Origin of the sequence: Streptosporangium sp. NPDC020072 (genome assembly GCF_040631445.1) — a bacterium.
In the GTDB taxonomy this organism is placed as follows: domain Bacteria; phylum Actinomycetota; class Actinomycetes; order Streptosporangiales; family Streptosporangiaceae; genus Streptosporangium.
In genome coordinates this window covers 245,933-292,397 of sequence record NZ_JBEYAB010000004.1, presented here as the reverse complement: position 1 = coordinate 292,397, position 46,465 = coordinate 245,933, and the positions used below count along the sequence as shown (strand labels likewise).

General features: G+C 69.4%; 51 protein-coding genes and 2 riboswitches (1 of these 53 only partly in view). Of the genes, 14 read left to right on the top strand and 37 right to left on the bottom strand.

Annotated features, from left to right (window positions below; translation table 11 throughout):
• Window positions 1-400: 400 nt before the first annotated feature.
• A complete protein-coding gene (locus ABZ470_RS10960; RefSeq protein WP_362911189.1) occupies window positions 401-1,036 on the bottom strand; it encodes an amino-acid N-acetyltransferase in 636 nt (211 codons plus the stop codon).
• Between the two features lie 334 nt (window positions 1,037-1,370).
• Window positions 1,371-1,522, top strand: a riboswitch (cyclic di-AMP (ydaO/yuaA leader).
• 5 nt (window positions 1,523-1,527) lie between these two features.
• Here ABZ470_RS10960 and ABZ470_RS10955 point away from each other — a divergent pair.
• Window positions 1,528-2,577, top strand: a complete 1,050-nt coding sequence (locus ABZ470_RS10955) for an NlpC/P60 family protein (RefSeq protein ID WP_362781041.1) — start codon at window positions 1,528-1,530, stop codon at window positions 2,575-2,577.
• 170 nt (window positions 2,578-2,747) lie between these two features.
• On the opposite strand, the gene ABZ470_RS10950 is transcribed toward ABZ470_RS10955, so the two are convergent.
• The 12 genes from ABZ470_RS10950 to ABZ470_RS10895 form a co-directional block, all read right to left on the bottom strand.
• Window positions 2,748-2,948 carry a LuxR C-terminal-related transcriptional regulator gene (locus ABZ470_RS10950; RefSeq protein ID WP_352014153.1) on the bottom strand — a complete coding sequence of 67 codons (201 nt, stop codon included), beginning with the start codon at window positions 2,946-2,948 and terminating at the stop codon, window positions 2,748-2,750.
• Window positions 2,949-3,619: 671 nt separating this feature from the next.
• Complete coding sequence (lysX, locus tag ABZ470_RS10945) at window positions 3,620-5,122, bottom strand: bifunctional lysylphosphatidylglycerol synthetase/lysine--tRNA ligase LysX (protein ID WP_352014106.1); 1,503 nt, start codon at window positions 5,120-5,122, stop codon at window positions 3,620-3,622.
• 66 nt (window positions 5,123-5,188) lie between these two features.
• Entirely contained in the window at window positions 5,189-5,971 is a 783-nt protein-coding gene (locus ABZ470_RS10940; protein ID WP_352014107.1) for a type III pantothenate kinase, read from the bottom strand.
• A complete protein-coding gene (locus ABZ470_RS10935; protein WP_362911188.1) occupies window positions 5,971-8,511 on the bottom strand; it encodes an L-aspartate oxidase in 2,541 nt (846 codons plus the stop codon). Before ABZ470_RS10935 ends, ABZ470_RS10940 begins: the two co-directional genes overlap by 1 nt.
• Before the next feature lie 110 nt (window positions 8,512-8,621).
• On the bottom strand, window positions 8,622-9,413 hold the full coding sequence (locus ABZ470_RS10930) for an SDR family NAD(P)-dependent oxidoreductase (RefSeq protein ID WP_352014109.1): 792 nt from the start codon (window positions 9,411-9,413) through the stop codon (window positions 8,622-8,624).
• Window positions 9,414-9,523: 110 nt separating this feature from the next.
• Complete coding sequence (locus tag ABZ470_RS10925; RefSeq protein ID WP_362911187.1) at window positions 9,524-10,045, bottom strand: hypothetical protein; 522 nt, start codon at window positions 10,043-10,045, stop codon at window positions 9,524-9,526.
• A 34-nt stretch (window positions 10,046-10,079) separates the two neighbouring features.
• The gene (locus ABZ470_RS10920; RefSeq protein ID WP_362911186.1) at window positions 10,080-10,883 is read right to left on the bottom strand and encodes an SRPBCC domain-containing protein; all 804 of its coding nucleotides are present in this window, start codon (window positions 10,881-10,883) and stop codon (window positions 10,080-10,082) included.
• Between the two features lie 167 nt (window positions 10,884-11,050).
• Entirely contained in the window at window positions 11,051-13,510 is a 2,460-nt protein-coding gene (locus ABZ470_RS10915; RefSeq protein ID WP_362911185.1) for an FtsX-like permease family protein, read from the bottom strand.
• Window positions 13,504-14,241: an ABC transporter ATP-binding protein gene (locus tag ABZ470_RS10910; protein WP_352014113.1), complete on the bottom strand. Its 738-nt coding sequence runs from the start codon at window positions 14,239-14,241 to the stop codon at window positions 13,504-13,506. The genes ABZ470_RS10915 and ABZ470_RS10910 overlap by 7 nt, the downstream gene beginning before the upstream one ends.
• Before the next feature lie 101 nt (window positions 14,242-14,342).
• Entirely contained in the window at window positions 14,343-14,768 is a 426-nt protein-coding gene (panD, locus tag ABZ470_RS10905) for an aspartate 1-decarboxylase (protein WP_352014114.1), read from the bottom strand.
• A 100-nt stretch (window positions 14,769-14,868) separates the two neighbouring features.
• The gene (panC, locus tag ABZ470_RS10900) at window positions 14,869-15,714 is read right to left on the bottom strand and encodes a pantoate--beta-alanine ligase (protein ID WP_362911184.1); all 846 of its coding nucleotides are present in this window, start codon (window positions 15,712-15,714) and stop codon (window positions 14,869-14,871) included.
• Entirely contained in the window at window positions 15,705-16,595 is an 891-nt protein-coding gene (locus ABZ470_RS10895; RefSeq protein WP_352014116.1) for a DUF2520 domain-containing protein, read from the bottom strand. The genes panC and ABZ470_RS10895 overlap by 10 nt, the downstream gene beginning before the upstream one ends.
• Window positions 16,596-16,792: 197 nt before the next feature.
• On the opposite strand from ABZ470_RS10895, the gene ABZ470_RS10890 reads away from it, so the two are divergent.
• The 3 genes from ABZ470_RS10890 to ABZ470_RS10880 all read left to right on the top strand — a co-directional run bounded on the left by ABZ470_RS10890 (window position 16,793) and on the right by ABZ470_RS10880 (window position 20,256).
• Window positions 16,793-17,773, top strand: coding sequence for an SAM-dependent methyltransferase (locus ABZ470_RS10890; RefSeq protein ID WP_362911183.1), 981 nt, complete (start codon window positions 16,793-16,795; stop codon window positions 17,771-17,773).
• Window positions 17,774-17,838: 65 nt separating this feature from the next.
• The gene (locus ABZ470_RS10885; protein WP_362911182.1) at window positions 17,839-18,846 is read left to right on the top strand and encodes an NAD-dependent epimerase/dehydratase family protein; all 1,008 of its coding nucleotides are present in this window, start codon (window positions 17,839-17,841) and stop codon (window positions 18,844-18,846) included.
• Window positions 18,847-18,999: 153 nt separating this feature from the next.
• Window positions 19,000-20,256 (top strand): acyltransferase, encoded by a 1,257-nt coding sequence (locus tag ABZ470_RS10880; RefSeq protein ID WP_362911181.1) that lies wholly within the window; start codon window positions 19,000-19,002, stop codon window positions 20,254-20,256.
• 4 nt (window positions 20,257-20,260) lie between these two features.
• Here the strand turns inward: ABZ470_RS10880 and ABZ470_RS10875 are convergent, their stop codons facing one another.
• Together ABZ470_RS10875 and ABZ470_RS10870 are read right to left on the bottom strand one after the other, a co-directional pair.
• Entirely contained in the window at window positions 20,261-21,457 is a 1,197-nt protein-coding gene (locus ABZ470_RS10875; RefSeq protein ID WP_362911180.1) for a cytochrome P450, read from the bottom strand.
• A gap of 9 nt (window positions 21,458-21,466) precedes the next feature.
• Window positions 21,467-22,201: a TerC family protein gene (locus tag ABZ470_RS10870; protein ID WP_352014155.1), complete on the bottom strand. Its 735-nt coding sequence runs from the start codon at window positions 22,199-22,201 to the stop codon at window positions 21,467-21,469.
• A 194-nt stretch (window positions 22,202-22,395) separates the two neighbouring features.
• Window positions 22,396-22,511: riboswitch (SAM riboswitch) on the top strand.
• Between the two features lie 96 nt (window positions 22,512-22,607).
• On the opposite strand from ABZ470_RS10870, the gene ABZ470_RS10865 reads away from it, so the two are divergent.
• Genes ABZ470_RS10865 through ABZ470_RS10855 form a run of 3 tightly spaced genes read left to right on the top strand, consistent with a single transcriptional unit; the run spans window position 22,608 to window position 26,208 of the window.
• A complete protein-coding gene (locus ABZ470_RS10865; protein WP_362911401.1) occupies window positions 22,608-23,864 on the top strand; it encodes an aminotransferase class V-fold PLP-dependent enzyme in 1,257 nt (418 codons plus the stop codon).
• A gap of 18 nt (window positions 23,865-23,882) precedes the next feature.
• Window positions 23,883-25,067 (top strand): NADH-quinone oxidoreductase subunit D, encoded by a 1,185-nt coding sequence (locus tag ABZ470_RS10860; RefSeq protein ID WP_352014120.1) that lies wholly within the window; start codon window positions 23,883-23,885, stop codon window positions 25,065-25,067.
• Window positions 25,068-25,089: 22 nt separating this feature from the next.
• Complete coding sequence (locus ABZ470_RS10855) at window positions 25,090-26,208, top strand: acyltransferase (RefSeq protein ID WP_362911179.1); 1,119 nt, start codon at window positions 25,090-25,092, stop codon at window positions 26,206-26,208.
• A 4-nt stretch (window positions 26,209-26,212) separates the two neighbouring features.
• On the opposite strand, the gene ABZ470_RS10850 is transcribed toward ABZ470_RS10855, so the two are convergent.
• Both ABZ470_RS10850 and ABZ470_RS10845 read right to left on the bottom strand, forming a co-directional pair.
• Complete coding sequence (locus ABZ470_RS10850) at window positions 26,213-26,698, bottom strand: DUF3592 domain-containing protein (protein ID WP_362911178.1); 486 nt, start codon at window positions 26,696-26,698, stop codon at window positions 26,213-26,215.
• Between the two features lie 255 nt (window positions 26,699-26,953).
• Window positions 26,954-28,495, bottom strand: coding sequence for an MDR family MFS transporter (locus tag ABZ470_RS10845; protein WP_352014123.1), 1,542 nt, complete (start codon window positions 28,493-28,495; stop codon window positions 26,954-26,956).
• A 135-nt stretch (window positions 28,496-28,630) separates the two neighbouring features.
• Here ABZ470_RS10845 and ABZ470_RS10840 point away from each other — a divergent pair, with 135 nt between their 5' ends.
• The 4 genes from ABZ470_RS10840 to ABZ470_RS10825 all read left to right on the top strand — a co-directional run bounded on the left by ABZ470_RS10840 (window position 28,631) and on the right by ABZ470_RS10825 (window position 31,244).
• Window positions 28,631-29,215: a TetR family transcriptional regulator gene (locus ABZ470_RS10840; protein ID WP_362911177.1), complete on the top strand. Its 585-nt coding sequence runs from the start codon at window positions 28,631-28,633 to the stop codon at window positions 29,213-29,215.
• A gap of 527 nt (window positions 29,216-29,742) precedes the next feature.
• On the top strand, window positions 29,743-30,171 hold the full coding sequence (locus ABZ470_RS10835) for a hypothetical protein (RefSeq protein ID WP_362911176.1): 429 nt from the start codon (window positions 29,743-29,745) through the stop codon (window positions 30,169-30,171).
• Between the two features lie 147 nt (window positions 30,172-30,318).
• Window positions 30,319-30,609: an antibiotic biosynthesis monooxygenase gene (locus tag ABZ470_RS10830; RefSeq protein ID WP_362911175.1), complete on the top strand. Its 291-nt coding sequence runs from the start codon at window positions 30,319-30,321 to the stop codon at window positions 30,607-30,609.
• A gap of 161 nt (window positions 30,610-30,770) precedes the next feature.
• On the top strand, window positions 30,771-31,244 hold the full coding sequence (locus ABZ470_RS10825) for a diadenosine tetraphosphate hydrolase (protein WP_362911174.1): 474 nt from the start codon (window positions 30,771-30,773) through the stop codon (window positions 31,242-31,244).
• Here ABZ470_RS10825 and ABZ470_RS10820 read toward each other — a convergent pair whose 3' ends face one another.
• Window positions 31,245-31,679 (bottom strand): NUDIX domain-containing protein, encoded by a 435-nt coding sequence (locus tag ABZ470_RS10820; protein ID WP_362911173.1) that lies wholly within the window; start codon window positions 31,677-31,679, stop codon window positions 31,245-31,247.
• A gap of 393 nt (window positions 31,680-32,072) precedes the next feature.
• Between ABZ470_RS10820 and ABZ470_RS10815 the strand changes: the two genes are divergently transcribed.
• Entirely contained in the window at window positions 32,073-32,990 is a 918-nt protein-coding gene (locus ABZ470_RS10815) for a hypothetical protein (RefSeq protein WP_362911172.1), read from the top strand.
• A gap of 73 nt (window positions 32,991-33,063) precedes the next feature.
• Here ABZ470_RS10815 and ABZ470_RS10810 read toward each other — a convergent pair whose 3' ends face one another.
• The 19 genes from ABZ470_RS10810 to ABZ470_RS10720 form a co-directional block, all read right to left on the bottom strand.
• Complete coding sequence (locus ABZ470_RS10810; protein ID WP_362911171.1) at window positions 33,064-33,693, bottom strand: hypothetical protein; 630 nt, start codon at window positions 33,691-33,693, stop codon at window positions 33,064-33,066.
• A 138-nt stretch (window positions 33,694-33,831) separates the two neighbouring features.
• A complete protein-coding gene (locus ABZ470_RS10805; protein ID WP_352014131.1) occupies window positions 33,832-34,281 on the bottom strand; it encodes a DUF3180 domain-containing protein in 450 nt (149 codons plus the stop codon).
• Entirely contained in the window at window positions 34,278-34,775 is a 498-nt protein-coding gene (folK, locus tag ABZ470_RS10800) for a 2-amino-4-hydroxy-6-hydroxymethyldihydropteridine diphosphokinase (RefSeq protein WP_352014132.1), read from the bottom strand. Before folK ends, ABZ470_RS10805 begins: the two co-directional genes overlap by 4 nt.
• Window positions 34,772-35,134, bottom strand: a complete 363-nt coding sequence (gene folB, locus ABZ470_RS10795; protein WP_362780988.1) for a dihydroneopterin aldolase — start codon at window positions 35,132-35,134, stop codon at window positions 34,772-34,774. Before folB ends, folK begins: the two co-directional genes overlap by 4 nt.
• Complete coding sequence (locus ABZ470_RS10790; RefSeq protein WP_352014134.1) at window positions 35,131-35,568, bottom strand: nuclear transport factor 2 family protein; 438 nt, start codon at window positions 35,566-35,568, stop codon at window positions 35,131-35,133. Before ABZ470_RS10790 ends, folB begins: the two co-directional genes overlap by 4 nt.
• The gene (folP, locus tag ABZ470_RS10785; RefSeq protein WP_352014135.1) at window positions 35,565-36,416 is read right to left on the bottom strand and encodes a dihydropteroate synthase; all 852 of its coding nucleotides are present in this window, start codon (window positions 36,414-36,416) and stop codon (window positions 35,565-35,567) included. The genes ABZ470_RS10790 and folP overlap by 4 nt, the downstream gene beginning before the upstream one ends.
• A 300-nt stretch (window positions 36,417-36,716) precedes the next feature.
• Window positions 36,717-37,046 carry a gas vesicle protein K gene (locus ABZ470_RS10780; protein WP_362911170.1) on the bottom strand — a complete coding sequence of 110 codons (330 nt, stop codon included), beginning with the start codon at window positions 37,044-37,046 and terminating at the stop codon, window positions 36,717-36,719.
• A gap of 91 nt (window positions 37,047-37,137) precedes the next feature.
• Complete coding sequence (locus ABZ470_RS10775; RefSeq protein WP_352014137.1) at window positions 37,138-37,380, bottom strand: gas vesicle protein; 243 nt, start codon at window positions 37,378-37,380, stop codon at window positions 37,138-37,140.
• Entirely contained in the window at window positions 37,370-38,158 is a 789-nt protein-coding gene (locus tag ABZ470_RS10770) for a GvpL/GvpF family gas vesicle protein (protein WP_362911169.1), read from the bottom strand. Before ABZ470_RS10770 ends, ABZ470_RS10775 begins: the two co-directional genes overlap by 11 nt.
• Window positions 38,151-38,567: a gas vesicle protein gene (locus tag ABZ470_RS10765; RefSeq protein ID WP_362911168.1), complete on the bottom strand. Its 417-nt coding sequence runs from the start codon at window positions 38,565-38,567 to the stop codon at window positions 38,151-38,153. The genes ABZ470_RS10770 and ABZ470_RS10765 overlap by 8 nt, the downstream gene beginning before the upstream one ends.
• Before the next feature lies 1 nt (window position 38,568).
• Window positions 38,569-38,946, bottom strand: a complete 378-nt coding sequence (gvpO, locus tag ABZ470_RS10760; protein WP_362780974.1) for a gas vesicle protein GvpO — start codon at window positions 38,944-38,946, stop codon at window positions 38,569-38,571.
• A 4-nt stretch (window positions 38,947-38,950) separates the two neighbouring features.
• On the bottom strand, window positions 38,951-39,220 hold the full coding sequence (locus tag ABZ470_RS10755; protein WP_352014141.1) for a gas vesicle protein G: 270 nt from the start codon (window positions 39,218-39,220) through the stop codon (window positions 38,951-38,953).
• A 3-nt stretch (window positions 39,221-39,223) separates the two neighbouring features.
• Window positions 39,224-40,039, bottom strand: a complete 816-nt coding sequence (locus tag ABZ470_RS10750; RefSeq protein ID WP_362911167.1) for a GvpL/GvpF family gas vesicle protein — start codon at window positions 40,037-40,039, stop codon at window positions 39,224-39,226.
• A gap of 1 nt (window position 40,040) precedes the next feature.
• A complete protein-coding gene (gvpJ, locus tag ABZ470_RS10745) occupies window positions 40,041-40,454 on the bottom strand; it encodes a gas vesicle protein GvpJ (RefSeq protein ID WP_362780971.1) in 414 nt (137 codons plus the stop codon).
• Between the two features lie 44 nt (window positions 40,455-40,498).
• Window positions 40,499-41,659: an SRPBCC family protein gene (locus ABZ470_RS10740; RefSeq protein ID WP_362911166.1), complete on the bottom strand. Its 1,161-nt coding sequence runs from the start codon at window positions 41,657-41,659 to the stop codon at window positions 40,499-40,501.
• Complete coding sequence (locus tag ABZ470_RS10735; protein WP_362911165.1) at window positions 41,656-42,264, bottom strand: hypothetical protein; 609 nt, start codon at window positions 42,262-42,264, stop codon at window positions 41,656-41,658. The genes ABZ470_RS10740 and ABZ470_RS10735 overlap by 4 nt, the downstream gene beginning before the upstream one ends.
• Window positions 42,265-42,539: 275 nt before the next feature.
• A complete protein-coding gene (locus ABZ470_RS10730; protein ID WP_362911164.1) occupies window positions 42,540-42,803 on the bottom strand; it encodes a BldC family transcriptional regulator in 264 nt (87 codons plus the stop codon).
• A 285-nt stretch (window positions 42,804-43,088) separates the two neighbouring features.
• A complete protein-coding gene (locus ABZ470_RS10725; RefSeq protein ID WP_362911163.1) occupies window positions 43,089-43,487 on the bottom strand; it encodes a hypothetical protein in 399 nt (132 codons plus the stop codon).
• Window positions 43,484-43,705, bottom strand: coding sequence for a hypothetical protein (locus ABZ470_RS10720; RefSeq protein ID WP_362911162.1), 222 nt, complete (start codon window positions 43,703-43,705; stop codon window positions 43,484-43,486). Before ABZ470_RS10720 ends, ABZ470_RS10725 begins: the two co-directional genes overlap by 4 nt.
• A 1,130-nt stretch (window positions 43,706-44,835) precedes the next feature.
• Between ABZ470_RS10720 and ABZ470_RS10715 the strand changes: the two genes are divergently transcribed.
• Both ABZ470_RS10715 and ABZ470_RS10710 read left to right on the top strand, forming a co-directional pair.
• On the top strand, window positions 44,836-45,645 hold the full coding sequence (locus ABZ470_RS10715) for a UTRA domain-containing protein (RefSeq protein WP_362911161.1): 810 nt from the start codon (window positions 44,836-44,838) through the stop codon (window positions 45,643-45,645).
• A gap of 183 nt (window positions 45,646-45,828) precedes the next feature.
• Window positions 45,829-46,465, top strand: the 5' portion of a protein-coding gene (locus ABZ470_RS10710; protein WP_362911160.1) for an ABC transporter substrate-binding protein. Its footprint extends 365 nt past the window's final position; the window shows 637 of its 1,002 coding nt (coding positions 1-637); its start codon is at window positions 45,829-45,831; the stop codon falls past the right edge of the window.

Here is a 46,465-nt window from a genome sequence, read left to right as displayed (position 1 = left end):
GCTGACCGTAGTCCTGGCCGTAGGAGGGCTGAGCGGCCTGCTGACCGTAACCGGGCTGGGCGGCCTGCTGGCCGTAACCCTGCTGCTGGCCGTACCCGGGCTGGGTCTGCCCAGGTCCGGTGTTCGGCTGTGAGGCCTCCGATCGATATCCCACGACTGTCACATCGGGATCGAGTTCTCCGGGGGCTCGACCCGCGTTCTGTCCGTATTGCGGATGCCCCGACGGTGTGCGGTCGCGCTCGGGATCATCCTGCGGATACGGTGGCTGTCCGGTGCTCACCGCGTCACCTCACTTCGACTGCGCATGTGGCACATGTCAGACTCACATGCTTGCTGGTGCACAACGTATCGACATAGGTAACAACAGTCACCTTTCCGATCAGTCAGCACCACGGTCAAGCTAGTGGCCCCGCGGTGTCAGATGGAGCAGCATCCGGGTGTTTCCCAAGGTGTTCGGCTTGACGTGCTCCAGATCAAGGAACTCTGCCACACCTTCGTCATAGGAGGCGAGAAGTTCCGCGTAGACCTCCGGCGCGACGGGTGTGCCCTGGATCTGCCTGAATCCGTGTCTCGCGAAGAAATCGATCTCGAAGGTGAGACAGAAGACCCTGCGCAGTCCGAGGTCTCCGGCGACGCCGATGAGACGGGAGACGATCCGGTGGCCGATTCCCATACCCCGGCAGTCGGGATCGACGGCGACCGTGCGAATCTCGGCCAGGTCCTCCCACAGGACGTGCAGTGCTCCACAGCCGACGACCTTTCCCGCCACGTCGGCCACCCAGAACTCCTGGATGTCCTCATAAAGGGTGACGGTCGCCTTCTCCAGCAGGCGCGGCCCCGCTCCGGCGTAGGTGTCGACCAGGCGGCGGATGGCGCGGACGTCCGGCGTCCTGGCCCTGCGCACCGTGATCTCCGCCGACGATCCTTCCGGGACGTCGCCGGAGACCGCCGCCGACTCCCCTTCCGGGGCCTCCGGGGAAACCTCGTCCCGGCCGGGTACGGCCCGCACCGGGGACTGTTGCGCAACCTGCTCCATGACTGATCAGAGTACGTCCTCGTCACCGCTTGTTTACGGCCTGCCCTTATCTCGGCCGCAGGGTCCGCCGGATGAATCTCGCCGTCTTCTTCGCGCCCCGGGAGGCCGCCCGGCGGGCGTGCCTCGACCGGCCCCGTCCGAAGGCCCGGACCTGCGAGAATCTCCGCCCCCGTGCCAGGGGAGGCGGATGCCCGGCGTGGCACATATGTCGATCATGAAATTGCGTGACCCGACCGTGACATTTCAGTTGCGAAAGCTCCACCGGCTTCACAGTTCTGGTTGAGCATGAACCGCCAATTGCACTAATGTCCGTCCTCGATGTCAGCACCCGTAAAGTGCTGCGCCGCCGAATCCCCGACTCGGGGAACCGGGGACCCACCCTCCAGCCGTCCCCCGGGGTGAATCCGATGTGCCACCGGCGCCTCGGTAGGGCTGCCTCCGGCCCGAACCCGTCAGCTAACCCGGTAGGCGGCCGAGAGAGGAGCCTGTTGGTGAAGCGCACGCGCAACCGTGGGAGAGAGAGCGCGGGCGGGAACGCCCGCCATCGAGAACACCGGGTGCGCAGGCCGCGGCACAAGGTGGTGATCGCCGGGCTCGCCTTCGCCTCCCTGCTCCTCGGCGCCCCCTTCGCCGCGACCGCGGAGCCGAAACCGAGTCTGCAGGAGCTCGCCAAGCAGGCTGAGAAGCTGCACACCGAGATCGAGACGCTCACCGAGCAGTACAACGGCGGGCGGGTCAAGCTCAAGCAGGCGCAGCGCGCCGCGGAGAGCGCGAAGAAGACCCTCGCCGCCAGCGAGTCACAGCTGGCCGAGCGGCGCACCAAGGCCACCCTGCTCGCCCAGAGCACCTACATGGCGGGTGGGCTCGCCTCGGCGCTGGCCTTCACCCAGTCGTCCAACCCGGACACCTTCCTCGACCAGGCCACCACGAACTACGCGCTCCAGCAGCAGCAGAGCGAGGAGGTCGCGCAGGTCAGCAAGGCGATCGAGACCGCCCAGCGCGCGCAGGCCAGCGCCAAGGCCCGCACCGACGAGGTCAAGGACCTCCTGTCCGACCTCGGTGACCGGCGGACCAAGATCGAACGGCTGGTGAAGCGGGTCGAGAGCGACCTGTTCAGCGAGGTGCGTTCGCAGGCCGGGCGCAACCGGGGCAGCCGGGTCAAGGTCAACGTGCCGATCATCGGCTCGGGCAAGGCCGCCGAGGCCGCCCGCTGGGCCCTCACCCAGCAGCTCAAGCCGTACGTGTGGGGGGCCGAGGGCCCCAACTCCTTCGACTGCTCCGGCCTGGTGATGTGGGCCTACCAGAAGGTCGGCATCAGCCTGCCGCACTACACGGGCGACCAGTGGACCGCGGGCACCCACATCTCCTCAAGGAGCGACCTGCGCCCGGGAGACCTCGTCTTCTTCTACAGCGACCTGCACCACGTCGGGATCTACATCGGCGCGGGCCTCATGGTCCACGCGCCGCAGACCGGCGACGTCATTCACATCGCCCCGATCGACAACCGTCCCTTCGCGGGCGGGGTGCGCATCGCCGACTGAGCCGCCTGAACCGCCCGGACCGCCTGAACCGGCTGGGCCGGCCGGACCGCCCCGAACCGCCGACGGCGGTTCGGGGAAGGACGCACCCGGGTCGCGTACGGCCACAGCGGCCCCTCAGGGGGCCCCTGCCGTACGCGGGGGCCCGGGACGGCTTCGGGTAAGGGCTCGCCTCAGATGAGGCGTCTGCGGGCCGCCCAGGCGACCGCCTCGATGGCCGTCGCCACGCCGATGCGGTCGCAGATTCCGCGGAGTCTACGGCGGACCGTTCTTCCGCTGATGTCGAGGCGGCGTCCGACCCGGTCGACCGTGACGCCCTTGGCCAGCTCCGCCAGCAGCACGAGATCCTCATCTGTGAGGCCGACCTCGCCCATGCCCAGGAGGCTGTCGCCGCGACGGGAATCCACTTCGGGATATGCCATCTGGAGTCGCTCCCCCCGCACCTGCTAATCGAGGCGTGAGTTGTCTGGAATCAGTGTCGCCCGTCAGGAACGGTAAACGGCTTGTTCAAAGGTCGTCAAGTTCCACACTTCATAGAGGTAGCACGCGCTGTTGACATAGTGGTCGCTACGTGAAGTACTCATGATATGTCGGCGCCTTTATGGTTAAGTCACGGACAAGTCAGGGTCCGTGGCCGGGGGCGCCCGCCGCGCGCCACGTCCTCGCAGACCAAGGTTTCGCCGGAGCCCCGCCGACCACGGCCCCGGCGCCGGTCGGCCGTATGGTTATGACCTATATGTGAATTTCGCCGGAAAAAGTGGAGCCCTTCCGCGCGCTTCGCCGAGCGCCTCACTACCCCTTGACGTGGCGGTTGGAAACCCTCCGCAATGGGAGGATGCCATGCCCCAGATTTACGGCATTCGGCGCAAATCTGGCGTAACGTGCCGTTTACCGTACGGTATCGAACACACTGGAAATAGAGTTTCCGTCCTCCGTTTGGCCCCAATCAAATCACCGGGCTCCGGGTCCCCACATGAGACCGGGCCCGCCGCCCGGCCCGCCGTGAGGGGAGCCGGGCAACGGGCCCGGTGCAGGGAAGGAAGGGTCAGCCCGTGGGCTTGACCAGCGGGAACAGGATGGTCTCGCGGATGTTCTTACCGGTGAAGGCCATGATCAGACGGTCCACGCCGACCCCCACGCCACCCGTCGGCGGCATGGCGTACTCAAGGGCCGTGAGGAAGTCCTCGTCGAGCTGCATGGCCTCCGGGTCGCCGCCCGCGGCGAGCAGGGACTGCTCGGTGAGGCGGCGGCGCTGCTCGATCGGGTCGCTCAGCTCCGAGTAACCGGTGCCGAGCTCGGTGCCGAACCCGATCAGGTCCCACTTCTCGGTCAGCAGCGGGTTGTCCCGGTGCGTCCTGGCCAGCGGGGAGGTCTCCAGCGGGTAGTCCATGACGAACGTCGGCTGGACGAGGGTGTGCTCGACGAGCTCCTCGAACAGCTCCTGCACGAGCTTGCCCTGACCCCACTTGGCGTCCCAGTGGATGTCGCGCGCGTCGGCGAGCTTGCGGACCTGGTCGAGCGGGGTCTCGGTCGTGACCTCCTCGCCGAGTGCCTCGGAGACCGAGCCGTAAACGGTGACCCTCGGCCACACCGGCAGCCCCAGGTCGATCTCCTGGCCGTCGTGGACCACCACGGAGTGCCCGAGGGCGGCCACGACCGCCCGCTGGATCATCCGCTGGGTCAGGTCGGCGATCCCGTTGTAGTCGAGATAGGTGCCGTAGGCCTCCATCATCGTGAACTCGGGGTTGTGGGTGGCGTCCGCGCCCTCGTTGCGGAAGTTGCGGTTGATCTCGAAGACCTTCTCGATGCCGCCCACCACGAGCCGCTTGAGGTAGAGCTCGATCGCGATGCGAAGGTAGAGCTCCATGTCGTAGGCGTTGATGTGGGTCCTGAACGGCCTGGCCGCCGCCCCGCCGTGGATCGGCTGGAGCATCGGCGTCTCGACCTCCAGGAACCCCTCCTCGTGCCAGAAGTCACGGATGGACCGCACGACCGCGCTGCGGGTGTAGGCCATCTTGCGCGCCTCGTCGTTGACGATGAGGTCCACGTAGCGCTGGCGGACCCGCGCCTCGGGGTCGGTGAGCCCGGCGTGCTTGTCCGGCAGCGGGCGCAGGCACTTGGAGGTGATCGTCCAGCTGTCGGCCAGGATCGACAGCTCGCCCCTGCGGGAGGTGATGACCTCGCCCACGACGCCGATCTGGTCGCCGAGGTCGACGTCGCGCTTCCACGCCGCCAGGGACTCCTCGCCGACCCGGTCCAGGGAGATCATGACCTGGAGGTCGGCCGAGCCGTCGCGGATCGTGGCGAAGCAGAGCTTGCCGCCCGTGCGCGACAGCATGACCCGACCGGTGACGCCCACCCTGTCGCCGGTCGCGGTGTCGGCGTCGAGGCCGGCGTATTTCTCGCGGACATCGCCGTTGGTCGCGGTGCGCGGGAAGTTCACCGGGTACGGCTCGACGCCCTCCGAACGGAGGCGGTCGAGCTTCTCCCGGCGCACGCGCATCTGCTCCGGCAGATCGTCGGCTGGGGTGGTCACTTCATCGGTCACAGGACAAGGTTACCGATGTCCGCCAGAGGGTGTTTCCCGCTTTTTCTCCGCGAAGGAGACCGGGCCTCAGGTGGTGTTGCGGTGGTAGATGAGCCGCAGGCCGATCAGCGTGAGCCACGGTTCGTGCACGTCGACCGAGCGCGCCTCGCTGACCACCAGGGGCGCCGCGCTGCCGGTGGCGACGACGGTGACCTCGTCGGGGTCGTCGGCCAGTTCGGCCGCCATCCGCTCGACGATGCCGTCCACCTGCCCGGCGAAGCCGTAGATGATGCCCGCCTGCAGCGCCTCGACCGTGTTCTTGGCGATCACCGAGCGCGGCCGGATCAGCTCGACCTTGTGCAACTGCGCCCCGGCCGCGGCCAACGCGTCCACCGAGATCTCGATGCCGGGGGCCGTGACCGCCCCGACGTACTCGCCCTTGGCCGAGACCGCGTCGAAGGAGGTGGCGGTGCCGAAGTCGACGATGACGCACGGCCCGCCGTACAGCTGGATGGCGGCCAGGGCGTTGACGATCCGGTCGCTGCCGACCTCCTTCGGGTTGTCCATCCTGACCGGGACCCCGGTGCGGATGCCCGGCTCGACGATCACGGCGGTGACGTCGCCGTAGTAGCGGCGGCACATCTCCCGCATCTCGTTGAGCACGGACGGCACGGTCGAGCAGAGCACGATGCCGTCGACGTCGGTGCCCTTGAGCAGCGGCGACTGCCCGAGCAGCCCCTGCAGCACGACCGCGATCTCGTCGGCGGTGCGCCGGGCGTCGGTGGCGATCCGCCAGTGCTCGATGACCTCCTCGCCCTCGAACAGGCCGAGGACGGTATGGGTGTTACCGACATCGATGGCGAGCAGCATCAGTTCCCCCGAAGGTCCAAGGCGATGTCAAGGGCCGGCGCCGAGTGGGTGAGCGCGCCAACGGCAAGATAGTCAACCCCTGTTTCGGCTACGTCACGAGCCGATTCCAAGGTCAACCCGCCGCTGGCCTCAAGCCGGGCCCTGCCCGCGACCAGCCGTACGGCCCGCGACATCTCCTCGACGGTGAAGTTGTCCAGCAGGACCTCCTCCGCCCCCTCGGTGAGGACCGGCTCGATCTGGTCGATCCTGTCCACCTCGACCTCGATCGGCAACCCCGGGTAGGCGTCCCTGACCGCGCGGAAGGCCTCGGCCACCCCGCCCGCGGCCACCACGTGGTTGTCCTTGATCAACGCGGCGTCCGAAAGGGACATGCGGTGGTTGACGCCGCCGCCGCAACGCACCGCGTACTTCTCCAGCGCCCGTAGCCCGGGAAGCGTCTTGCGGCTGTCCCTGATCCGTGCGCCCGTGCCCTCGACGGCCCGCACCCACCGGTCGGTCAGGGTGGCCACGCCGGACAGGTGGGTGAGCAGGTTGAGCGCCGTGCGCTCGGCCGTGAGCAGGCCGCGGGCCGGGCCGGAGACGGTCATCAGCACGTCACCCCGCGCCACCCGTTCGCCGTCCTTGGCCACGCGTTCGACCGTCAGGCGGCTCCCGCCCACACGGGCGAACACCCCTTCGGCCACGGCCAGTCCGGCCACGACGCCGTCGGCCCTGGCGACCACGTCGGCGGTGGCGGTCAGCCCCTCGGGGATCGTGGCGAGGCTGGTGACGTCACCGGCCTCCTGGAGGTCCTCGGCCACGGCGACCTCGATCAGCGCCGCGACCTCGGCCGGTTCGACGCCCGCCTCGGCCAGGGCCGCCTCGACCCGCGGCGGCAGCGCGTCGGAGCCTCGTCCGTGCGGCACATATGTCATGGTCGTTCCCTCCGCTGTCAGGGTCACGTCGAGGTGCCCGAGCCACCATTCATCGTTCCGTCCGGCGAAGTCATCACGCCAGTGCGACCCGCGGGTCTCCTCCCGGTCGCGGGCCGCGGCGACCAGCGCGGAGGCGACCGTCAGCAGGTTCGTGGTCTCCCACGACTCCGTGCACGGCTCGACCGCGACCGGGGTCCACCGGACGTTCAGCAGCGCCTTGGCGGTCTCGCCCAGGGAGGCGCCGCTGCGCAGCACCCCCGCGCCCATGCTCATGTGCCCCTGGATCCTGGGCCTGGCCCTGGGGTCGATCAACCCGGCCTGGCGTCCGTCGTCGACGGGCTCACCGGGCGCGGGCCGTACGGCGCGCTCGGCGTGGATGTCGTCGGCGATGCGGCGGGCGAACACCAGGCCTTCGAGCAGGGAGTTCGAGGCCAGCCGGTTGGCGCCGTGCACCCCGGTGCAGGCGACCTCTCCGCAGGCGTACAGGCCGGGCACGCTGGTACGGCCCCGCAGGTCGGTCCTGACGCCTCCGCTGGCGTAGTGGGCGGCCGGGGCGACGGGGATGGGCTGGGTGACCGGGTCGATCCCGTGTTCGAGGCAGACCGCGAGGATCGTCGGGAAGCGGGTGCGCCACTTCTCCGCGCCGAAGTGCCTGGCGTCGAGATACATGTGGGCGGCGCCGGTCTCACGCATCCGCCGCGTGATCGCCTTGGCCACGACGTCGCGGGGAGCCAGGTCGGCCAGTTCGTGGACGCCCTTCATGAAGCGGTCGCCCTCGGCGTCGATCAGGACGGCGCCCTCGCCCCTGACCGCCTCGGAGATCAGCGGCTGCTGGCCGGTTGAGTCCTCTCCGAGCCAGAGCACGGTCGGGTGGAACTGGACGAACTCCACGTCCCTGACCACGGCCCCGGCCCGCAGCGCGAGCGCGACGCCGTCCCCGGTCGAGACGACGGGGTTGGTGGTCGCGGCGTAGACCTGGCCCATGCCTCCGGTGGCCAGCACAACGGCGCGGGCCCTGACGGCGCCGACGCCGTCGCGTTCGCCCTCTCCCATGACGTGCAGGGTCACCCCGGTGGCCCGGCCGTCGGCGTCCTTGAGCAGGTCGAGCACCAGGGCGTGCTCGATGACCTGGATGGACGACTCGCCGACGGCCTTGACCAGCGCCCGCTGCACCTCGGCCCCGGTCGCGTCGCCGCCCGCGTGCACGATGCGGTCGCGGCGGTGGCCGCCCTCCCTGGTGAGCTGCAGCTCACCCGTTTGGTCGGTGTCGAACCTGGCGCCGGTCGCGATCAGCTCGCGCAGCGCGTCCGGCCCCTCGGTGACCAGGACGCGTACGGCCTCCTCCTCGCACAGGCCGACGCCGGCGACGAGGGTGTCCGACAGGTGCTCCTCGGGGGTGTCGGCCGGGTCGAGCACGGCGGCGATGCCGCCCTGGGCCCAGCGCGTCGAGCCCGCCGAGAGCACGTCCTTGGTGACGACCAGGACCTTCGCGCCGGGGTCGAGGGCGGCGGCGCGCAACGCGAGGGTCAGCCCCGCTACGCCTGAACCGACCACGACGACGTCGGCCTCGACTATCCAGCCCGGTGGGGGCGCGGTCAACTTCAGGGGAATGGCCGGGATCGTCACTGCCGCCTCCTTGTGGGGATCGCTAGAGGCACCTCTATTTCGTCAATGTGACGATAACGCCCTCCCGAAAACCCTTGTTCCCCGGGTCCCCCTTTTCGGTCGTCCCGTTCTCAGGGGGCCGGGGGAAGCATGGAGCGGCGGCCGGGGGCGGCCGGGGACTGGGTGGTCATGCCTCCGTCGACGACGAGGACCTGCCCCGTCAGGTAGCGCGACTCGTCGGAGGCCAGGAAGACCATGACGTGGCCGATGTCCTCGGGGGTGCCGAGGTAGGGCAGGGCGTTGAGGCGCAGGAGGTCGTCCACGACGTTCCGCGGGAGGTTGTCCAGCAGCGCCGGGGTGACCACCGCCCCCGGCGCCACGGCGTTGCAGCGCACGCGGTGCGGGCCGTACTGCACGGCGATCGACTTGGTGAGGTTGATGACGGCGGCCTTCACCGCGCCGTAGGAGATCTGCAGGACGTCCCCGACCAGTCCGGCCACCGAGGCGGTGTTGACGATCGAGCCGCCACCGGCCTCGATCATGTGGGGAAGGGCGTACCGGCAGCCCAGCAGGGTGCTGCGCACGTTGAGGGCGACGGCCCGGTCGAACTCGGCCATGTCCAGCCGCAGCAGGTCCAGGTCGGTGCGCGGGTCCGTGCCGCCGACGTGGTTGCAGAGCACGTCCAGGCGGCCGAACTCGGCGACCGTGGCGCCGACCATGGCGGCCACGGAGCCCTCGTCCATGACGTCGACCGACACCGCGAGGCCGCCGTCGATCATGTCGGCCGTCTCCCTGGCGGCCTGTCCGTCACGGTCCGCCACGGCGACCCGGGCGCCCTGCGCGCCCATCAGCAGCGCGGCGGCGCGGCCGATGCCGCTGCCCGCCCCGGTGACCAGCGCGACCTTCTCCTTGAGGCGGTCCATTCGCTCCCCCGATCAACTAGTCCTATTTATGAGACTAAAGGGGCATTTGTCGGCTTTATCGATCGCGTGTGGGCGACCCGCCCCCCGACGGGTCGCCTGTCGTCGGGGAATCAGGCGCTCAGGGCCGTCTCCGCCGTACGGAGGGCGTGGTCGGGCAGCAGGGCCAGGAGTTGCCGGGTGTGGCCGGGGATCTCCACCTCCGCGAGGCCCTTGAGGAGGACCCTCAGCGGCATGGGCTGGTCGACGAGGACCGTGCCGTTGGACAGCAGCAGGGTGGGCACCTCCGTGTCGAGTTCGGCGTCGCTCAGCGTGGACCCGGCGAGCGCGCACAGGGCCTCCCCCTGGAACCGGATCCGCTCCCGGAGCCCGGCGTCGCCGCCGGAGAGCGCGATGACGCGGTCGAGGTTCCAGGCGTAGAGCGCCGCGCGGTTGTCGTAGGTCGCGTCCACCCCCGCCGCGACGTCGGAGACGGTGGCGAGGGTGACGGCGTTGACGATGACGACGTGCGCCAGGATCTGTTCGGCGCCCCATTCGTCAGGTGGCGGAGCGGGTCTCATGCCGGAGTCCGCGACCGTGGCCGCGGCTTCGAGCAGGTCACGGCAGGCGTCTCTGAGCGGGGTCGTGTCGAGCATCTCTTCCTCCTGATGGGTCCGGAACGTACAGGGGTCAGACCTCCAGCCGGGGCATGTCCCACGGAGCCTGCGGGAGGGCCTCGCCGGTTTCGAGCAGGGTCTTGAGTCCGGCCAGCACGGCGGGCCAGCCGTGCGCGATGCCGCGGTACATCTCCCGGTCGGGGAGCTTCTCGTGGGTCACGGCCAGACGGACGATGTCCTGGTGCGGTTCGATGACGAAGGTGACGACCGACGCCTCCCGGTCGGCACCGGGTTCGTCCTCGAAGGTGATGACCAGGCGTCTCGGGGGTTCGGCCTCAAGCACCTCGCCGACGACCGCGACGGTGTCCGATCCGTCGAGGCGCCGGTGCTCCCAGGTCGAGCCGGGCAGCCAGTCCGAGACGTTGGCGTGGTACCAGTAACGCGCCGTCAGATCCGCGTCCGTCAGCGCCCGCCACACCTGCTCCGCCGTCGCGCGGATGTAGGTGACGTAGACATAGCTCGGCATGGATGTGGATTCGTCGGTCATGGCGTACTCCTCTGCCCTGTCCTTGATGGCGGTCAACGCCCGCAGGCGCGGTTGGTCGAATCCCGAGATCCACCGCTGCTCGATCTCGTGGATCGGCACCGGGTTGAGGTAGTGAAGCCGCTCCCTGCCGCGCCGTACGACCGTGACGAGGTTGGCCCGCTGGAGGATGTCGAGGTGCTGGGTCGCCGACTGGCGTGCCATGTCCAGACACTCACACAGCTCACGCAGCGTCTGGCCGTTGTGCTCACGCAGCCTGTCGAGCAGGAGCCGCCGGGTGGAGTCGGCCAGCGCCTTGAACGCCAGGTCCATCTCTGTCGCTTCGGGCTTCACGGCCCAATTATGCAGGCATTTGCCTGCATAACGTCAAGCACGGTCTCGAACACCCGTTCAGCCGGGTCTCATGGGCTTGAACCACCGGTGAAGCCGGGCGCCCGGCCGCCCTGTGAGAGGGACGGCCGGGCACCTCGTCGCTACATATGTCGGAGCCCGGAGGAGGATCAGGCGCGGATCTGGGTGGCGGGGTGGCCCTGCAGGGCGGTCCGGGTCGGGGCGAGGGTGGCGGCGTAGGCGAGCCCCAGGGTGACGGCCGCTATGGCCCCGTACGTCAGGTACGGCACGTGCGGCAGCGGCGACCCCGTGATCCCGTAGCTGAGCGCCATCAGGGTCGGCGCCGTGATCAGGGTTCCCGCGACCACCGCGAGACCGCCGACCAGCAGCGCCTCCCAGCGGACCATCCCGCGCACCTGCCGCCGGGTCCCCCCGACCAGGCGCAGCAGCGCGAACTCCCGCACCCGGGCGCCGGTGGCCGTCACCAGCGTGTTGACCACCGAGATCGCGATGAACACGATGATCATCCCGACCACCAGGAGGTTGGCCCAGTCGCTGAACTCCTGGACGGCGTTAACCGCGGCGCCCGCGCCGTCCCGGTCGAGGACGGTCAGGCCGGGGGCCAGCGCGGCGAGCCGCTCCTTCGAGCCACCGGTGACGTAGAGGCGCTCGGCCATCCCGGTCTCCGAGTGGTCGCGGACCACCTGGTACGGCAGGGCGACCTCGCCGTACCCCAGGCCGCGTTCGTAGACGGCCACGACGGTGCGGGTCAGGCGGGTGCCGTCGCCGAGCAGCAGCCGGACCTCCTGCCCGACCGTGGCGCCGAAGCCGTCGGCGGCCAGCCTGCTCAGCGCGACGCCGTCGCCGCGCAGCCGGTCGAGGGAGCCGGAGGTGACGCCGAGGTCGATGCCGTGCGCGGGGACGGTCAGGCCGACGGCCCCCATCGGCTTGAACGTGCGCTCGCCCAGCTCGACCGTGTCGGCGAGCACCTGGGTCCTGATCGTCTCGGTGACGCCCGTGACGCCGGGCAGGGCGCGGGCGGCCCTGGCGACCTCGGGGGACAGCCCGGGGCTCGCCTCAAGGACGTAGTCGGCGCGGTTGCCCTCGATCGCCTGCGTGGTGGTCGCGTGTCCCACGGTCGACTGGGCGAACAGGGTGGTCGAGGTGAAGGCGAACATCAGGATGAGCGGGCTGGCGACCGAGGCCAGCCGCTTGGCCGCGGTCCTGGTGTTGGCGACGGCCAGGTAGCCGCCGACCGGTGAGGTCCGCCTGACCAGGCCACCCGCCAGGGTCGCGGCGAGCCGTACCAGCCAGGGGCCGAGGAGGGAGGCCGCGGTGATCAGCAGGAGCACGATCGCGCTCGCGCTCATCGCGGCCGTCTCCCCCGCGGCGACCATGGACAGGCCGGAGGCGGCCACGCCCATGCCGAGGAAGACCAGCCCGGTGATCATGCGGCCCCTGCCGAGCTCCCTGCGCTCGGCCATGGCCTCGCCCAGGGCCTCGGTCGGCTTGATGCTCGCGGCCCGCCGTACGGCTCCGCGGGCGGCCAGCCAGGCGGTGAGCAGCCCGAGGGCCGTGGCCGCGAGCAGCGGGATGGGGCCGACGACCGGTGCGAACCCCTCGGGCACCATGCCCCGGGCCAGGAACTGGCCGAACATCCACCTCCCCAGCACGACCCCGAGCGGCAGCGCGGGCAGAATGGCCGCCGCGGCGACGACCAGCGCCTGCCTGCCGATCATGGCGCGGACCTGCTTGGGGGTGGCGCCGACCGCCCGCAGCAGGGCGATCTCCCGGTCGCGCTGCCGTACGGCCAGGCCGAAGGCGCCGGAGACCACCAGCACCGCCACCATGACGACGATGCCGATGAGGCTGCCGCCGAGCCCGATGAGCATCTCCCGGCCCTCGTGCGCCGAGGGGGTCTCGGCCAGGCCCCGCTGGTCGCCGGAGTAGACGGCCACGGAGTCGCCGAGCGCCTGTTCGACCCGGTCGGCCAGCCCGTCACCGGTGCCGAACACCCCGAAGGCCGACACCTTCCCCGGCCTGGCGAACAGTTCCCCGGCGCGTTCCCCGGTGAAGAAGACCGACGGCTGCCGGGTGAGGCCGGGTCCGGCGACACCGGTCACGACGTACTCGCGGAGGCCGTCCCTGCCGGCGACGCCGACCTTCTCGCCCACCTTCCTGCCGAGCGTGACGTCGGTGACGACCTCTCCGGCCGTAGCGGGCGCGCGTCCCTTGACCAGCCGGTACGGCGTGAGCCCCGCCGACCCCCAGGAACGGCCGACCACCCGGCCCTCGGCGCCCGTGAGGCCGACGGGGAAGGCGGTCTCGGGCACGACCCCGGTGACACCGGGCACCTTGCCGATCTTCTCGGCGAGGTTCGCGGGGATCGCGACCGGCTCGGAGAGCGGCAGGCCCATGTCGGCCTCGCCCTTCACGAAGGTGATCTTCTGCTGGCCGGCGACCACGACCGGGGCGGCGCCGTAGCGTTCGGTGGGGATCCTGGCGCGTACACCGCTCTCCAGGAGCAGCCCGCACGAGACGACCAGGACGACCGCGAAGAACAGCGCGAGGAACGACCCGACGAGGGAGATCGCGCGGCCACGCGAGGTGGCGAAGGCGAGTTTCAGCACGGCACGGCCCTCAGGCGGCCGAGCGAGGCCATGCGGCCCGCGATGGCGTCGGGTCCCGCGGCGTACATCTCGTCGACGAGCGTGCCGTCGGCGAGGAACAGCACCCGGTCGGCGTAGGAGGCGGCGACCGGGTCGTGGGTGACCATCACCATGGTCTGGCCGGTGGTGTTCACCACCTGGCGGAGCAGCGTGAGCACCTCGGCGGCGGTCTGGGTGTCCAGCGCGCCCGTCGGCTCGTCGGCGAAGACCACCTCGGGCCTGGTGACCAGGGCGCGGGCGATGGCCACCCGCTGCTGCTGGCCGCCGGAGAGCTGGGAGGGGCGGTGCCCGGCGCGGTCGCCGAGCCCGACCCTGCCGAGCACCTCGGCCACCCAGGCGTGGTCCGGCCTGGTGCCCGCGAGCCGGAACGGCAGCAGGACGTTGTCGGTCACGGTGAGCGAGGGGATCAGGTTGAACGCCTGGAAGACGAAGCCCGCCCTGTCCCGGCGCAGTTCGGTGAGCTGGGTCTCGTTCATCCGCGACAGTTCGACGTCGCCGATGTGGACCGTGCCCGAGGTGGGCGTGTCCAGTCCGGCCGCGCAGTGCAGGAAGGTGCTCTTGCCCGAGCCCGACGGCCCCATGACGGCGGTGAAGCCGCCCCGGGGCAGGTCGACCGTGACGCCGCGTAGCGCGTGCACCTTCCTGCCGTATGTCTTGGTCACCGCGTTGAGGCGCACCGCGTGCGTCGACACCTGTCGTCCCCCGTCTTCGAATTCACTGCCTTGCAGGAGCAACGCTACGAATTCGGACAATACGGAAACGAGCCAGCGAGCTACCCAACCGATGGTAGGGATTACCCCCCTACGGCCGCCCCGTGGATCTCGTCCCCGCGCAGCAGGCCGTCAGGGGCCCCGGCGGGGTCGTGACCGAGGTCGACGACCCTGTTCTCCCGGTCGACGTGCACGATCCTGGGCTGGAAGACCCTGGCCTCGGCGTCGTCGAGCTGGCCGTACCCGATGATGATCACCAGGTCGCCCGGATGGACGAGATGGGCGGCGGCGCCGTTGATGCCGATGACCCCCGAACCCCTGGGGCCCGCGATCGTGTAGGTCACCAGCCTGGCGCCGTTGTCGATGTCCACGATGTGGACCTGCTCCCCGGAGAGCAGCCCGGCCGCGTCGAGGAGGTCCTCGTCGATGGTCACCGACCCCACATAGTGCAGATCGGCCTGGGTGACGGTGGCCCGGTGGATCTTGGATGTGAGCATGGTGCGGAGCATGCGTCGGATCACCTCTCGCTCGGTCGCGCCACCGGTCGGCGTGCGCGCCTGCGCGGAATATATCCGACGCCGGACACACCCCCAAGAGAGTCAGCGGGTGTCAGAGGGTGACGGTGACGTTGTCGATGAGCCTGGTCGCGCCGACCCTGGCGGCCACGGCGAGGACGGCCTCACCCCGGTGGTCGTCGCCGACCTCGGTGAAGGTCGCCGGGTCGGCCAGCACCAGATAGTCGAGCTCGACCCCGGGCTCGGCGTCGAGCACCGCCCGCGACTCGGCCAGGACCTCGGCGGGCGTACGGCCGCGGGCCCCGGTGAACAGGGCGCGGGACAGGGAGAGCGCGGTGTGCCGTTCGTGCGTGGACAGGTAGCGGTTCCTGCTGGACAGCGCCAGGCCGTCCGCCTCACGGACGGTCGGCGCGCCCATGACGGAGACGGGCACGTCGAGGTCGGCGACCATCCGGCGGATCATGGCCAGCTGCTGGGCGTCCTTGCGCCCGAAGACCGCGATGTCCGGCTGGACCAGGTTGAACAGCTTGAGCACCACGGTCAGCACACCGTCGAAGTGACCGGGTCTGAACGCCCCCTCGACGATCGTGCCCATCCGCCCTGAGGACACCGAGACCTGCCGGTCCGCGGCGTACATGTCGTCGGCCGAGGGGGCGAAGACGATGCTCACGCCCTCGTCCGCGCAGGTCTCCAGGTCGGCGTCGAACGTCCGGGGATAGCGGGAGAAGTCTTCGTTCGGCCCGAACTGGAGGGGGTTGACGAAGACGCTCACCGCGACGTGGTCGGCCTGCTCACGGGCCAGCCGGATCAGTGAACGATGGCCCTCGTGCAGCGCGCCCATGGTCGGCACCAGCGCCAGCGTCGCCCCGGACGCGCCGATCCCCAGGCTGTGCTTCGCCTTGACCAGCCCGGCGCGGTCACCGGCCACGATCACGTCCATATGTTCCCTCCCAGGGCGTCGAGGAGGCGCTCGGCGGCCTCGGGCTTGAGCAGCCCGGCCGCCAGCGCGCGGTCCGCGGTGAGCCTAGCGAGGGCGACGTAGGCGTCCGCCGCCTCGGGTGCCGCGAGGATCAGGGCGTCGACGTGCTTGCGGACCGTCCCGGCGTCGCCGCGCACCACGGGACCGGTCAGCCCGGAGATGCCCAGCCGCAGCACGTTCTCCAGCGCCGCCCCGAGCAGTGGCCCGAGCATCCGGCCCGGCTGTTCGACACCGACGCGTTCGAGCAGCTCGGAGGACTCGGCGACGAGCGTGACCATGTGGTTGGCGGCGCCCGCCAGGGCCGCGTGGTAGAGCGGCCTGTCGTCGTCGGCGATCCAGACCGGCTCGCCCTCCATCTCGATGACCAGCGCCTCCGCCACGGGCCTGAGCATGTCGGGGGCGGTCACGCCGTACGAGATGCCGGTCAGGCGGCGTAGGTCGTCCTCCCTGCCGGTGAAGGTCATCACCGGGTGCAGGGCCAGCGGAAGGGCCCCCGCCCTGATCGCGGGGTTCAGCACGGCCAGGCCGTACGCGCCGCTGGTGTGGGCCACGAGCTTGCCCTGGAAGGCGGCGCCGGTGCCCGCCAGCCCGGAGACCAGGTCGGGCAGGACGTCGTCGGGGACCGTCATGAGAATGAGGTCCGACGTGGCCACCACGTCCTCAGGCCGGGACGGTGTGACGCCCAGCCGCTCCGCGGCCCGTTCCCTGGAGGAGTCGGAGACGCCACTGGCGGCGACGACCCGGTGTCCGGCGCGTGCCAGCGCGGCGCCGAGCGCCGAGCCGACCCGGCCTGCTCCAATCACTCCGACGGCCAGCCGCGCCGGGCGATCGACTGCGTCCATGACGTCCCGTCCTTCGACAAGATTGGGGCTCCATGCCCAGTTGACCAGCGTAACGGGCCTGCCCCACCCGGCTGCGCGAAGGCACGTGTCCGAAAGCGGCGGCGGTCCTGTCCCAGGTCTGCCCCGGGCCGGGCCGCTTTTCCCCTCTCGTCGCATGCTTTCTCACCGAGGGGGGCGTCCCTGTAGCGTCGGGGATCGTGTGGCTCACCTGGCGCGCCGCGACACAGCGGGCGCTCTACGGCGAAAACGGCTTCTATCTGCGCGAACGACCTTCCGCCCACTTCCGGACCTCGGTCAGCGCCGCAGCCAGTGCCACAGTCGGCACCTCGGCCGTTCTGGCGGGGGCCGTACTGCGCGAACTGGCCGAGCTGGCCGGGCCCGCCGGGATGATCGATCTGGTGGACGTCGGCGCGGGTGAGGGCGCCCTGGCGACCGGGGTGCTGGCCCTGGCGCCGCAGGAACTCCGTTCCCGGCTACGGGTGACCTGCGTGGACGTCGCCCCCCGGCCTCCGGACCTGCCCGAGGAGATCGGCTGGGAACCGGTGGTGCCCGAGGGGGTCGAGGGGCTGGTGATCGCCAACGAGTGGCTCGACAACGTTCCCCTCGACGTGGTCGAACAGACGCCCGACGGCCCCCGGCTGGTCATGGTCGATCCCTCGGACGGCGCGGAGCGGCTCGGCGACGCCCCGGAGGAGGCCGACCTGGCCTGGCTCGACCGCTGGTGGCCGCTCGGCCCCGTCGGCGAGCGCGCCGAGATCGGCAGGCCCCGCGACGAGGCCTGGGCCTCGGTGATCGTACGGCTGGCGCGCGGCCGGGCCGTCGCCGTCGACTACGCGCACCGGCTGGGCGCCCGCCCGCCGTACGGCTCGCTCGCCGGTTACCGTGGCGGCGCGGCCGTGGCGCCGGTCCCCGACGGGTCGTGCGACATCACCGCGCACGTCGCGCTGGACGCCTGCGCGGCGGCGGGCGAGCGGGTCGGGGCGGTCACGACGACGTTGACCACCCAGCGGGAGGCCCTGCGCGCCCTGGGCGTCACCGGCGCCCGCCCGCCCCTCGACCTGGCGGGCTGGGACCCGGTGGGGTATCTGCGCGCCCTGTCACGGGCCTCCCTTGAGGCGGAGCTGATCGACCCCCACGGCCTCGGCGCCTTCGGCTGGCTGCGCCAGTCACGGCCCTGACCGTACGGATACGCCCGTGGTGAATTCGCTGGGGTGGCGGGGCCGGCGCGATGAGGATGGTCGGCATGAGGCTTCTTGTATTGGGTGGCACGCACTTCGTCGGCCGGGCCGTCGTTGAGGAGGCGGTGCGACGGGGCGACGAGGTCACCATCGTCAACCGGGGCAGAAGTCCCCTCCCACCGGAGACGGCCGGGGCGGGCGTCGAGACGCTCGTCGCGGACAGGACCGACCGCGAGGCGCTGCGCGCGGCCCTTGACGGTCGTGAGTGGGACGCGGTCGTCGACACCTGGAGCGGGGCGCCGAAGGTCGTCGCCGAGGCGTGCGGGCTGCTGGACGGACGGGTCGGCCACTACGGATACGTGTCCAGCAGGTCGGTCCACAGCTGGCCGATCCCACCGGGGGCCGACGAGAGCGCCCAGGTGGTCGAGAGCGACCCCGACTCCGAGTCTGCCGACGACTACGCGGAGGCCAAGCGCGGCGGCGAGCTGGCCGTTCTGCGGGTCTTCGGCGAGCGCGCCCTGCTTGCCCGCGCCGGGCTGGTGATCGGCCCCTACGAGAACATCGGGCGGCTGCCCTGGTGGCTACGCCGCGTCGAGCGGGGCGGCCGGGTGCTGGCGCCGGGCAGGCCGGGCCGTCCGCTGCAGTACATCGACGCCAGGGACATCGCGATCTGGATGCTCGGGGCGGCGCAACGGGGTGTCGGCGGCGCCTTCAACACGGTCAGCCACCCCGGGCACGCCACCATGGGCGAGCTGCTCGACGAGATCATCAGGGTGACCGGCTCCGACGCCGAGCTGGTCTGGACCCCCGCCGAGGTGATCGAGGAGGCGGGCATCGCCGCGTGGACCGAACTGCCGGTCTGGCTGCCCGAGGGCGGCGAGGAGGACGGCCTGCACGACGGGGACGTCTCGGCCGCCCACGAGGCGGGGCTCGTCTGCCGTCCGCTGCGGGAGACGGTCGCCGACACCTGGGAGTGGCTCAAGGTGGAGGGCGACCCGGCGCTCAGGGCCGACCGCCCCTCGGTCGGCCTCGACCCGGCCAAGGAGGCCAAGGTCCTCGACGGCCTGACCTGACACGCGGTTTCCCGGCGGCCGGGGCCGTACGGCGGGCGGTTCCTCGGCGTCCGAGGGCGGCTCCCCGGCGGCCGGGGCCGTGCGGCGGGCGGCTCCCGGCCCTGGCGATGTTTCCTCGGTGGCCGGAGGCCGGTCGTCGCAGGCCCGAAACAAATGATCGGGCCTGAAACACAACTCCATGAGCTTCGGAAACAAGCGGTCACCCCTGTTCCCGGAAAACGGGGATCGTGGAGGTCGCGGCTGTTCGCTATTGTCTGGATCGTTCTACTTGGTGTGATCCCGCCATGCCGGTCCACGGCGTCGGCCGACAGCGACCGTGACGAGGTTCGCGTGAAAGAGACCATGGCTCCTCCCGCGGTCAGGGAAAAGGCCCCCCGCCTCCCCTCCCTGACGGGTTTGAGGTGGTTCGCGGCATTTGCTGTTTTCGGTTTTCATCTGTTCACCGGCGGCATAACGGATGACCCCGGAACACAGCGCTTTCTCGGGGCGGTCTTCTCCGCGGGCTCCTCCGGGGTGCCGTTCTTCTTCGTACTGTCCGGCATGGTGCTGACCTGGTCGTCCAGGCCGGGAGACCGGGCGTGGGCGTTCTGGCGGCGACGGGCCGCCAGGATCGTCCCGAGCCACATGGTCACCTGGATCGCCGTCCTGGCCCTGTTGACCGTGGCGGGACGCGCCGTGGCGCCGGGACCGGCCGTGAGCGGATTTTTCCTCCTTCAGGCCTGGGTACCGGACGAAACCTATTACTTCGGCGGCAACACCCCTTCCTGGTCACTCTCCTGTGAAATGGCGTTTTATGCGGCTTTCCCGCTTCTACTGCCGCTTCTTCGACGTATTCCAGGAAACCGGCTCCTACTGACCTCGGCGGGGTTGTGGGCCGGGACATGGGTGGTCCCGTTTGTCAGCTTCTCGATGCCGGAAAGCATCGGTTACTGGTTCGTCTGGATCTTCCCGGTGACCAGGGCACTGGAGTTCGCACTCGGCATGACCGTGGCGCTGATGGTCAAGGAGGGCCGCTGGCGGGGACCCGGCCTGCCCGTGGCCGTCGTCCTGGTCCTGGTCGCCTACGCGACCGTCCCGCTGGTCTGGCAGCGCGCGGGCTGGGTGGCGTGGATGGCGGGACCGTTCGCCGTGCTGATCGCCGCCGCCGCGACGGCCGACGTGCGCGAGAAGCGTTCGCCGCTGCGCCTGCCCGTCCTGGTCTGGCTCGGGGAGATCTCCTTTGCCTTCTACCTGGTGCACCAGCCGACGATCAGCCTGGTCAACCGGGTGCTCGGGCGCACCCCGGCGCACGCGCTCCTGGTGACGCTGACGGCGCTGCCGCTGGCCGTACTGCTGGCCTGGGCGCTGCACCGCCTCGTCGAGCGGCCCGCCGAGCGCCTGTTGTCAGGCGGGCGCCCGGGGGCCGCGTGAGACCTCAGACCCGTGCCTCCAGAGCCGTCAGGCCCCGGATGACGTAGCCGGGGTTCCAGGTGGGCTCGGCGGCGAGTTCCATTCGGGGAGCCAGGCGCAGCAGGGCGCCGAACGACTCGGCCAGCTCGATCCTGGCCAGCGGGGCGCCCAGACAGAAGTGGATGCCCGCGCCGAAGGAGATATGCGGGTTCTCCGCACGGCCGAGGTCGAGGCGGTCGGGGTCGGCGAACACCTCGGGGTCCCGGTTGGCCGAGCCGAACAGCAGCGCCACCTCCGCGCCACGCGGGATGTCCACCCCGCCGACCGAGATGTCCTCAAGGACCCAGCGCTCGAACATCTGCAGCGGGGTGTCCCAGCGCATCAGCTCCTCGATCGCCGTGGGCAGCAGGCCGTGGTCGGCGCGCAGTCGTTCCAGCTCTGCCGGGTTGCGGAACAGCGACCACCAGCCGATTCCGGTGACGTTGACGGTCGCCTCGTGACCCGCGTTGAGCAGCAGCACACAGGTGCCGACCAGCTCCTCCTCGGTCAGGGTGTCACCGCCGTCGGCGACCAGGGCCAGGGCGCTGATCAGGTCGTCGCCGGGGTTCGCCCGGCGGGCGCGGGCCAGCTCCGACAGGTAGCCGGAGAACTCCTCCGCCGCCCGTACGGCGGTGCGCTGCGTCTCGGGCGACGGGTTGAGCTCGTACATCCCGCAGATGTCGGCCGACCAGGGCCGCAGCAGGTGCCGGTCCGCCTCGGGGACGCCGAGCATCTCGGCGATCACGGTCACCGGGAGCGGTTCGGCGACCTCCGCGATGAGGTCGCCGCCGCCACGTGCCACGAAGTCCTCGACCAGCCCGGTGGCGATCGAGGCGACCTTGGGCCGCAGCGCCTCGACCATCCGCGGGGTGAACGCCCGGGAGACCAGGCGGCGCAGGCGGGTGTGGACGGGCGGCTCGACGTCGAGCATCCCGGCCCTGACCACCCGCCAGAACGGGTCGAGGAAGGGCGGCTCCTCCGGTCTGCCGAACTCGGCGTGCGTGGCCACGTGCAGGTAGGACCGGCCGAGTCTCCGGTCGCGCAGCAACGCGTTGACGTCGGCGTGCCGGGCGACCAGCCACTGGCCGGTCGGCTCGAAGAAGGTGACCGGCCGCTGTCTCAGCTCGGCGTAGGCGTCATAGGGGTAGGCGACGAATTCCGGACTCCATGGGTCAAAACGCACAAACCCATGCTAGGGCTCCGGAGTCTTCTCGACGGCCCGGGAACGACGGCGGGCCCGGATGTTGAGCAGCTCGACCACCAGCGAGAACGCCATCGCGAAGTAGATGTAGCCCTTGGAGATGTGCTGTCCGAAACCCTCCGCGAGCAGCACGACGCCGATCAGCACCAGGAACGACAGCGCCAGCATCTTGATCGTCGGGTGCTTGTCCACGAAACGGCTGATCGGCCCCGAGGCGAAGAGCATCACCACGACCGCGACGATGACCGCGATGACCATGATGGCCAGCTCGTCGACCATGCCGACCGCGGTGATCACCGAGTCGAGGGAGAAGACGATGTCCAGCACCATGATCTGCAGGATCACCATGCCGAAGGAGGCCGCCGCCTTCCGGCCGCCGGAGTGGTCCTCGCCGTTCTCGGTGTGGCCGTGGATCTCGTGAACGCTCTTGACCAGCAGGAACAGCCCGCCGAGGATCAGGATCAGGTCGCGTCCTGATATCTCGTGCCCGAAGATCTCAAAGAGCGGGGCGGTGAGCCGTACCACCCAGGACAGGGCGAGCAGCAGCGCCAGGCGGCTGACCAGGGCGGCGAGCAGGCCCAGCCTGCGGGCGTTGTCACGCTGTTCCGGCGGGAGCTTCCCCGCCAGGATCGAGATGAAGATGATGTTGTCGATGCCCAGCACGATCTCCAGAGCGATCAGCGTGAGCAGACCTATCCAGCTCGCCGGGTCGGCCACCCAGTCCATCGGGTCCTCCAGTTTCGGTGGGGAGAGCGCCGCCCGCGCGCGGCGCGTGACCTGACGGGCGTTCACGGTCACAGCTCCAGACGATCGGACAGAACCGGAAGTTCCTCAGGATCACCGCCGAAACTCCAGCCCTCCGGACCCCTTCCCGCAGACTTGCCAAGCACCGCCTCTGTGTGGGTATAGTCCGGTTCGTAGGTCATGAGTGCCAGCGACAAGCCCCGGCTAGCTGGCCGGCAACCCTCGCGTCCGCGGCGGGGTGCCCCGGGTGAGGACCTGGTCCGGCACGAGGTGTGCCGGGCAAGCGCGGGCTCCAGCACCAAGGCCATGGCTTGGGGTCCGATGACCTCCAAGGAGCTTTGGCGTGTCCACACTGACGATCTTCACCTCCGCCGCCGCCGCCGAGACCGTGACCGTCCCGGCGACCCGTGTCCCCGACGACCGGCCGATCCCCGCGGTCCTCGGCGCCGACCTTGAGGTGCCCGTCAAGGGCGGCAGGCTGGTGCCGTACGCCAACCTCGACTACGCCGCCAGCGCCCCCTGTCTTGAGCCGGTGAGCGCCGCCGTCGCCGCCGCGCTCCCGGCCTACTCCAGCGTCCACCGCGGCGCCGGATACGCCTCCCAGCTGACCACCGCCCGCTACGAGCAGGCCAGGCACACCGTGCGGGCCTTCGTCGGGGCCCGTCCCGACGACGCGGTGATCTTCACGAGGAACACCACCGACGCCACCAACCTGCTGGCCCGCAGCCTGCCCGCCGGGACCACCGTGGTGGTCTTCGAGACCGAGCACCACGCCTCGCTCCTGCCCTGGGCCGACGTCGTACGGCTGCCCGCCCCGGCCTTCCCCGGTGAGGCCGTCCGCGCCGCCGACGACGCGCTGGCCGCGATCGACGGCCCCAAGCTGCTGGTCGTCACCGCCGCCTCCAACGTGACCGGCGAGCTGTGGCCGATCGCCGCGCTGGCCCACATCGCCCACCGCCACGGCGCCCGCGTCCTGGTCGACGCCGCCCAGCTCGTCCCGCACCGCCGCCTCAACCTGACCGCGCTCGACCTGGACTACGTGGTCTTCTCCGGTCACAAGCTCTACGCCCCGTTCGGCACCGGCGCGCTGATCGGCCGCTCCGACTGGCTCTCGGTCGCCGAGCCGTACCTCCGGGGCGGCGGGGCCGTCAGGGCCGTCGAGGACGAGACGACCGACTGGCACGACGACCCCGAGGCCCGTCACGAGGCGGGCACGCCGAACGTGCTGGGCGCCATCGCGCTGGCCGCCGCCTGCGACGCGCTGAGCGCGACCGGCTGGGACGTGCTGGTGCGCGAGGAGGAGCGTCTGCTGGCCCGCCTGCGCGCCGGTCTGGCCGGGATCGAGGGTGTGCACGAGCTGTCCCTGTGGGGCCCCGACCACGCCCGCGTCGGCATCGTCTCCTTCGTCGTGGACGGCTTCACCGCCCGTGAGGTGGCCGAGACGCTGTCCGGCGAGTACGGCATCGGCGTGCGGGACGGCAAGTTCTGCGCCCACCCCTTCGTCAGGCACCTGCTCGGCGCCAAGGACGGCGGCTGCGACGACGTCACCGCCTCCGCGGTGCGCGCGTCCATCGGCGTCGGCAGCACCACCGAGCACGTCGACCGTCTCGTCGAGGCCCTGCGGGATCTCGTCACGCGCCGCTGACGTGACAGCATGGGGCCTATGACTGAGCCCCGGGAAGTGAACGTGGGGATCGGGGCCGGAGCCGACGCCGTCGCGGGAGCGGCGGCGGCCGGCAAGGAGCTGGCCACCGAGGACATGGTCCTGAACATCGGCCCGCAGCACCCCTCGACCCACGGCGTGCTACGGCTGCGCCTGACGCTGGACGGCGAACGGATCAGCGCCGCCGAGCCGATCGTCGGCTACATGCACCGGGGCGCGGAGAAACTGTTCGAGGTCAGGGACTACCGGCAGATCATCGTGCTGGCCAACCGGCACGACTGGCTGTCGGCGTTCGCCAACGAGCTGGGCGTCGTGCTCGCGGTCGAGCGGATGCTCGGCATGGAGGTCCCCGTCAGGGCCGTGTGGGCGCGCACCCTGATGGCCGAGCTGAACCGGGTGCTCAGCCACCTGATGTTCCTCGGCTCCTACCCCCTCGAACTGGGCGCGATCACCCCCGTCTTCTACGCCTTCCGTGAGCGCGAGACCCTCCAGGCCGTGATGGAGGAGATCTCCGGCGGCCGGATGCACTACATGTTCAACCGGGTCGGCGGTCTCAAGGAGGACCTGCCGTACGGCTGGCTCGACCGGGTGACCCTGGCCGTCGCCGACGTACGGCGCCGCCTGCCCGACATCGAGGCCCTGATCAGCGGGAACGAGATCTTCCTGGCCCGCACGGTCGGCGTCGGGGTGCTCGACCGCGAGACGATCATGCAGTACGGCGTGAGCGGCCCCATCGCCCGTGCCTCCGGCGTCGGCCTCGACCTGCGCAGGGACGACCCCTACCTCGCCTACGGCGAACTGCCGGTCAAGGTCGTGACCCGTTCCGCGGGAGACTGCAACGCCCGCTTCGAGGTGCTGCTCGAACAGGTCCGCGTCTCCCTCGACCTGGCCGACGTCTGTGTGGAGCGGCTGCGGTCCCTGCCGAGGGGGCCGATCAACCAGCGTCTGCCCAAGGTGCTGAAGGTCCCCGAGGGCCATGTCTACGCCTGGACGGAGAATCCACTCGGCATCAACGGCTACTATCTGGTCTCTCGTGGCGAGAAGACCCCCTGGCGGCTGAAGCTCCGGTCCGCCTCCTACAACAACGTCCAGGTGCTGAGAGAGATGTTGCCTGGACATCTGGTTTCCGACATGGTGGCCATCCTGGGGTCGATGTTCTTCGTGGTCGGTGACATCGACAAGTGACCCGGAGCGCGGAAGGGGGGACATGAGCGAGCGCGTGGACGCCGCTTCCCGCGTCGGAGGCCCGAAGCGGGACAAGTACATCGACTGGCTCCGCGCGGTCAGCCTGATCGTCGTCGTGGTCTGGCACTGGGCGTTCACGATCCTGCAGTGGGGGCCGGCCGGCCCCTCCCCGACCAGCCCGCTCGGTTTCACCTCGGGGTTGTGGATCCTCACCTGGCTCTTCCAGGTGCTGCCGCTCTTCTTCTACGTGGGCGGATACGTCCACCTGATGTCGTGGAACCGCGCCTGTGAACGCGGGGTCGGCATCGGCGCCTTCGTGTGGCGGCGCATCCGGGCCCTGGCGATCCCGGCGCTGGCGCTGTCCCTCGCGTGGCTCGCCTTCGGCGGGGTCATCTGGTTGATCTTCGACGTGCCGTGGATCGGCCGGGCCGTGCTCCTGGTGCTGAGCCCGCTGTGGTTCATCGGCGTCTACCTGATGCTGGTCGCCCTGCTGCCCGTGATGCTGTGGCTGCACCAGCGCTTCGACGTACTGGTGCTCATCTGGCTCGGCGGCGCGGCGCTGGTGGTCGACGTGCTGCGGCTGCGGTACGGCCTTGAGGCCATCGGCTGGCTCAACATGGTGATCGTGTGGGGTCTGGCCCACCAGGCGGGCTTCTTCTACGACCGGATGGTCGCGATGCCCCGCAGACTGGACGTCGCGACCCTGTGGACCGGGCTGTTCGCCCTGGTCGGCCTGGTCTACTCGGGCATCTACCCGGGGTCGATGGTCGGGGTGCCCGGCGACAAGCTGTCGAACATGGCTCCGCCGACCTTCGTCATCGTGGCCCTGCTGATCTTCCAGATCGGCCTGGTCGAGGTGCTGCGGCCTGCGATGGAACGGCTGCTCGAACGGCCTCGCTGGGGGTGGGTCAACACCACGATCAACCGGTTCGCGCTGCAGCTGTTCCTGTTCCACACCACCGGCATGGCGATCCTGAACGGGGTGTTCTGGGGGCTGACCGGCTCACCGCCCGGCAGTCAGGTCCCGCCGACGCTGATCTGGTGGCTGGAGCGGCCCCTGGCGATCGCCGGGCCGCTGCTGTGCACGATCCCGTTCCTGTTGATCTTCGGCCGCAGGAACTCGGCGGCCGCCTCCCGGTGACGGGTCAGCTTTTCGCGAGTCCGGGCCGAGGTCGCTTTTTCCACAGCCGGCGAAGGCCCGCGAAAACCGCGTAGAGGGTCATGACGAAAAACGCGCCGAGCAGCAGCAGATCGAAAACGAGCCTGAACTCCCTGTTGACCACACTCGGATCGTCTGCGTCATAGACGATCGAGACCTTCTCACCCTCGGCGTAACTCCCCCGGATCTCGGCGAAACGCCGGACGTCCTTCACAAAGAAGTTGACCTTGGTGAGTTGGTAGCTCTCCCCTGCCTTCACGGTTCTGGTGGACATCGCCGTCGCGGTGGTCCGGCCGCCGTGAAGATACATGTCGAGGTGCGACGCGCCCACCCGCACCCCCAGGATGGTCGCGAAAGCCCATCCGACGCACAGCAGAACGCAGGCGATCACGTAGATCCCGTTGACGGACCCGTCGTCCACCGGCTCCTCGTCCTCACCCGGCCCGAGGTCCCAGCGTAATCGTCCGGCCATCGACCTTGCCTCCCACATCGAACGACGGCGGGTGGAGACGGTTCACGTACGACGCGCTCACGAGGGGCGATTTTCCGCCAGAACGAACATCAGTATGTGACCACGATAAAACGACACGCAATGATTCCGAGTGCCGAGGAGAAATGTTCATCGCCCGTCGGCGTCGCGTATTCCACGCGTTAATTCGGACCGTGTCCGAAACCGTGTTCACGCGAAAGCCCGGCGAACTCGTTCGTCCGCCGGGCTCCCACGCGTTCAGCCGACCGTGGCGGCCTTCTCCCCCGTCTTCACGTCCGTGGGCAGGTCCACACTGTCCCGCAGCCTGATGGGCTTGAGGAACAGCGCGGCGACCACGCCGACCATGGCCACGGCCGCCGAGATGAGGAAGATGTGCCCGGTGGCGTCGCCGTACGCGGCCCGCACGACCTCCTTGATCGGCTCGGGCAGGGCCTGGATGTTGAGGGTGCTGCGCCCGCCCCCGGCACCCGAGGCCCCGATCCCGGCCTTGGCCAGGCCCTCGGCGATGCCGGTCGCGACCTGGTTGGCCAGGACGGCGCCGAGGACCGAGACACCGATGGTGCCGCCGAGGGAACGGAAGAAGGTGACCGCACCGCTGGCCGCGCCGAGTTCGCTCAGCGGGACGGTGTTCTGGATGGCCAGCACGAGGTTCTGCATCGACATGCCGACCCCGGCGCCGACCAGCACCATGGCCCCGGCGATGAGCAACAGCGAGGTCTGGTGGTCCATCGTGGACAGCACGAGGAACCCGGCCGTGAGCACGATCGCGCCGGTCACGATGTACGGCTTCACCCGGCCGCTCCTGGAGATCATGCGCCCGGAGACGGTCGAGGAGACCAGCACGCCGAGCATCATGGGGATCGTGAGCAGACCCGCCTCGGTGGGGCTGTAGCCACGGCCGATCTGGAAGTACTGGCCGAGGAAGACCGAGCCGCCGAACATGGCCATGCCGACCGCGAGGCTGGCCAGGATGGCCAGGGCCGGGGTGCGGCGGCGGATGATCCGCAGCGGGACGACCGGTTCGGCGACCCGCGACTCGACCCAGGTGGCCAGCACCAGGAGCAGCGCACCGCCCCCGGCCATGGCCGCGGTCTGCCAGGACAGCCACTCGAAGGAGTTTCCGACGAAGGTGACCCAGATGAGCAGGACACTGACCCCGGCGGCGATCAGGGTGGCGCCCACGTAGTCGATCCTGACGTCCGTACGGCGCACGGTGACCACCCGCAGCGTCTTGTGCAGCAGCGCGAAGGCGACCACGGTGAACGGCACCGCCACGAAGAAGCACCAGCGCCAGCCGAGCCAGGAGGTGTCGGCGATCAGGCCGCCGAGCAGCGGTCCGGCGACGGTCGCGACGGCCATGACACCGCCGAGGTAGCCGTTGTAGCGTCCACGCTCCTTGGGGCTGATCATCGCGGCGATGATGACCTGCACCAGGACCTGCAGGGCACCCATGCCCAGGCCCTGAACGGCGCGGAAGGCGATGAGCTGGGCGGTGTTCTGCGCGAAACCGCAGGCCAGCGAGCTGACCATGAAGATGACGATGGAGACCTGCAACAGCAGCTTCTTGCTGAACAGGTCGGCGAGCTTGCCCCAGATCGGTGTCGAGGCCGTCGAGGCGAGCAGCGAGGCGGTGACCACCCACGTGTACTGCGACTGGGTGCCGTTGAGCGCGCCGATGATCTGCGGAAGCGCCACGGACACGATCGTGCTGCTGATCATCGCCACGAACAGGACGAGCAGCAGACCGCTCAACGCCTCCAGGATCTGACGATGGCTCATGCGAGCGGTCTCTGTGTGGGCGCCCACGCACACACCTCCAAAGCGGTGGAAACAGGATGACCGTGACACCTTACATGCCCATTGGGAAAGTTTGCGCACTGGGCATCTTTTCCCGGAGGGTGAGATACTGGCGCCATGGAGAGCACAGCGGGACTGCGCGAACGCAAGAAGGCCGAGACCAGGCAGGCCGTCCACGAGGCCGCGCTACGACTGTGCGCCGAACACGGCCTGGACAACGTCACCGTCGAGGCCATCGCCGACGCCGCCAACATCTCCCGGCGGACCTTCTCCAACTACTTCGCCGGCAAGGAGGACGCCCTCCTGTACGGCGACGAGCGGCGCATCAGGCTGCTCGTCGAACGGATCCGCTCCCGGCCCCCCGAGGAGCCCGCCTGGCAGGCGCTGCGCGGAGCCGTACGGGACCTCTACAGCGAACTCGGCGACCCCGACGTCGCCTGGGCGGTGCGCGCCCGGCTCGCCAAACAGCACCCGTCCCTGCTGGCCAGGCAGCTGGCCAACCACGCCGCCCTGGAACGCGACCTGGTCCAGGCCATCACCGACCGCGACGGCTCGACCGACACCGTACGGCCCCGCGTCCTGGCGGCCGGGTTCCTCGTCGCCCTGCGCATCGCCACCCACCTGTGGACCGACGAACAGGAACCCCGCCCCCTCCAGGAGGTCATGGAACAGGTTCTGGACCAGATGTCGGCACCTTTCTAAGCAGTGTCTCTTTTGCGACGCCTTCGGCGTCGCGGGCTTGGGCGCTTCGAGTCGGCGCTTTCCCTCGTCGCTGTGTCTCTTTGCTCCGCCTGACGGCGTCGCGGGGCTTGGGCGCTTCGAGTCGGCGCTTTCCCTCGTCGCTGTGTCTCTTTGCTCCGCCTGACGGCGTCGCGGGGCTTGGGCGCTTCGAGTCGGCGCTTTCCCTCGTCTCTCCGTCGCTTCGCTCCTGCGTTCCTCAGTCCAAGCACCGACGCGCCCAAGCCGACGCTCCTCACGCCTGGGGCCGGTAACCCCAACCGGTTCAGGCTCGCTTTCCTCGGATGGCGCGGGCTTCGGTGCTGATCGCCCTTGGTTGGTCAACGGCTGCTGGAGACCTCACCCGCTCAGCGACCACGACACCGGACGTCGAAACAGGACCTGACCCCCACTGCCGAGACCGTCACCCCGCCCCGAATCCGTGATCCGGCTTCGGACCGGAAGGCCCGTTCCTACGTAGGATCGAAGATCCATATGAAACGGGAGGGCCTTTGCTGGCGCCGTACCGTTCGATCCTGGCCCTGCCCGGAGCGCTCGCCTTCTGCGGGGCGGGGCTGCTGGCCAGGATGCCGGCCTCGATGATGGGGCTGAGCCTGCTCCTGCTGCTGTCCGCCGAGCGGGGGTCGTACACGCTGGCCGGGCAGGTCACCGCCGCCTACGTCTTCCTCGCCGCCGTCGTCAGCCCCTTCCAGGCGCGACTGGTCGAACGGCTCGTGCCCGCCTCACGGCTCTCCGAGGGGATCGCCTGGACCACCTCGTTCCTCCTGGGCGGCTACGCCCTCGGCGGCGCGCTCACGGCCGTGGTGATCGACAACTTCCACGCCGGTTTCCTCGTCCCTCCCGCGGTGGCCATGGCGACGGCCTGTTGCGCCTTCCTGATCCCGCGAACCCCTTCGGCCTCTCTTCAGCCGACTCGCTGAAGCCCGGCCACCCGCCGGAGGGAGCACCTGGACCCGGCGTGTGGTCACCTCGCCGCCGAAATTTAGTCAATGATTTTGACTATCAATGATCCTTACTATAGCGTGATCGTCATCACCGGACGTGCTTCACCAGGGGAGAAGACGACAATGACGATCACCGTGGAACTCACCCGCTTCCGCGTCGCCGCCGACCGCGCCCAGGCGCTGCTCGACGCACGGCCCGCGATGCTGACCGACTTCACCGCCGACCGCGCCGGATTCCTCGGCGCCAGACTGATCCGCCTGTCCGACGACGAGTGGCTGGACATCGTGGACTGGCGCTCCCCCGAGGACTTCGCGGCCTCACGTGCCAAGGGCGCGAACCTTCCGGGAATCGCCGCCTTCTTCGCGGCAATCGACGAACTGGTCAGCATGGAGGAGGGTCGCCAGGAGACATGACTTCTCGGCGCCGGTGCCCGTACAGGATGGCAGGCCGCACCATGCCATGGCCGACGAGAACAGGCCACTCGTTGGCCTTCGGGAAAGCCCCCAGGCATCCGGACCAACGCGATTCGAGGCGTTCGGGAAACGCATGATCGTGACCGCATAGGGTCCGGGGCATGGCTGAGAACTGGCAGACGGACAGGATCGGAAGCGCGCTGCGGGACGAGAACCCCACCGTGCTGCGGCGGCTGGACGCCGGATTCGCAGTGATCGGGGATGTTCAGTTCCTGCCGGGATACTCGGTGCTCCTGGCGGACGACCCGGCCGTGGAGAGGTTGTCGGACCTGCCGAAAGGCAGACGGCGGGCTTTCCTGTCCGACATGGATGACCTGGGGGAGGCCGTCGAGCGGGCCTGCCGACGTCTCGACCCAGCCTTTCGCCGGGTCAACCTGGAGATCCTTGGCAATACCGACGCCTTCCTGCACGCTCATGTATGGCCAAGGTTCGACTGGGAGCCGGCCGACCTTGTGAGCAAACCCGTCTGGCTCTACCCCCGCGGCAACTGGCACGACAACCGCTTCGCCCTCGGCCCGCAACACGCTGCCCTGCGAGAAACGATCAGCGAAGAACTCGACCGACTACGCCTCTAGTCAGTCGAAGAGCGCCCCGATCAGGGCGCCCTGGCCGGACTGGAGGACGTGGGCGTCTTCCAGTGGAATCCAGAAGCACTCGAAATCGGTGGGCTCCCGCTCGCCGTCGTGAAGCTCCTGGCTGGCCCACCGCTCCGGTGTGGGCTCGGCGAGCTCCAGCTGGAAGACGTGGCGGTGCTGGATCTCGAACCGGTAGGGGCTGATGTCGTAGACGACCTCGCCCAGCTTCCTGACGATCCCGAACCCGGTGAAGCCCGTCTCCTCCCGCGCCTCGCGAAGCGCGGCCTCCTCCGGAGTCTCCCCCGGCCTGACGCTTCCTGCGGGAACCTGAATTCCGACCTCCTCATAGCTGCAGCCGATGTGCCGGAAGACCAGCAACCGCCCGTCGCGAACGACGTAGCACAGGACCTTGTCCTTCACGACCTTGTCCGTCACCGATTTCCCCTCCATTAATGACGACCATTGGGGACGTCCAGATTAAGGACACCGGCAAAAAGAACTTGAACACCCCGACGCCAAACATGAAGAGTTCCAACCGAACGCCCCGGCCCCATGCGTGAGAAGTGTCGGCTTGGGCGCGTCGGTGTCTGGACTGAGGAGTGAGGGAGCGCAGCGGACGAACGACGAGGGAAGACACCGACCCGAAGCGTCCAAGCCCGCGACGCCGCCAGGCGGAGCAAAAAGACACAGCTTGGGCGCGTCGGTGCTTGGACTGAGGAACGCAGGAGCGAAGCGACACAGAGACGAAGGAAAGCACCGACCCGAAGCGCCCAAGCCCGCGACGCCGAAGGCGGCGCAAAGAAACACAGCTTGGAGAGAGGCGACGGAATGACGAAGGAAAGCTCCGACCCGGAGCACCAAAGGCGTCTGCCCAGGGTGCTCAAACCCATCGACGCCAGCGGGCATCACGAAGAGACGGAGATGCACATCAAGTCCCGGCCTGGGCTCGCGCCCAAGCCCGTGAGGCCTCCTGCCGTCGCCAACAGGCAGGACGAGCCCTTCACCCTCGGTGAGCTGACCCTGTGCACCGATGTACGGCCCGCCGACTGGGCCGTCTCCGCCACGCTCCCCTTCGACTGGAACATCGTGGCGTGCATGCTGCCGCCGGTCTTCGGGGCCTATGCCCGGCTGTTCCATCCGCCGCGCATAACCGTGGGTGGCGTCGAGCAGGAGACCTCCTGGAGGAAGGTGGCCCTCGCCAACGGGCGCGTCCCGCATCCCGGGATGCAGTGGCCGTACATCACCGGTGCATGGAGCTTCTTCAACGACGAGCAGCCGGGCATCTGGAGCTATCCGCCCGAGGAGGGAACACTGCCGCTACGGCAGGTCGCCCGGCTGGTCCACCTGCTCTCCCCGCGCACCACCACCCCCGAGCGGTGCTGGTTCGCCGTCTGGGAGGGCTTCGGCGACCTCAACCTCCCCGTGGAGGACGAGGAGATCCCCAGAGTCGAGATGCCCGCGCGGTCGATGCTGCTTCTGGAGGGTCCGCTGCGAGCCGCGACCACCTCGTTCTCCGACATCCCATGGTCGGGTCGGTACGCCAGCCTGTGGTGGCCGCAGGACCGGGCCTGGTGCGTCGCCACCGACGTGGACCTGATGACCACCTACATCGGCGGCAGTCCGGAGTGCGTCGCGGCCCTGCTGGCCGACGAGGAACTGGAGATCATGGAAATCCCCGTCGACCAACGCCTGTCCTGGGGCAGCGACACCGTCAACCCGCCTCCCACCGGCAAGAGCCCCTGGTGAGACAACACACGGCCGCCACATGGCGAGACGCCCAGCCGAACGTCCGGCTTGGATCAGCGATCTTGGACGACGGCTACGGGCCCTGCCCGTCCGGCGTTTCGGGAAGCCGGCCGACCACCTTGCCCTCGGAGTCCAGCACCTTGATCATCGGGTTGTCGTCGCCGTCGATCTCCAGCACGATCCTCGGGCGTCCTCGCGAGTCGCTGAGCACCAGGAAAGCTCCTTCCGGGGTGCTGTAGCCGAGTTGGACGCGAGGCGGCATGGCGGGCACCCGGTCGATCGGGAGCGCCGGATCGGGCATGTGCTTCATCTCCAGCATCGCCGCACCGTGAACGCCCTCCCAGCGGGTGGCCAACGTGATCGCCTGCGCGTTGGTGTAGTCGAGCGAGATGCTGGCCCCGACGGAGGAGGAGACGATTCCTCCTTTCTCGTTGCCGTCGCCGTCATTGAAGATCAGATAGGTGCCTTCTGGTCCCTGGCGCTGGTCGGCGGGATACGTCTTACCTCCGCTGATGATCGGGGGTTTGCTCGAACTCACCAGGAAACGCTGCCGGCCCCGGCGGTCCACCACCCGGAACGACTTCCTGGCCTGCTCCCCGGAGGTCTCCGCCTGGGCGGTTCCGCTGCCCGCCATCACGGTCGTGCCACCCACCAACAGCGCGGCCGCCGCTCCGATCGCAGCCCGCCGATCACACTGCTCCATCTCCCGTTTCCCTTCTCGCCGGAGGGCAACAGTGGATCATCCGGGCGCCGCCGTGTCCCTGCGGCCAGCATGAAGATCACGGGTAGGGACTACCCCCCTGCGCCTGCCCCTTTGCGCGCTACCAGGCGAAGCAAAGAGTCACCGTTCCTCTTCGGAGTCCTTGGGTACCTTGCAGCAGTGTTCGAGGTAGAGGGCGGCGCCGATCAGGAGGACGCACGAGACGAACGAGCCGCCCGCGATCATGAAGTCCTGGCGGGGGATCTCCTGCTCAAGGAGTTCGGCGGTGTAGAGGGTGAATCCGGCGAACATGCCCCCGAAGACCGCCCCCGCGTACGCCGACGCCTTGGCCAGTGCCGCGAGGCGGGCGACCGCGAGCGGTTCGACGGGCTTGGTGTCCGGCTTCCGTTCAATCCTCGCCCGGGTCATCCACCCGCTGTAGGCCTCACCGATCGCCAGCAGCAAAACCGTGGGGATCGCCGTCCACGGCACCCTCGGCAGGATCGAGTAGAACGGCCTCAGCAACGCCCACGACACGATGGCGCACACGACGAGAACACCGACGAGCACCCCGGGACGGCTCGGCCTCACTCCGGCCTCTGGAGGGTCAGGTCTGGGCGAAGCCGTACAGAGGTCTGATCCAGGTCGGCGAGCAACTCCGTGATCCCACGCCCGCCGAGTACGGCGTCCGGGTCGATCTGGGCCCAGGGGACCAGCACGAAGGCGCGCTCGTGCGCCCTGGGGTGTGGCAGCGTCAGCTCGGGGGTGTCGGAGGTCAGGTCGCCGACCGCGATCAGATCGACGTCCAGGGTGCGCGGGCCCCAGCGTTCGGCGCGGACCCTGCCGAAGACGTTCTCCACGTTCAGAGCACGTTCGAGGAGCGCCCTGGGTTCCAGGGTGCTGGAGGCGATGACCACCACGTTGAGGTACGGCCCCTGCTCGGGCCCCCCGACCGGGTCCGTCTCGTAGACCGGGGAGACCGCGACGAACTCCAGCTCCGAGGAGTCGAACAGCGAGTCGAGCGCGCCCTGCAGCGTGTCGAACCGGTCGCCCAGGTTACTGCCGAGGGCCAGCACGATCTTCATGATCTGCTCCTGATGATCGTCACGACCACGTCGTCGAACGGCAGCGGGATGGGTGCGGCGGGTTTGTGCACGCTCACCTCGGCCGACCGAACCGCCTCACGGGCCAGGCAGACGTCCGCCAGGCGCTGGGCCAGCGTCTCGATCAGGTTCACCGGCTCACCCTCGACGACCTTGACCAGGTCCTGGGCGAGCTCTCCGTAGTCGACGGTCTTGTCGAGGTCGTCGCCCTCGGCGGCCGGGGCGGTGTCGAGGAGGAGCGTGACGTCCACCACGAACTCCTGGCCGAGCTCCCGCTCGGCGGCCAGCACGCCGTGGCGCCCCCGCGCCCTCAGGCCCCTGACGCTGATCCGGTCCGTCACGCGGCTTCCTCCTCCTCGTCGTCGTCGGTTTGCAGAACGGGAGATCCGTGGTGCAGCCAGAGCCGCCATCCACCGGAGGTCCTGACGAAGGTGTTGCTCGCCACGACCTTTCCCGCCGCGAAGCTGGAATCACCCTCGTCGCCCGCGGTGAGGATGTTCTCCTCACAGGTGAGGATCGCCACGTCCCCGAGCACCATGACGCGGACGTCGGTCAGCACGAACTGGATGTAGGGCGTGTTGGCCATGATGAGCGCCCAGGAGCGCAGCACCTCCTGGCGGCCGTTGATGATCGGCCACCCCGGGTGCACGCAGCTCACCTGGTCACCTTCGAGGTCCTCGGCCCAGATCTCGGTCATGCGGTCGAGGTCGGCGTTCTCGATCGCGGTGTAGAACGCCTGGTTGACCGTCTCGACGGCGGTGGTGTCGACGCTCATGATCTCGCTCTCTGAACTGCTGCGGCCACGCGGACGGCGTCCGCGTTCGGGCGTACGTCGTGCACTCGAACGCACCAGGCCCCCGCCTGCGCGGCGAGGGCGGTCACGGCGATCGTGGCGTCGTCGCTCTGGCCGAAGGGTCGGGGGGTACCGTCCTGGTCGGCCAGCAGACGGCCGAGAAAACGCTTGCGTGATGCTCCGATGAGCAGGGGGTATCCCAGCTCGGCGAGGTGGTCGATGCCCGCGAGCACGGCCCAGTTGTGGTCGGAGTTCTTCGAGAAGCCGATCCCGGGGTCGAGCACGATCTGACTCTCCGCGACCCCTTCGGCGAGCACGGAGGCGACCCGCTTCGACAGCTCCTCGCGAACCTCGGTCACAACATCACCGTAGATCGCCCGGCTGTCCATCGAGTGGCTGTGGCCGCGCCAGTGCATCACCACGTACGGCACGCCGGCGGCGGCCACCACTCTCGGCATCTCCGGGTCGGCCAGGCCGCCGCTGACGTCGTTGACGAGCTTCGCACCCGCGTTGACCGCCGCCTGCGCGACCTCGGCCCGCATGGTGTCGACACTGACGGTGACGCCTTCTCGGCTCAACGCCCTGATGACCGGTTCGACCCTGGCCAGCTCCTCGGCGAGCGAGACCCTGGCCGCACCGGGCCTGGTGGACTCGCCGCCGACATCGACGATGTCCGCACCCTGTTCGACCAGCTCAAGCCCATGCCGTACGGCCGTCGCCACGTCGAACCACTGTCCTCCGTCGGAGAAGGAATCAGGGGTGACGTTGACCACGCCCATCACCAGGCAGCGGCCCTCGCTGGGCAGCCCCGGCACACTCCACGTAGTCATGCGGACAAGCCTAGGCGTTGTCCGCCCTTCGCCCATATCGCGGGTCCGGCTTGTGTCATACCAAGGGATCCCGCCTGGTGTGCGACGGGTGGCACAAGGTGCGAAGTGTCCGGACTGGAGGGGCTGGAGCAGGCTGGACCTTGGCAAGTCTGGCGATATCAGCCCGAGCACGATCAGAGACTAGCCTTCCCTCCCCCGCCTCGTCCTCCTTTCCCGCACCCCTTCCTTGGGCTCCGAAACAGATGCCGTTCATCCCCATAAATCACTGAAAACCTCCACAAATCCTCCTAAGGCCCACCGTCAGTCCATGGGGAGCAGCGTCCCGAGAGGGCCGAGGTCGAGGTTGAGATCGGCGGGGGACAGGTCGAAGTGCTCACACAGTTCCTTCATCGCGCCTTCGAGGCGCATCAGCGTCAGGCCCAGTGTCTCGATCTGCTCGTCGGACAGGTCCCCCTGTTCCATCCGTCGCACGCACTGCCGCTCCATCAGCTGACGCACCAGTTCGACGAGGGTGAGGACGAGGCACGTCAGGTCGCGCTCGACCCGCTCGGGGTCGGTGTCGAGGCGCCAGCCGTCCCGCCGTACGGCGGAGCGCCTCTTCTCCGGCCGCGTCCCACGCGGCCAGGTCACCCTTGATCGGGCCGCCCCCGAAAGCACCCCGGCCGACCATGTCGTCCTGGACCGTGCCGTCCCCTGCCTCGGGCCGCCGGACACGGGCGGCTCATCTCCTGACCGGTTCACCGAGGCCCTCCGGATCGATCATGGTCGCCTCCGTGATGGACGTGATCAGCACGCGGAGGGAGATCCGTACGAGATCGACGTCGGCGATGGACAGGACGAGGTCGCCGGTCACCACGACGCCACCCGCCAGCAGCCGGTCCAGGAGATCGACGAGCGCCACCCGCTCCGGTGGCAACCGTCCCCGCCGGGTCAGCTCGGCTCCTCGGGAGACCTCAGACGTCATCCGGCGCCTCCGCCGTACCAAGGTCGATGTCGGTGAAGGAGTAGGGGGCCCACGGGCCGGTGAGCTCCAGGTCGAGACCCCGCCCACGGAGAGTGTCGAGAGTCGCGACGAACTCGTCGGCGAGGTCGTCGTCGACCAGATAGGCACCGTTGAGCACCATCCACTCCTCACGTCCCGAGAGTTCGGGGTCCTGGGGGCGGTGACGTCTGCTCGCCACGGCGACGGCGGACAACGCGGCGTCGACCCGCTCGGCCTCGGTCGCCGCGTGGCGCCACGCGGTGTCCCGGTCGTGCAGGCTCGCCTGGCGCCGTTTCAGGTAGGCCGTTCCCGGGCTCTCGCCCTCCTGCTCCCGCCCGCCGGACGACGGGGTCCCCGCGGGCTGCCCCGCGTAGGCCTTCACCCCCCACTCCCTGCGCCCGGCGACGTGGGAGAGCACCTCGGCGAAGTCGTCGTGCCGCCGTTCCAGCAGGGCGCTCACCTGCTCCTCGCCGGTGTAGACCGTGACGAGCCGCACCGGGGCCGTCGCGACCGCCTCCGAGACGGCCTCGACGACACGGTGGTGGGCGCGGGCGGTGGCCTCCACCCAGTCCAGGTCCTCCAGCGAGCGCCGGAGCGGCTCCTCCCCGAACCGGTCGAGCGGCACGGCGCTGACGTACGCGACCAGACCGGCGTGCTCGATCGTCCTCACCGGCGCGCCGCCCACCCCCTCCAGACCGGACGGGTCGGGGCCGCCCGCGCCGTGTGCGATCGCGTACACGTATGTGCCGGTCTCAGTCACGGCCCTCCCTCGGCACGCGTGACCGCTCTCCGGTGGCCCCGCCGCGCGTCACGCCCCTGAGGTCCTCCCGCGCCTCGACGAGCCCGTCCTCCTCAAGCGCGGTGAGCCGCCTGCGGAGCCTGCGGTTCTCCTCAACCAGGTCGCGGTCCTTCGAGGTCAGCCACGGATCGTGCTCCCACCAGTCGATGCCCAGCTCACGCGCCGTGTCCACCGAGGCGATCAGCAGGCGCAACTTGATCGTGAGCAGCTCGATGTCCAGCAGGTTCACGCGGATGTCTCCCACGATCACCACGCCTCTGTCGAGCACGCGTTCCAGGATGTCGCCCAGGCTGGTCGTCTCCCGTCCGGCGAGCGACCTGCTGCCGTATCCCTGGGGCACCGTGGAACCGGGTCGTACCGGATCGGTCATCTCACGGCCCCTCACTGTCTCCCCTGCCGCGCCTGTAGCGCCGTGTCCTGCGGTAGGACAGCAGGTCTCCCTCCCGGTCCAGTTCGACCTCGTAGAGCGCCAGGACGTCCCCGGAGGAAGGAACGCGACGGTCCTCGACGACCTCGACCCCGACGAGCCAGCCGTCCTCCTTCGGCTGCACGAACGTGACGCCCTCGACCACCTTCGCGGTCAGCTCGGTGATCTCCCGTACGGCGACCCGGCCCACGGTCCCCGCGGTGAGACGCCGCCCTCTGGTCCGCGGAGGCTCCTCCTCCTCAAGGGGTTCCTCGTCGTAGAGGTCGTCGGAGACGTCCACTTCGGCGATCCGCTCACCGCGGGTTCTGCGCCTGGCCGGCACGGGATCACCCCCTCTCCCCGTCGCCCGGCAGGGCGGTGCCGTCTGTGCCGGGGCGGCCCGTCAACCGCCCGAGGACCCGCGTCACCGCCTCGGTCTCCTCCTCCTCGGTCATCAGACCGGCACGCCTCGCCTCCGCTATCTCCTCCAGCCTCCGCCGGACCCCGGCCGGGCTCCGTGTCTCCAGCTCGACCTGCTCCTCGATCAGCTCCGCGAGCCGGATCAGCCCACGGATCGGAGCGAACGGCAGGCCCAGGGTCAGGCCGAACAGGTCCATCCGTCATCCCTCCCCCGCCTGCGAGGTCGTGACGAAGTCGTACGGCGCCAGCGGTCCGAGCAGCCGTACGGTCACCCGGTCCGCCCACCGGTCGCCGAACTCCTCGACGGCCCGCTCGAACTCCTCCGACCGGTCGGTCTCGATGAGGAACGCCGCGTGCACGGCGTCCTGTTCGTGGGTCGGCTCCCGTACGGCGACGGCGACGCTCAGCGGGGCGAGGGCACCGACGATCTCCTCGGTGTCAGCGTCACGTCTGGCCGCCACACCCTCGCCGAGCAGTTCACCGAGCCTGATTCGCGCGTCCCATGTCGCGTCCTCCGGCTTGCCGCGAATCCCGTCGAGCAGCCGGGAGGCCTCGGCGTTCTCCGCCAGGACCTCACCGATCACCACCGGTTCGACGTAGCGGCCCCTGACGATGTACTCCGTCCGCCCTTCCAGGTCGTCCAGCGCGTCGCGGAACGCGTCGTGGTTGGGAGCGAGCAGTTCGTCGACGACCGCCCCGTCATCGGTCAGCACCGCTCCGAAGCGCAGCGGCAGCACCGGTACCTCGGCGGCGGCCTCGTCCAACAGCCGTTGATGGGCGAAGAGGTCCTCCGGCCTGCCGAGCGGGCGGTCCAGCGCGATCTCGCTCGTCAGGGCGGCGATCTCGCCGTGCCGTACCAGCCGGATCCGTCCGGGCGGGTCACCGACTCCCCTGGCGTCAGGGTCCACCTCGGTGTCGCCCGGCACGATGCCGTAGACATAGGAGGCGCCGCCTCCCACCTGCCGTACGGCTTCGCCGGTCCCTGCGGTCTCGGTCTCTTTCGTGGAGCGGGGCATCTCAGTCCTCCCGCCTTCGCCGTCTGCGAGGCGCCGGTTCGGGTTCCTCCTCGGACTCCTCGGCACCCAGGAAGTCACGCAGCTTGTCTCCCGCCGCGTCCAGCGCCCCCTGCGTGATGCCCTTGGTCTTCGCCCTGCCCACGCCCTGTGTCATGTCCTGCACCACTTCCGGCAGGCCCTTTCCTCCTGTCTGCGTGAGGTCGAGCCGGTTCGCGGCCTCCGCGAAACGCAGATAGGTGTCGACGCTGGCCACGACGATGCGGGCGTCGACCGTCAGAATCTCTATGCCGACGAGCGAGACCCTGACGAAGGCGTCGATCACGAGGCCCTTGTCAAGGATCGTGTCGATGACGTCGGCCAGTCCCGAGGAGGATCCGCCACCCCCTCCCGCTCCCGAAGGTTGCACGATGGTCATCAGCCGCCCCTCCCCGGCTCCGCGATGTCCTCCCGGATCCCACGTCACGTGCTCCGGGCGGCTGCCCGGCGGCGGGCCGGGCGCGGAGCCTCCCTTGTCTTCGTGTCCGCGGCGCGACGCCGGACCGGACGCCTCGGAGTGGCAGCCTCGGCCTCATCGGCCTCATCGGCTTCGTCCGACTCCTCCGGCTCCTCCGACTCTTCGGGCTCTTCGGGCTTCTCGGCTTCGGCGCGGCGGCGCCGTACCGGACGCCTCGCCTGCGCGGACGCCTCTGGTTCCTCCTCGGCCCCGGCGGCGTGTTCGCCGTTCACGGGCGTCGGTTCTCTCTGGTCCTCTTCTGTCTCCTCGGTCTCGGTTTCCCTCGACTCCTCCTCCCGCAGGGCGGTCTCGTGGTCCTTGACGACCTTGCTGTCGCGGATCTCGCCACGCCAGCCCTCGATGTCGTCCGGATGGAGCAGCGCCTGCGTCATGACGTGCCGCCGGAAGTGCTTGAACTCCAGGCGTGCCCGCCTGCCCTGCGCCCGCCACAGGTTGCCGGTGCGCTCGAACAGTCCCTGTGGGTGGTACTCCAGGACGAGCAGGACACGGGTCAGGTCGGGGCCGAGCGAGTGGAAGCTCACGGCGCCGTCGACGTGGCCCTTGGCTCCCTTGGAACGCCAGATGATGTGCCGGTCGGGGATCTGCTCGACGATGGTCGACTCCCAGGTCCGGTGGGACCAGAAGACCTGTGCCTTCCAGGAGAGCTTTCCCTCGGCCTCCTGCTGGACCCCCTCGACCTTCTTCGTGAAGCTGGGAAAGTCCTCGAACTGGGTCCACTGGTCGTAGACGAGCCGTAGCGGGGCTCCCACGTCGAGTGTCTCGACGATGTTGGTGACCTTGAGCTTCTTCCCCCTGCCGCCCTTGCCGCCACCGGTGACCTTCTGGAGCAGGCCTCCGGCCGCTGTCTTCGCCACCTCCTTGAGCCCGCTGGCCACGGGGTGCTTCGAGCCGATCACCGATCCGACGAGGCCGACCACCCCGCCGTCGCCCTTGTCGACGTAGTCGGTCAGCCGGCCGGTCAGTCCGCCGAGTTTCTCGGTCGCGGACGACAGGAGCCGTTCTCCGAGTGCCTCGGCGAGATTGCGGAGTTCCTCGGTGAGCTGATCGACGGGAAGAGTCTGTGTGATCTCTCCGGCTTTCCCCTTCGTCCTCGTCTGCTCGGTCATCGCGCCTCATCCCGGACGCGGCGGACGGGACGGTCACGTCGGGAGGCCCTCTCCCGCTGCGGACTCCGGACCCGTACGGCCCGGCCCCGGCCCCGCGGAGGCTCCTCTTCCTCTTCCTCCTCGTCCTCGAACTCGTCCTCCGGTTCCTCCTCGTCCTCGAACTCCTCCTCCTCGTCCTCCGGTTCCTCACGGGACCTGCGGGCCGTACGGCCCCGGCTCTCGGTAGGACGACGCCTCCTCGGACGCGTCTCCTCCTCCTCTTCCTCTTCCTCACCCGCGAGACCACCGGGGACGCGCAGCGACTCGGCGCGTTCGTGAAGCTTGGAGGTCAGTGAGTCGATCTGCCTGCTCGCCGCCGCCCTGGCCGCGGCCTTACCCACGTCGAGCAGTTCGCCTCGCACGTTCTGTGTGAGCTTTTCCAGCTCGGGAGAGGCCCCGAGCTGCTTCAGGCCCTGTTGCAGCAGGCCGCCTCCGCCCATGCCCAGCCGACCGGTCGCGCCCGCCGCCGCCAGCGCCAGCGCCGTCCGTAGTTTGTGACGCCGGCCAAGGAAGTAGCCCGCGCCGACCGCCAGGGCCATCTGCACTCCGCATTTCACGATCGCCACCCCTAAACGATCACTCCGTCGTGGAATCCGTCCGCCCGAAGCCTCGACGGGCCACCGGCGGGAAGGAGACGTTGTCCAGGACAAACGTCTGCCGCTTTAAACGTGTCGGAAGCATCCGGTTTCCGAACAGGCTGTCCCCCTACCCGAAAAGCCGACAGAAAAACACATATAGGTAAAAAGTAGACATACCTCGTTTGTAACCTGAAAGGACGTATTTCTCCTGGTTTTTCGTGGCGGCCGGAGGCACCAGTGATCGCGAAGGGCCGGCCGAACCCTCATCCCCGGGAGGTTCGACGGTCGGTGGGACCGCCCTGGGGACAGCCTCCGTCGAGGAGGGCGGTGATGTCGGTTTCGCGATAGCGGCGGTGGCCGCTGGGGGTGCGCACCGAGGGGATCTTCCCGGTGAGGGCCCACCGGTTGACGGTCTTGGGGTCGACGCCGAAGATCCTGGCGACCTCGCCGGGGGTGAGGAGTCGTTCGGTGGTGTCCGGTCCGGTGGAGAAGGTGCCGTCAGGGGCGACGGCCTTGAGTGGGGACATGAGGGCTCCGTAGGGGGTCAGTAGCGGCTTCGGTGGAGCGGCGCCCTTTTCGGGGGGCGGGCGCCCGGCCCCGAGCCGGGGAGCAGGTGGCCGGGCGCCCTGGAGGAGGACCGGCCCACGAATACGGGGCCGGTGCGCCAGACGACTCCCTCTTCCCCGACACCCCTTTGTCCCGGCGTGTGTGGGAGCCGCCTTGCGGAGGTGTGCGGCCCAGGTCCCTCCCACCTGAGCCGCACGTTCATGGGGTACGGCGAGACGACGTTCCACCGCCCGCCGTACCGGCTTCTAGGAGCGCAACAACCCGCGCAACGCCGTAACCCCACCCGGCGAAGGCCGCCCCCCGCCGACCTCCCCGTTCCGCGCCCCGGAAGACGGACGGCCGGTACCGCCCCTCTTACGCCGAACCGGCGCCGGGGAAGACCGCGGCGAGAGCCGGAACGCCCGGATCATCTCCGCCTCCCGCATCCGCTCCTCCAACCCCTCGGAGGTGGGATCCTCCACGATCACCGGCCGGGGACCGTCCCAGGCGGCCACCGCGTAGAAGGCGCGTCGTCCCAGGCTGTAGAGCACCGTCCAGTCGGCCCAGGCCAGGTCGATCCGTTCGGCCTCCGCGCGAGCTGGGCCGTCCCACACCCGCCGATACACCGGCGCGTACGGCAGACCGTCCCTGTGCCGTCCGGTCACGAGGTGACCTCCTCGACCAGGGCGGTACGGGCGGTCTCCTCCTGCTCGGCGACGACGGCCTGGATCTCGTCGAAGGTGTCGGCGTCCACAGCCGACTGCGCCCCGGCCCGTACGGCGACGCGGGGAAAGAGGTGGGTGCGGAAGGCCCAGAACCGGCCCGCGTCACTGATGATCAACCGCCAGCCCGGGATCACCGGACAACCGGGGGTGTCGTGCATGATCTGAACCTCCAAGATCCGACCAGAGGCGTGCCTGGCCAGGGTGATCGCCAGACGGGCCTGCCCTGCGGGACAAGAGAGAAGCCGCGCGCCGTACGGCACAGCCGAAGACCGAGGACCGCGAGCACCAGGCCGACAGACCGCCTGAGCACGGGGAACGCGACATCGGTCTCCACGCCGGTATGGCCCGCCGCTCGCAGGCCGTACACCATGGCGGTTGGGCTGGCGCGCCCTCGTCCAGGTGATCCCGGATCGAGGAACCCGGGGGAACGGACGCCGAACCCACCTGGGCAACGGCGGCCGGACAGGCCGTACCGACGCGACAGGCGTGGGCTCCAGAGCCGGAACCGGGTCATCCGCAGGAACCGGCTCCACGACACCATCCGGTACAGCGGCCGGGACCGGCGCGGGCGCTTCCACTCCAGGAGCAGACCGACCCTGACCAGGCACGACCGCCCCCACAGGACCATTCGGCACGGCGTTCGCGGCCGGAGCCATCGCAGGCGCCACCGGCTCAGGATCGGGACGACGCTGAGCAGGTACCAGCGGAATCACTTCGGCGGGCGCCACCTCCACCGGAGGCCGAGGCGCGGGAAGAGACTGAGGGCCGTACGCACGACGCGCCTGAAGACGGGCATTCATCAGCAGCCCGGACGGCTGCACGTAGTCGTGCTCGTCCTGGTGCGGACATCCGTGGGCGTAGGGGGAATGGCCGCAGCGAGCGCATCCCATGGGCAGGGGTACGGCACCGGCGAAGCAGCCACAGCCGTCCCGGATCGACGTGTCCGGGCCGAAACCCGGAGCACTAGTCTTGCTCACGTCAGGAGTGCCTTCCTGATCAAGGCCCCGGCCGGTGTTGCCTCACCGCGATTCCGGGGCCGATCTCATGTCGAAGCTGTGACCGCGCGGCCGGTGACCGCCAAGTCCTCGGCCGCGCGGCGTATCACTCGCGAGTGCGACAGACTGGACGACGTGACCGCCACCAATCCACTCGCATTTGTCCGTTATGGTCTTAATGCCCTCTTGTTTATGGGGGCTAAAGTCCATGTGCTCGGACGATAGCCCGCCGTCGACAGTGAAGCAATAGGGGGGCTAAATTTCGAGTGGACGCGATGTGAAGGACCGATACCTTGGATGCCAGGACGCTGCATGACATCGCAGCCATTTCCGACCCACTTGACCGTGCGCGCGCCGCATCCGCCGCTATGGCAACGCTGCAAGGCCAATCCGTAGAACTCTCCCGAATCCGCCGCGCCGCGATCATCGAGGCCCAGGAGTCCGGCATGAAACAGGACGACATCGCCCGCCACCTGGGAGTGACCCCGGGAAGGGTGAGCCAGATGAAGAAAGCCGGAGCCCCATCCCACCAGGCCCCGACAGGACCCATCGAGCCACGCCCGCGCGTCATCGTGGAGCGGGCGATCCCCACACCACCGGCGGTACGCGGCTCGAAATCCCTCTACCTCACCGAAGCCGCCAGCCAGGGGCTCAAACCAGAGCGCAAGATGCTCTTCATCGGCCCCGAGCCGGCCAGCGAACACGTGGCCGTCGCCCTACGCGTCGAACCCGGCGACACCGTGATCGCCCGCCGCAAGATGTTCTGGGCCAACGACGTGCCCGTACGGATCTCCACCAGCTACTTCCGCCTCGACGTCGCCCAGGACACCAGGCTGGACAAGCAGGAATTCGTGCTGCCCACCCTCCAGGCCGCGATCGAAGACCTCGGTCACCGCTTCAGCCACGCCACCGAGACACTGACCTCCCGGCCACCGACACCGTACGAAGCCGACCTGCTGGAAGTACCCGGCGAATGGGTGGTACAGGTACTCCGGATCAGCATCAGCACCGACGACATCCCCATCCATGCATTGGAAACTGTCTGCGCGGCCAGCAGACACGTGTTCGTCATCGGACAAGTAGCCGGATTCGACCACTTCTGAGCATCCATCCATCGCCAGACCATTACGGCGGCCGAACAACACCATAAACAGGAGCCAAAACCGCTCCTCCGTGTTCGCCGCAATGCGGAGGGGCCTCTCAACACCGCCAAACGGTCACACCTATGGTGTCTCTGGAAGTCCAGCCGCAGACAGTCACGAGTTCCGATACGAGGTGAAAATGCGGTGACAACCCTCACCCTCGGCGCTTTCCTATCGCTGTCCGGCAAACACGCCCGCTTCGGACACCAAGCCCAACTCGGCCTGGAGATCTGGCACACCGCCAACCCCGCCCTGAACCTCCTCATCCAGGACGACCACAGCGATCCTGCGGTCCTACGGGCGGGGTTCCGCGACCTCGCCGACCGGTGCGACCTCCTGCTCGGCCCCTACTCCACCCACCTGACCCGCACCGCCGCCCACCTGGCCGCCGACCACGACCGCCTGCTGTGGAACCACGGCGGATCCGGCGACGACGTCGAAGCCTCCCACCCCGGCCACCTCGTCTCGATCCTCACCCCCACCAGCCAGTACGCCACCCCCTTCCTGCACCACCTGACCACCACCACACCCCTGCCCCTGTGGATCGCCACCGGCAAGGGCAGCTTCGGCCGACAGGTCAGCGACGGCGCCGAAACCACCGCCCACACCCTGGGCCTGCCCACCGTACGGCTCGGCCCCTCAGACGACCTGGCCAACGCGACCACGACCCAACCGTGGGCGCTGCTGTGCGCCGGAGCCTTCGAAGAAGACGTCGAAACCATCGAACGCGCCAGGGCACTGCCCGTACCACCCCAGGTGGTGTGCGCGGTCGCGGCGGGCG

Coding starts and splice junctions, on each gene's coding strand:
- ABZ470_RS10960 (WP_362911189.1), bottom strand. CDS start 1,036: ATGGAGCAGGTTGCGCAACAGTCCCCGGTGCGGGCCGTACCCGGCCGG.
- ABZ470_RS10950 (WP_352014153.1), bottom strand. CDS start 2,948: ATGGGCGAGGTCGGCCTCACAGATGAGGATCTCGTGCTGCTGGCGGAG.
- ABZ470_RS10940 (WP_352014107.1), bottom strand. CDS start 5,971: ATGCTGCTCGCCATCGATGTCGGTAACACCCATACCGTCCTCGGCCTG.
- ABZ470_RS10930 (WP_352014109.1), bottom strand. CDS start 9,413: ATGGACCGCCTCAAGGAGAAGGTCGCGCTGGTCACCGGGGCGGGCAGC.
- ABZ470_RS10925 (WP_362911187.1), bottom strand. CDS start 10,045: ATGCTCGACACGACCCCGCTCAGAGACGCCTGCCGTGACCTGCTCGAA.
- panD (WP_352014114.1), bottom strand. CDS start 14,768: ATGCTCCGCACCATGCTCACATCCAAGATCCACCGGGCCACCGTCACC.
- panC (WP_362911184.1), bottom strand. CDS start 15,714: ATGGACGTGATCGTGGCCGGTGACCGCGCCGGGCTGGTCAAGGCGAAG.
- ABZ470_RS10895 (WP_352014116.1), bottom strand. CDS start 16,595: ATGGACGCAGTCGATCGCCCGGCGCGGCTGGCCGTCGGAGTGATTGGA.
- ABZ470_RS10885 (WP_362911182.1), top strand. CDS start 17,839: ATGAGGCTTCTTGTATTGGGTGGCACGCACTTCGTCGGCCGGGCCGTC.
- ABZ470_RS10880 (WP_362911181.1), top strand. CDS start 19,000: ATGATCGGGCCTGAAACACAACTCCATGAGCTTCGGAAACAAGCGGTC.
- ABZ470_RS10870 (WP_352014155.1), bottom strand. CDS start 22,201: ATGGACTGGGTGGCCGACCCGGCGAGCTGGATAGGTCTGCTCACGCTG.
- ABZ470_RS10860 (WP_352014120.1), top strand. CDS start 23,883: ATGACTGAGCCCCGGGAAGTGAACGTGGGGATCGGGGCCGGAGCCGAC.
- ABZ470_RS10855 (WP_362911179.1), top strand. CDS start 25,090: ATGAGCGAGCGCGTGGACGCCGCTTCCCGCGTCGGAGGCCCGAAGCGG.
- ABZ470_RS10850 (WP_362911178.1), bottom strand. CDS start 26,698: ATGGCCGGACGATTACGCTGGGACCTCGGGCCGGGTGAGGACGAGGAG.
- ABZ470_RS10845 (WP_352014123.1), bottom strand. CDS start 28,495: ATGAGCCATCGTCAGATCCTGGAGGCGTTGAGCGGTCTGCTGCTCGTC.
- ABZ470_RS10840 (WP_362911177.1), top strand. CDS start 28,631: ATGGAGAGCACAGCGGGACTGCGCGAACGCAAGAAGGCCGAGACCAGG.
- ABZ470_RS10830 (WP_362911175.1), top strand. CDS start 30,319: ATGACGATCACCGTGGAACTCACCCGCTTCCGCGTCGCCGCCGACCGC.
- ABZ470_RS10825 (WP_362911174.1), top strand. CDS start 30,771: ATGGCTGAGAACTGGCAGACGGACAGGATCGGAAGCGCGCTGCGGGAC.
- ABZ470_RS10815 (WP_362911172.1), top strand. CDS start 32,073: ATGACGAAGGAAAGCTCCGACCCGGAGCACCAAAGGCGTCTGCCCAGG.
- ABZ470_RS10810 (WP_362911171.1), bottom strand. CDS start 33,693: ATGGAGCAGTGTGATCGGCGGGCTGCGATCGGAGCGGCGGCCGCGCTG.
- folK (WP_352014132.1), bottom strand. CDS start 34,775: ATGAAGATCGTGCTGGCCCTCGGCAGTAACCTGGGCGACCGGTTCGAC.
- ABZ470_RS10790 (WP_352014134.1), bottom strand. CDS start 35,568: ATGAGCGTCGACACCACCGCCGTCGAGACGGTCAACCAGGCGTTCTAC.
- folP (WP_352014135.1), bottom strand. CDS start 36,416: ATGACTACGTGGAGTGTGCCGGGGCTGCCCAGCGAGGGCCGCTGCCTG.
- ABZ470_RS10775 (WP_352014137.1), bottom strand. CDS start 37,380: ATGACGTCTGAGGTCTCCCGAGGAGCCGAGCTGACCCGGCGGGGACGG.
- ABZ470_RS10765 (WP_362911168.1), bottom strand. CDS start 38,567: ATGACCGATCCGGTACGACCCGGTTCCACGGTGCCCCAGGGATACGGC.
- ABZ470_RS10755 (WP_352014141.1), bottom strand. CDS start 39,220: ATGGACCTGTTCGGCCTGACCCTGGGCCTGCCGTTCGCTCCGATCCGT.
- ABZ470_RS10750 (WP_362911167.1), bottom strand. CDS start 40,039: ATGCCCCGCTCCACGAAAGAGACCGAGACCGCAGGGACCGGCGAAGCC.
- gvpJ (WP_362780971.1), bottom strand. CDS start 40,454: ATGACCATCGTGCAACCTTCGGGAGCGGGAGGGGGTGGCGGATCCTCC.
- ABZ470_RS10740 (WP_362911166.1), bottom strand. CDS start 41,659: ATGACCGAGCAGACGAGGACGAAGGGGAAAGCCGGAGAGATCACACAG.
- ABZ470_RS10730 (WP_362911164.1), bottom strand. CDS start 42,803: ATGTCCCCACTCAAGGCCGTCGCCCCTGACGGCACCTTCTCCACCGGA.
- ABZ470_RS10720 (WP_362911162.1), bottom strand. CDS start 43,705: ATGCACGACACCCCCGGTTGTCCGGTGATCCCGGGCTGGCGGTTGATC.